This is a genomic window from Enterobacter sp. P82 (genome assembly GCF_037053385.1).
Lineage (GTDB): Bacteria > Pseudomonadota > Gammaproteobacteria > Enterobacterales > Enterobacteriaceae > Enterobacter.
Genome location: NZ_JBALHX010000001.1, coordinates 519042 through 576712, shown reverse-complemented (window position 1 = coordinate 576712; position 57671 = coordinate 519042). Strand labels below are relative to the sequence as shown.

Sequence of the window (57671 nt, the reverse complement as noted above, 5' to 3'; positions counted from 1 at the left end):
CACCGTCAGCAGCCCATTGATCGCCCGGACACCCACGTCGAGTACCGATTTGATCGGGTCACGGTGAAGGGGGTTTAATGTCGGCGTAAACAGCCCGGCAACCGGTTTTCCCGGCGCGGGTCGGCCATCCAGCGGACGCCCCTGGGCATCCAGTACGCGCCCCAGCAGATGTGGCCCGACCGGGAGCTGCTTGCCGCTATGACTGTCCGTCTGCAGCGCGTAAATACGTGCTCCTGGCAGGATCCCGTCGACGTGTTCCAGCGGCATCAGGAACAGCGTCTGGCCATTGAATCCCACCACTTCGCTCTCGACCGGAATGATCCCGGCGTCGGTCTGGCGTTCAACGATACACAGCGAGCCAATGGGTAGTCTGAGCCCCACGGCTTCCATCACCAGCCCCGTTGCCCGAGTCAACTTGCCGTACTGGCGGAAATCAGGCACCTGCGAGAGTCGCGCTTCCACGCGGTCAATCGCCGACAGCCAGTTTTTTAACTGCTGGCTCATTGCGAGAGCTCCTCGCGCGCCAGTTGACACAGCGCCTGCCAGCGTGTGTCCATGCTGGCATCAACCTCAACATCCGGTGAAACCGCGCGACAGCCGCCTGCGGCCAGCTGCGGATCTGCGTGCAGCTCCCAGCCTATTGACCGGAGCGTGTCGCCCAGCGCCTGCTCAACCGTGGCAAGCTCAGCGGGACTGACGTACAGCGTAAAGGTGCCATGCAACAGGACGTCTTGTTTCATCAGGGAGCGGATCTGGCTCACCAGCGCCTGGTTGTCCGCCATGCTGGCGTTACCATAGAGCTGCTGCACGGCCGTCAATGCAAACTGCACCAGACGGCCGGGAACCAGGCTTTCGAGGTTTTCCAGCGCCAGCGTAAAGTTGTTCACCCACAGCTCAGCCTGGCGCAGCAGCGACTGTTGCTCCTGGCGCGCCTGCTCCATGCCCTGGGTAAACCCGGCCTCCCGGCCCTCTTTGAGGCCCGCCTCGTAGCCCTGCTTTCGTCCTTCTTCCTGGCCCTGCTGTTGGCCCTGTGCAAATCCCTGCTGCTCCGCCTGCTTACGCAGACGTGCCAGCTCGGCCTTGAGCTGCGCCTCCGACTGAGTGTTATCCATCGTCGGCAGCGGCGTTTCTACGGTTTCACCCAGCAGATTATCAGGCTGCCAGCTTTGCCATTGCTGGTGGTTGTTATCAAACGTAGGCATCGTCGCTGCCTCCAATCAGGATTTCGCCGGACTCGGCCAGACGACGCACCACGTTGAGGATGGTTTTCTGTTCGGCCTCAACCTGCGACAAACGCACCGGCCCACGGGAAGCCAGATCGTCGGTCATCAGTTCGGCCTGGCGGCGGGACATGTTGCGGAAGAACTTCATCCGCAGCGGTTCGTCGGCCCCTTTCAGCGCCACAATCAGTGTTTCGCTCTCGATCTCCTGCAGCAGACGTTGAATACTGCGGTCTTCGACATCCACCAGGTTTTCGAACAGGAACATCTCGTCGATGATCTTCTGCGCCAGCTCGCCGTCGAAGTCGCGTACCGCCTCGATGGCGGCCTCTTCCTGGTGCGATTTCATCAGGTTGAGGATCTCGGCCGCAGGACGCACCCCGCCCATCTTGCTGCGCTTCAGGTTCTGACCATGCAGCAGGTTGTTCAGTACCTCGGTCAGCTCCTGAAGTGCGGCCGGCTGTACGCCGCCGAAAGTTGCGATACGCAACATGATGTCGTTACGTTCGCGATCGTCAAATTTGCCCAGCACGTCCGCCGCCTGGTTACGCTTAAGGTGCACCAGAATGGTGGCAATGATCTGCGGATGCTCCTCGCGGATGAGATCGAACACCGCCTGCGGATCCATAAAGTTAAGCGTTTCAATGCCGTTGGTACCCTGGTGAGTATCCAGCAGATCTTCCAGCAGCGACGAGGCACGCTCTTCGCCCAGCGCCTTCACCAGCACGCTGCGCAGATAATCGTTGGTGTTCAGGCTCAGCGCCGCGTACTCGCTGGAATCTTTCTTAAACTCCTCCAACACGCTCGCCATCTGGTCGTGAGTGAAGCCCGCCATATTGACCATGGAGGCGCTGATCTGTTTGACCTCGTGGGCATTGAGGTGCTTAAACACCTCGGCAGCCAGCACATCTCCCAGCGTCAGCATGACGATGGCGCTTTTTTCTGAAGCATTCATTATTTTGGCTCCTTACTCATCCACTGGCGGATCACCAGGGCGATAACGCGCGGTTCCTGCTCAGCCAGTTCTCGCAGCTGTTGACTATTGAGTTCCGTATCCACCTTCTGCTGCGCACGATCGCGATTGTTTTTCTCGGCCGCACGTTTTTTCGCGGCAATCTGCTCTTCACGCGCCTCTTTTTCCATCTCCAGGCGACGGATGGTGGTCTCCTGATGACGCTGCCAGGCGGGCTGAACCAGCTTGCGCCACATCACCCAGGCGATGATTGCGATCACCAGATAGCGGGCAATCGACATTAACAACGCATAGAAACGATCCTGCTCCCAGAACGGCGGCACGGCCTCTTCCACAACGCCATTAAACGCCGAGTTAAGAATGTTGACGCTGTCCCCGCGCGCGGCGTTGTAGCCAATGGCCTCTTTTACCAGGGCATTGATGCGGGTGAGTTCCGCCTCGCTAATCGGCCCAGGCTTCCCCTCTTCTCCCTGCGGAAGATGGTTGATCACCACAGCGACGGACAGACGCTGGATGCGACCGGTGTTGGATTTGGTGTGCGTCAGCGTGCGATCCAGCTCAAAGTTGGTGGTTTCGTCACTGCGGTTGTTGTAAGGCTGCGCAGGCTCACGGCTGGTGTTGCTTGCAGCGTTTGTCTCTTTTTTCTCATCCGCGGCGGTATTTAACGGCTGGGTGATCGGCGCAGTGGCTGGAGCGGGCGGCGTATTGCTCAGTGCCCCCGGCACACCGCTGGCCCCACGGCGGTTACCCTGCTCTGCCAGACTGGCCTGACGGCTGCGGATCGCCATTTTTTGCGGGTCAGCGTTTGGCTGGTATTGCTCTTGCGTCTGCTCCTGTTCGGTGAAATCAATCTGTGCCGTCACCTGCGCACGAATATTTTCATCACCCACTAACGGCGCGAGGATGCGCTGGATACGCTGCTGGTAATCGGTTTCGATCTCATTGGTGTATTTCAGATGCGCCGTTTGCAGGCCACGGACGCCGCTCTGGGTCAGCAGGTTACCCCGCTGGTCAACAATAGTGACGCTCTCTGCCGCCAGCCCGGTTACCGCACTGGAGATCAGATGGGTGATCGCAACCACCTGCGCGTCGTCCAGCGTACGTCCCTGGATCAGATTCACGGTCACTGACGCAGTGGGCTTTTTCTGTTCACGCACGAACATTGACGGTTTTGGTGTCGCAAGATGCACTCGTGCGCTCTGAATGGGACCCAGATTTTCAATGGTGCGCGCCAGCTCGCCTTCCAGCGCGCGCTGGTAGTTAACCTGTTCGGTAAATTGACTGATGCCAAACTTTTCCTGATCCAGCAGCTCAAAACCTACCGAGCCGCCCTTCGGCAACCCCTGCTGGGCCAGCTTCATGCGCACCTCATGCACCTGCGAGTCCGGCACCATGATAACGCCTCCCGGCGTCTCAATGCGGTAAGGCACATTCAGTTGCGTCAGCTGCGCCACGATCGCGCCGCCTTCTTCATCACTGATATTGCTGAACAGCACGCGGTAGTCTGGCTCTTTGGCCCAGAACAGTAAGGCGATAATGACGGAAAGCGCCGCTGCGCCGCAAATCACCAGCAGTAGCTTTGGGCTACCGCGAAGCGCGGACAGCATCGATTTCATTCGCTCTGCTGGATTGTTCGTTAAATCATTTAGTGTGGCACTCATGCCGTATTCCTGTATGAAATAGCACGCATCAACGATGCGCGTCAGCTCACGAAATTCGCGAGAGTGATGTCGACGATTCAAAAATATAAGAATTTTTCAGGCGGGCATTATCGTCTGAAAGGTGTTTTTTTTAAGGATAAATAAGCTCAAAGTTCTGTCGGCTTATTGGATTTTCTGCCGTTTTTATTCACGTGTTAAGCTGGCAACGTTTAAAAGATATGCAATAAATAGCGGTTTTTATCTCATTAACCAGGAATAAAAGAATGTCAGCGACATTAATGCGTGGCGTCCTTGAGCAAATACAGACTCAGGCGCAACAGGTCGGAGGCCCGGCAAATCGCCTGCATCCGGCCCGCAACGACGGCCCGTCATTTTCGGATGCGTTACTAAACAGTATTAACGAAATAAATAAAACACAGGTCGAAGCAAAAACCAAAACCCAGCAATGGATGTCCGGTAGCAGTGATATTGGCCTGAATGATGTCATGCTGGCAATGCAGAAATCATCCATTTCTTTCAGCTTCGGCATGCAGGCCCGAAATAAAATGATCGGCGCCTATCAGGAAATAATGAATACTCCGGTTTAAGGTCTCCCTCTTTCAATGAGTGAAATTAACAGCATTCCTGCACGCTTATCTCTGAATACGCTTTCATTGACCGACGGCGAATTACAGCGTGTCGGCAAATTAATCTATAAGCGCGCGGGAATTGTCGTCAATGCCCAAAAGCGAGAGATGATTTTTAATCGTCTCTCTCGCCGTGTGCGCTCGCTGGCATTTAGCCGTTTTAGTGACTATATCGAATTACTTGAGTCGCATCCGGAGCATCCGGAATGGCAAAATTTTATTAACGCGCTGACGACCAATCTGACCTCTTTCTTCCGTGAGTCTTATCACTTTCCGGTTCTAGCGGAGCATGCGCGCCTGCGCGCAAATGGTTATCGCGTCTGGTGTACCGCAGCGTCAACAGGTGAAGAGCCCTGCTCAATTGCCATGACGCTGGATGAGCAGCTGGATGTATCGGTGGCCGGCCCACGCGTCTGGGCATCCGATATTGATACCGAGGTGCTGGCAAAAGCCGAAGCCGGTATCTATCGGTTGAGCGACCTGGAGTCGCTGACGCTGGCGCAAAAGCGTCGTTATTTCCTGCGTGGCGCTGGCGATAACAGCGAATGGGTGAAAGCCAGACGAGAGTTGTTGTCCGCCATCCACTATCAGCAGCTTAACCTGCTGGATGAAAAGTGGTCCGCTCCGGGGCCGTTCGACGCCATTTTTTGCCGCAACGTCATGATTTACTTTGATGCCCCTACCCAGCAGCGGCTGCTGCAACGCTTCACGCGCCTGCTGAAGCCAGGTGGCTTGCTGTTTGTGGGCCACTCAGAACATTTTAATCACTCACATATTCCGCTGCGCCTGCGCGGTCAGTCGGTCTATGAACTGACGGAGACGACACGGTGAACCCGATTCGCGTGCTGGCGGTCGATGATTCAGCCCTGATGCGTAACATGCTCAGTGCGGTCGTGAATCAGCAGCCAGATATGGAAATGGTGGGAACGGCTCCGGATGCGTTTATTGCACGTGAGCTCATAAAACAGCTCAACCCGGACGTGTTGACGCTGGATATCGATATGCCGCGCATGGACGGACTGGAGTTTCTCTCCCGCCTGATGCGCCTGCGTCCGATGCCGGTCATCATGATCTCCTCCCTGACCACGCGTGGCTCAAAAGCGACCCTGGCGGCTCTGGAGCACGGCGCGGTGGATTTTCTGCCCAAACCGGAACACCGCGGGGCAGATAATATCGAATGCTGGAGCCAGCAGGTGGTGGAGAAGATCCGGGTTGCCACACGAGCCAGGCTGGCCCAGCGTAGCCCAACCGACATCCCCATCCTCACCGGTATTACCGTGCGCCAGCAGAGCATCATCGCCATAGGCTCTTCCACGGGCGGCACGGAGGCGCTGCGTCGGGTTCTCATGCCCCTTCCCGTCAGCACACCGGGGATTGTCATCGCCCAGCATATGCCGGCCGGTTTTACCTTTTCTTTTGCACAGCGTCTCGACTCACTGTGCCAGATAGCCGTGCGCGAGGCGCAGGATGGCGAACCCGTGCGCTCCGGCACGGCGCTGATTGCACCGGGCGATCGCCATATGGAGATCATCAGTCAGGACAACGGCTACCGGGTCAGGCTCAGCGATGCCCCGCCAGTGAATCGCCATCGTCCCTCCGTGGATGTGCTGTTTGATTCCGTGGCCCGTCAGGCCAGCAAACACGCCAGCGCCGCCATTCTGACTGGAATGGGTGGCGACGGCGCACGCGGGCTCTTGCATCTGCGTCAGACCGGCGCTTTTACGCTCGCACAGAGTGAGGCCACCTGCGTGGTCTTCGGCATGCCGCGTGAAGCGATTGCCCTTGGCGCGGCGAAAAAGGTTGTAGACCTCGATGATATCAGCCAGTGCCTGCTGGACAGTTTTAACTATAAAAACTCACCTCAAACCGACTTACGACGTTAAGGAGATCCCCCCATGTCGGATAAGAATTTGCGTTTTCTGGTGGTGGACGATTTTGCCACCATGCGACGCATCGTACGAAACCTGCTGCAGGATCTGGGCTACAAGCACATTGATGAAGCCGAAGATGGCCAGGATGCCCTGAATAAGCTGCGTACCAGCGATTTTGATTTCGTGGTCAGCGACTGGAACATGCCGAATATCGATGGTCTGCAATTGCTGAAAACCATACGCGGTGATACAGCGATGGCAAAACTGCCGGTCCTGATGGTCACTGCCGAGGCGAAGAAAGAGAACATCATTGCCGCCGCCCAGGCGGGCGCCAACGGTTATATCGTCAAGCCTTTCACCGCGGCGACGCTGGAAGAGAAGCTTGGCAAAATCTTTGAAAAACTCGGGTAACCCTCATGAACTCCCCGTTAAACATGCAGGCGGATAACGCCAAAGAGATTTTCGTTCGCATTGGACAACTGACCCGTCTGCTGCGCGACAGCATGGCCAATCTGGGCCTGGAACAGGCGATTATGGAAGTGGCGGACGCGTTTCCGAACACCCGCGATCGTCTGAACTATGTGGTTGGTAAAACGTCACAAGCCGCCGATCGCGCGCTGACCAGCGTTGAAGTGGCGCGTCCGCTGCAGGAAGGGCTGAGTGAAAAAGCCTCCGCTCTGAGCGCCCGCTGGGATGCATGGTTTGAAGCGCCACAGCCGCTCGATGAAGCCCGTGAACTGGTCAAAGCGACCCGCGGCTTTCTGAGCGAAGTCCCTGAAGTGACCCAGCAAACCAATCGCCAGCTAACGGAAATCATGATGGCGCAGGATTTTCAGGATCTGACCGGCCAGGTGCTGCAAAGCCTGATGCACGTGATTGAGACCGTTGAGAAAGAGCTGATCAGCGTGCTGGTCGAAAACATGAACGAGCGCGACATTGATGCGCAAACCAGCGATGCGCACCTGAAGAATGGTCCTCAGATCGATACCACCGCCGAAGGGATTGTTGCTTCACAGGAGCAGGTGGACGATCTGCTGGAGTCACTCGGCTTCTGATAACGCCGGGCAATTGCCATGTCAGAACAAAACGACAGCGAAAAAACAGAAGACCCCACCCCCCACAAAAAGCAGAAAGCGCGAGAAGAGGGACAAGTTCCCCGATCGCGCGAGCTGACGAGCCTCTCCATGCTGCTGGTGGGCTGGGGATTGATGCTGGTGGCCGGAAGCTATCTGGCCAAAAAGCTGCAGCAACTGCTGCACAACGGTTTAACGTTTGACCGGCTGCTGGTCAGCGATCCACAGCAGATGCTGCATCATGCCGGATCGCTGCTCGGTCTGGCGTTTCTGGCGATCCTGCCCTTTGTTGGCGGGCTGTTTATTACCGCAGTCGCCACGCCGTCAATCATAGGCGGCCTGAATATGAGCGCCAAAGCGGTCAAGTTTAACCTCAAAAAGCTCAATCCATTGAGCGGCATTAAGCGCCTGTTCTCCGGGCAAATGGTGTCGGAAATGGTGAAGAGCGTACTGAAGGTCATGCTGGCGGGGATCGGTGGCGGGCTGTTTTTGTGGTTCAACAAGGACCGCTTTATCAACCTGGTGTTCGAGCCGCTGCACATCGCCCTTGGCGATGTCAGCGCCCTGCTGACGGGTTGCATGCTGGTGATTATTTTATCGCTTATTCCGATGGTGGTTTTCGATGTGGTTTACCAGCTCTGGAGCAACTTTAAAAAGTTGCGCATGAGCCTGAAAGAAATCAAAGACGAGTTCAAAAATCAGGAAGGCGACCCGCTTATCAAAAACCGCATCCGGCAACTGCAACGTCAAATGGCGCAGCAGCGAATGATGACTGATGTCCCCTCTGCCGACGTGGTAGTGAATAACCCGACCCACTATTCGGTCGCGCTGAAATATCAGGAAGGTGCCATGGGCGCGCCTCTGGTCGTTGCCAGCGGCAGCGGGCTGATTGCACTGCGCATCCGCGAGCTGGCCGAAGAGAACCGGGTCCCGATGCTGGAAGCGCCGCCGCTGGCACGCGCCCTGTATCGCCACTGTGAACCTGGCACTCCGGTACCTGCCGAGCTATATAGCGCGGTAGCGGAAGTTCTGGCCTGGGTTTACGGCCTCAAGCGCTGGCGTAAAGGCTACGGCTTACGTCCGCTGACACCTAAAGATCTTCCCGTTCCGGCGGGGATGGATTTCGCACAAGAGAGTAGAAAGTGATGGCCAATATCGCCACCAAGTTACGATTACCCAACATGAAGGAAACCCAGTGGCAGGTGCTGGCCGGCCCGGTGCTGATCATGACCATCCTTGCGATGATGATCCTGCCGCTGCCGACCTTCGTGCTCGACCTGCTGTTTACCTTCAACATCGTCCTGTCGATCATGATTTTGCTGGTCGCCATGTTCACCCAGAATACGCTTGAATTTTCAGCGTTTCCGACGGTGCTGCTGTTTTCGACCCTGCTGCGTCTGGCGCTCAACGTCGCCTCCACACGCGTGATCCTGATGAACGGCCATACCGGTTCCGAAGCGGCAGGTCAGGTGGTTGAAGCGTTTGGTCACTTCCTGGTGGGCGGCAATTTCGCCATCGGTATCATTGTGTTCATCATCCTGATCATCATTAACTTTATGGTTATCACTAAGGGTGCAGGACGTATCGCCGAAGTGGGTGCGCGCTTTTCTCTCGACGGAATGCCAGGCAAGCAGATGGCGATTGACGCCGATCTCAATGCCGGACTGATTGGCGAAGAAGAAGCGAAACGCCGCCGCAAAGAAGTGACACAAGAAGCCGACTTTTACGGTTCAATGGATGGGGCGAGTAAGTTTGTCCGCGGCGACGCCATCGCCGGATTGCTGATTATGGCGATCAATATCATTGGTGGCCTGGTGATAGGCGTGATGCAGCACGACATGTCTGTGGGCGTGGCCGGTGAAACCTATACCCTACTTACCATCGGTGATGGCCTGGTTGCCCAGATCCCGGGGCTGGTCATCTCGACCGCAGCAGGTGTTGTGGTAACTCGCGTCGCCAACGATCAGGACGTTGGTGAGCAGATGGTCGGCCAGCTGTTTACTTCTCCTCGCGTCATTGTGCTGGCGGCGGGCGTGATCGGTTTACTGGGCCTGATCCCCGGCATGCCTAACTTCGTCTTCCTGCTGTTCACCGCCACGTTGCTGGGGGTCGCCTGGTGGCTACGCGGTCGAGAAAGCGAGGCGAAAAAAACGGGTGGTGTGACGGCGGCTTCAACTGTGGACGAACCCGACGTCGCGCAGGTGCATGAAGCGACCTGGTCTGATGTTCACATGGAAGATACGCTGGGGCTAGAAGTGGGTTACCGCCTGATCCCGATGGTGGATCACGAACAGCAGGGTCAGTTGCTGACGCGTATTCGCGGGATCCGCAAAAAATTTGCCCAGCAGATGGGATTCCTCCCCCCTGCCGTGCATATTCGTGACAATCTGGAGTTGGCGCCGACGCACTACCGCATTCTGCTCAAAGGTGTTCGCATTGGTCAGGGCGAAGTTCAACCGGATCGCTGGATGGCGATCAACCCCGGCTGTGCAGAAGGTGAAGTTCCGGGTACGCCATGTACTGAGCCTACCTTTGGCTTACCCGCACTGTGGATTGATGAAGTTCACCGCGAGCTGGCGCAGACGCTGGGCTATACGGTGGTGGATCCCAGCTCGGTTGTGGCGACCCATCTGAATCATCTCATCAGCACCCATACCGATGAATTGTTTGGTCGTCAGGAAGCACAACAGTTGCTTGACCAGATCACGAAGCAGTCACCTAAGCTGGTGGAAGATTTGATCCCGGCGGTCATTAGTCTCACCACGTTGCACAAGGTTCTGCAGAACCTGCTGTCAGAGCGTGTGCCGATCCGCGATATGCGAACCATCATCGATACTCTGGCGGAATTTGCCACAGCCCAGAGCGATGCCGATGAGTTAACTGCCCGCGTGCGTGCCCGACTTTCCCGTGCCATTACCGAGCAGTGGTTCCCCGGTGAGGGCGACATTCAACTGATTGGTCTGGATCTCTCACTGGAGCAATTGCTGGTCCAGGCGACCCAGAGCGGCAGCGCGATTGAACCCGGTATTGCAGAAAATCTGATGAAGCAGACGGAACTGGCCCTGCAGCATCAGGAAGGGCTGGGTGCACCACCGGTTCTTCTGGTTAATCCGGCCCTGCGCCTCATGCTGTCTCGTTATCTGCGTCGCATCTTCCCGCAGTTAGCCGTGTTGTCCAGTCAGGAGCTCAACACGCAGCGCAACGTACGTATGACGTATCTTATTGGAGGAAAAGCATGAGGAGAGTTGGGCTGGCACTGCTTCTGATTTCGCCACTGTCACTGGCGGCTGATGGATCCTGGAGCAGCGACAGTTTTGGTGGCACCCTAACGCGTGGAAGGCTAGTTCTGAAAAGCAAACCGGTGCAAAGCCCCTCCTCTTTGCCTGCCGGTGCGGTGGCCTCACGCGTCCACTGGAAGATTAAGACCTCAGGTTACACGCCTGACGGGTTTCGTATTCGCTTGTGCAGCGCCACGCGCTGCCTGCCATTATCTGGCTTTAGCGGTGAAAGCCCTCTGCCAGCCGGTTTTCCGGCTGCCGGGCCATTTCGTTTTGAGTATTATGCCGCCGTGGGCGGCCGACTCGACTCTCCCCTGACCGTGCTGAGTAATCAGGTCACGGTGAGTTATCGCCTCGTACGCTAAAAGTGTGCTTTACCGGCTAACCGGTAAAGCACATGTTGCCTTTAGAAATCCACTCTCAGACCGATATTTCCCGCTACCGGCGACTCGGTATGCTCGCTTTTCGCATAGCTCGCATCCAGCCAGACCATGGTTGATGGTGTCACCATGACGCTGATACCGCCCGTAAACTTACCGCCCGTGCCGGTGAAGTCGTTGGTAAATTCATAGGTTTCGTTAATTCGCGTACTGCCGTTTTTCACCAGCCCCTGACTCAGGGCAGCCGTCGCGTAAGGCATGACCTGCATTTCACCCGCCTTCAGACGGGTGGTCACCCGCAGACCCGCCTGCGCCTGCAGCGAACGTCCGTCGCCTGTTTCAGCCGTCATCCCGTTGTTTAACCTGACCGACTCGGATGGGGTGATCCAGCCGTCAAGACCCGCAAACGGCGTCAGACGCGTGGCATCGTTCAGGACGATATGACGACCCGCTTCCAGACCCAGTCCGTAACCCCAGCTGTTCCAGTCTGCACGCGCTGTGCCGCCATCGCTCATACGGGCGCTTAGCTTGTTGGCAAAGTGGCTCATCTGCGCTGAGCCGCTGGTGTACCAACCGTTAGCCGAGTTCAGCGCGGCATACAGACCGCCACCGTAGCTGGTTACCCGGCTCTGGCCACCGCGGGCATGCTTAACCTGGCCGGTTGACTGGCTCAGCCAGGCGCCTGTGGTCAGTTCCCCTGCCGAAAGAGTGTTCACCTTATCGCCACCCAGCATCATACCGTTCTGTTCCAGACGGTAGGCAGAACCCCAGACACCGTCTACATCAGTGCGGCTGTGCAGCACGGTTCCCCACATGCCGGACTGTGGCTGGGAGCGTGTATCGTCAAGGCGCGAGCGCAGGACGTTCAGCTCATTTTCGTGGATAAACTGTGGCGCTGAGGCCATGGAGAGCATCGCATCGGTCGAGGCTGAGGTTGAACCTGTCGACTGAACCAGCTCCCACTGATTGCCGTTACGCACCAACTCGTGCTGCCAGGCCCCCATGTCAAGGCGTCCGCCGTTGAGGGCAAACTCCGCATCACCTCCGCTGGTACGGACCAGCGCCAGCGCATCACTGCTCGCCGCTTCGCGACCCGTTGCCGCCAGGTGGAGTATATGCTTCCCACTTGCGTTACCCGTGATATCCAGAAGATCGCCCTGCCAGCCTGAGGTATCAATATTCATCATAAAATGACCGTTACCGGAAAGCGTGCCGAGCGTCAGCGTGTGATTTTCCCCCGTCTCTGCGGCAGCGAATTTCACCGTTCCTCCCGCCAGAGAAAGCGCTCGGATGTCGGAGCTGGCGGTCATTTCATAGCGCGAAGTACTGTCGAGTGAGAGGGAATTGACGTTGGTCATGCCACCGGAAAGCTGACTGCCATTGGCAAGGACAACATCCACCACAGCGCTGTCTTCTGCGCGAATGTCGCCCGCTGCATGACTGGCATTGAGCGTCAGGGCAACATCACTGCCTTTTTTGGCTGTCATCAACTCCCCCGTCAGTGAACTGGCGCTGCTGCCATTTTGCAGGAGTATGCGTTGCGTACCGCTGACGACCGCAAATGCAGGTCCGTTTACTGCCCAAACGCTACTTCCGGCGAGATCAACACTGTTATCCCCTCCCAGGTGCACACCAGCGTTATGTCCCTTAATGATGCTGCCCGTAAACGCGGCGTTGGTTCCCGCTAAATCAACAGCCCCCGTATACGTATCATCAATGTTGGCAAAGTAACCGTTATCAATAACGATATCACCGTAACTTGCATAAAACTGTTGGGCACGAATTTGTGCCGCAGAGAGTTGTGCGTTAAATACCATCAGCTGAGTTTCAATCGTGGTATTACGAAGTTGCGCGTCGCCCATTAACGCGGCCAGTTTAATCGTCGCGTTATTAATGGCTGCTGTACTGCCAGCATCAATCTGTAAGTATTCTGTGATCTGCCCTCCGTCCATCGCTAAATGTCCCGCAGTGACCATCATCTGACCGGCAACCGCGCCATTAGCGGTGAGTGTCGCGCCATTTTTAACCTGATAGTCTTCGTTGACGGGGGAGTTACCATCAATCAGGGTGTCTTTATCGATAAGAGTGGCGGCAGAGGTAACACCGGTCGTCCCAAGCAGCGCAACAAGGATCGCCTGGTGTAGGTAAGAGTATTGATATAACGGTTTCATGAATTGCCTTTGTATTTAGAAATTAATTAAGAGGAATTCCTCTCTGTTAATTCATCGGTGAAAAGGCAATCCACTGAAATTATTCAGTCAGCATAGTGTTCTCTTTTGCTGCAGTAAAAAGGCCACGCAATGTGGCCTTTTTATATTTAGAAGTAGAAGGTAAATTGCGCGACACCACCTATTGTGCGGTCACGGCCGGCAATAGCGGTTAAGTCAAACTGCATGACGTCACCGGCAGAGAGCCCCACACCGCCCGTGACGACGCGGCGATCGTTGCCACGCATATCAAGGCGATAACCCGCCCGCAACTGGACCCAGTCAGCCGTGCGCCATTCCGCACCAAATGCGGCGTACTGATTTTTATCAACATACTGGAAATGGCTGACCGGTGTCAGGTCAATATCTGCGCCCAGCGTCACTGACCCCGTTTGCCATGCTGTACCGGCGGTTACCTGCGGGCGAATAACAAAAGCAGGCTGATAGCCGTTCACCTCACGGGTTTTAACGCGGTTTTCAAACAGGTTTTGCGCTGACAGTGCCACCATCCAGCCCGGCGTGGGTGAGGCAAAGAAACCGGCGTCGATGTTGGCGCTCATGGTCTGGTGCTGCCAGTTGCCATCGCGCAGATCGGAGGTGTCATAGTTATTGATGGCAACGTTGTAGTTCCAGGTTTCAATTCGCTGGATCTTCGGCGTGATCCCCACGCCCATCGGCATATCACCCACGGTAAACGGATGCGCAATCGACACGCCGTATTCGGTGACCAGTGCAGCCATTCCTTCAGCGCGAGAGGTTAATGCATCAAGGTCTTCTTGCACCGGGTCGATAGATCCGTCAGCAACACCTTCCAGAAAGGCTAAATCACTCTGGCTGATTAATGCACGCGCATTGCCTTTTGCCCAGCTGTTTACAGATAATGCAACCGGAAGTGAATCATCCGGCACAGCAAGCACCATCGCCAGCCCGATATTCGCATAGGCATTTTCCCCGGAGAGGCCAGACACAATATCGCCCAGCTTGCCTGCGGCTTCAGCTTCTGTACCGGTGCCCAGGGCGATTTCCAGCGAATCCCATGCCGATTTGACGTCATCAAAACCGTCAATCAGGTTTGCCGAATCGCTGACCTGCGCGCCGAGAGACGGTGCAATCAGGCTGATTTTATCCTGTGAGCGCGAGGTCGCAAGCAACGCCGGGTTCACTAACGGTGCCGCACCAAAATGTGCCGATGCCACGCCAGTGCCACCCATTGCGGTGCTGCGCGCATCAAAACCGTTATAAGATGCAGAGGCAAAAGGTACTGCCGTGCTAAAACCTGCGATTAACAGGCAGCGCATAATGATATTTTTTTTCATTTTATTTCCAGAGTAATATTGAGCTGTGTGTCAGGGTGCTCATTGCGTGTGATGTAAATTGCTCTTAATGATGCTATCAAAAAGTTCATTCTGTTTATTTGGCGATAACCTGTAAGACATTTCCGCTATTGATGACTTTAGCTATCAGGTTTTTTTATTTTCCACTCTATCCTCTTAAATACTTACAAATATGACCGTTTATTAATGCTATAAACGATTGCCTGTAATAAGCAGGCTGCGATAATGGATCCTCAACTCATATTTGCGGGAGAATAACCTTGCGCTATTTCGCTGTTGTGGTTTCATCAATATTAATGTGCGGTTCATCGCTGGCCGCGTCCGTGAACTCCGCAACTATTCCTGAGCTGGCGAAAGCATTAAACACACGATTCGAGGTGATGAAGGATGTGGCAGGCTATAAGGCGGCAAACCACCTTCCCGTTGAGGATCTACCGAGAGAAAAAAATGTTCTCATGAAGGCGAAGAACGCTGCCCGTGACGCCATGCTGGCTCCAGAGAGTATTGATGCGTTTATACAGACACAGATGGCGGTGAGTAAAAACATCCAGTATCGCTATCTTGATCGCTGGCGTTTATACCCAGAAAAAGGATGGCAGCCCCGCCCCCTTACGGAGGTAAGAGCACAAATTCTCGAACTGGATAATACAATCCTGAACATTATTAGCCGTCAAATCATGACCGGTGGCGGGTTTGATGAAGAGCAGGAGCGCCAGCTGTCCCGGTCGCTGAGCGATACGCAGATATCAGCGCTGGAAAAGACGCAGCTGATCGAGGCACTCGGGAAGATTAAACGTCGATAAATATCAGTTAACGCTCTACGCTATAAGCGTATTGATGGAATGATAATGAATTCATTTTTATAACAGGAGCAGCAAGTGACCCCGAACAAAACATCAGGCCTGGCTGTTTTCCCAGTCTTTATGATAACCCTCCTGCTATCAGCCTGTAGCACGTCTGAACACGCTCCAGCGCCAAAAAGCAGTCCTCTTTTCACCCCGCAACATACGCCGCTTCCTTATAAAGTGACGCTTTCCGGAACGCCGGATGATCGCATGTTCTGTGAGAATTGTGGGAACAGTGGCAAAAAGGTCTTCATCAAAGGTGGAGAGAAACTCAGCCAGTACAGCATGATGTATGAGAGTTCCTACTATGTCTTCCTGTGTGATAACTCCACTGACGCCTGTCGCGTCGGTTCGTGGATTGCAATAAACAAAAACCTTGCCGAGCCGTATGTAAAAAAGATATCGCTTGGCGGGCGGACTCAAATCAGCGATCTCCAACCGGCAAATGATGCGCATAACACCTGGCTACAGGTGACTTATGTCAATGGAGAACAGAATGTTTTCACTTTTGATAACAATAAATAATCGCCGGGCAACCGACTTTTCTCGCCTGATTTTCTCAATGGGAGTTTTGTCACTGAAAGGAAACGAGATAAGTGATTGAATAATGGCAGAGAGGCTAGTCTCTCCTGCCATTCCGACATCTCTACGTTTTGTAGTTGCCTTCATGCCGGGTTCTTTGGCATGTTAACCTAACCTGACCTTTCAATTTTGTTCACGTGACGAGTTTACGAGCAAAGCGATGATTAAGTGGCCCTGGAAATCAAATGACGCTGGTCAACATGTGGCGCTGCCGTGGGATGAGGCGCTGGCGATCCCCGTGCTGGCCAACCTCCAGCCGGATGAACAGTCAAAGCTGATTCAACTGGCGGATCGCTTTTTGCAGCAAAAGCGGTTGGTCCCGCTGCAGGGATTTGAGCTGGATGCCCATAAAAGTGCACGTATCGCCCTGCTGTTCTGCCTGCCGGTGCTCGAACTGGGTATCGAGTGGCTGGACGGTTTCCACGAAGTGCTTATCTATCCCGCGCCGTTTGTCGTTGATGATGAGTGGCAGGATGATATCGGTCTGGTGCACAACCAGCGGGTGGTTCAGTCCGGTCAAAGCTGGCAGCAAGGGCCAATTATCCTGAACTGGCTCGATATTCAGGATTCGTTCGATGCATCAGGCTTTAATCTGATCGTTCACGAGGTGGCGCATAAGCTGGATACCCGCAATGGCGATCGCGCCAGTGGTGTACCGCTGATCCCGCTTCGTGAGGTTGCGGGATGGGAGCACGACCTGCATGCCGCGATGGATAACATCCAGGATGAAATAGACCTGGTGGGCGAAAGCGCAGCCAGCATTGATGCCTATGCAGCGACCGATCCCGCGGAGTGCTTTGCTGTACTCTCTGAATACTTCTTCAGCGCTCCAGAACTCTTCGCCCCCCGATTCCCGGCACTGTGGCAGCGATTCTGCCAGTTTTACCAGCAAGATCCCCTGCAGCGTTTACGGCAGAATGAGGATGCTGGCGGCCATTCTCCCCGCCAGGTCCATTAATTTTTTTCAGCAAGGGGACGCTCAGTTGATCGAACCCCTATGCTGAGCACTAAAAACAGCAATGCCATGCCTAATGCAGCCATCATTAAAAACTGTTCACCGTAAAAACGTGTCACGACAGGTACCAGCAGAGCGCTAACACCGTAGCCTAATGTGTGGCTGGTGGCGATCGCTCCCGCCCCTTTGCCCGTGGTTAGCCGATCGTTAAGCAGTAGCTGATATCCCGGAGTTGCCATGGCTGCCCCGAGCGACGTAATGACAATCCCCACATAGAAAAGCGCCAGACCCGCCACAGACATCAACCCAAGCCCCACTACCATCAATACCGCGGCCATGCAGAGCAGTGTCACCGGGCTGAAATATTGCGGGCGGACCACCAGAAACTGCGCGGCGAGCGTTGCCAGCGCAGCCAGGCTCAGCAGGAGAGCAACATGATGGCTGATGTCCCGGGCATTGCCCTCCAGCAGCGGGCTAAGATGCGGTGACAGGCCAAGCTGCATCAGGCTTACCAGGGCAGCCAGCAACAGTGCCAGCAGCAGGAACGGCAGCATTGAAGCCCGAAAGCGAGTCGACTGATGCGCCACTGGCGGTAACGGTGGGTCCGCCACTTCGCGAAGCACCAGCAGAAAAGCGATGAAAGGCGCAATCGCCATCAGCCAGAGCGGTGCTACCGGATTGACGCTGAGCATCAGCGCCGCCAGCGGTGGCCCAAGCAAACGACCACAACTCAGGCCGGAGCTAATTGTCGCCAGTGCGGCCATTCTTTTTTCCAGCCCCGCGCGCTGGATAGCCCACGTCTGAGCCGCAGGCACCAGACCTGAGACCGTCAGACCATAGAGCGTGCGCGAGAGAGCCAACCCCGTCAGGCCCCAGACCTTATCCAGCATCCCGGCCGCCATCGCCCAGACCACCAGCGACATCACCCCGAAACTGACCAGATAGCCACTCAGCGAGGCCAGCATCACGACCTTACAGCCATGTCGCTCGCTCTGGCGTCCCCACCAGGGTGATGCGGGTAAAAAGAGCATGGATCCGAACATTAACAGCCCGGCCCAAACCGAAAGCGAAAGCCCTGTCTGGGTGACCAGTTGCGGAAGCATGACCAGCAAACCGTTTTGCCCAATCCCTAATAAACCTGCACATAATGCCAGGGGCCAGTTGGCTTTTGGGGTGACGTTTTCCGTCAACGTTTCAGAGTCAGTGCGCATGAGAATGTGAACATAATGTCAATAAATGTGTGGAAAACATGAAGTTTATGAAAACAAATATTGCAAAAATGGTTGCGACTGTAAACAGAATGAATATCATAACGAGAATTATTATCAATCATGGAATGAGGTTCATCTATGCGTACTCTGCCCCGCTCCGCCGGTACAGACGTTGCGGCCCAGTGTTTTTTAAACGCCCTGTTGCGTGAAACGAAGGACTGGCACTATCACTCCGCAACCGCTGCGGATGAGTTATCGCACATACATATTCCGCTTTCTCCAGCCCAGGCTCTTCGGGTTCCGGTACGGTATTTTTCCCCGACCCAGCATCATCAGTACTGTTTCCCTGCAACGCTTATCCAGAGTGACAATGACAGTAGTGACACCGTCACATTCCGCCAACTGGTTGATTTAATTCTTGAAAAACCGTCAGTAAAAGGTTCGCTGGATGCCGATACGCTGGTGCGTTTTAAGCAACGCGCCCTTGAAAGCCATGCGCATACCTGGCAGGCGATTGATTTGCGCCACAGCTGGCCAACCCTGCGCGATAAACCGTTAACCTTTGTCGAAGCTGAACAGGCGCTGCTTGTCGGGCATGCATTCCACCCTGCGCCAAAGTCGCACGAGCCGTTTAACGAAACCGAGGCGCGTCGCTATTTACCCGATTTCGCCTCCCGCTTCCCGCTGCGCTGGTTTGCCGTTGAGAGCACGCTCATTGCCGGTGACAGCCTGAATGTTTCCCTGCGCGAACGTTTACTGCGCTTTGCAGCCCAGAGCGCCCCTGAACTGCTCGGTCAATTCACCGACACCCGCTGGCTGCTGCCTATGCATCCGTGGCAGGCGGAGTACCTGCTCGGTCAGGAATGGTGCCAGCGGCTGGTGACTAACGGCTCACTGCAAGACCTGGGTGAAGCGGGCGCACAGTGGCTGCCAACCAGCTCTTCACGCTCGCTGTACAGCGAAACCAACAGCGACATGATTAAGTTTTCCCTCAGCGTGCGCCTGACCAACTCTGTGCGCACGCTGTCGGTGAAAGAAGTTAAGCGCGGGATGCGTCTGGCTCGTCTGGCTAAAACCGAACGCTGGCAAGATCTACAGGCGCGCTACCCGACCATGCGCGTGATGCAGGAAGATGGCTGGGCGGGGCTGCGCGACGAAAACGGCGTGATTCAGGAAGAGAGCCTGATGGCCCTGCGCGTCAATCTGCTGTTTGAGACGCCAGACACCCAGACCAACGTGCTGGTGAGCCTGACGCAGGCCGCCCCGGACGGCGGTGATAGCCTGCTGGCTGCGGCTGTACGCCGTCTGAGTGAGCGTCTGGATTTACCGCTCGCCCGGGCCGCACGCTGCTGGCTGGACGCCTATTGCGACCGCGTTCTTCTTCCGCTGTTCAGCGCCGAAGCCGATTACGGTCTGGTCCTGTTGGCACACCAGCAAAACATTCTCGTTGAAATGCAGCAGGATTTCCCCGTCGGGCTTATCTACCGCGACTGCCAGGGCAGCGCCTGGACCGAGGGCGCCGACGCATGGCTGAAAGAGGCGGGCGAAACTGATGTGGAAAACCGCTTCGGTGAGAGCCAGCTGCTGCGCTACTTCCCTTACTACCTGCTGCTGAACTCTACCCTTGCCGTCACCGCAGCCCTCGCCGCCGCTGGTTTCGACAGCGAAGAAAACCTGATGGCACGCGTGCGTGACGCGCTGGCGGAACTGCGCCGCACGGCGAAGCAGACCCGCTGCCTCGACTACGTGCTCGATAGTCCGACCTGGAACTGCAAAGGCAACTTTTTCTGCTATTTGCACGATCGCAACGAAAACACGATTGCCGACCCGGCAGTGATCTATTTCGACTTTAGCAACCCGTTTTACAAGGAGAAGGTGTGATGGCTAACGCGAATATCGTCCATTCCGGTTACGGCTTTCGTTGCACTATAACGGACATGTCCCTGCCGCTGACGTTGGGTCTCGACGGTAGCGCGGTGCTGGAGCGCCTGCGCGATATCCCGGACGGCTGGCTGGTTGAAGCGCTGGATCAGCTGTTTGTCGCCGCGCCTGCCCTCAGCGGGATCACCCTCCCCTGGGCTACCTGGAAGGATGAACCGCAGGCACAGGCACTGTTTGACCACGCGTGTGGCGATTATCTGTCACGCGAAACCTTCTGGCAGCTGCCGCTGTGGCTGAAAGGTGAACGCCCCCTGGCCAGCGGCGGTATGCAGTTTGATGAAAGCCGTCAGCTGTACTTCCCGCTGCGCCCTCATCGCCCGCAGGGCGAGGTATACCGCCGTTATGACCCACAAATCAAGCGCACCCTCAGCTTCCGCGTGGCCGACGTGGCGCTGGACGGCGAGCGCTTTACCCACTGGATGAATAACCCGCGCGTCAATGCCTTCTGGGAGATGGCCGGCCCGCAGTCCGAGCAGGAAAACTACCTGCGCCGTCAGCTCGACTCGACCTATTGCTACCCGGTTATCGGTTGTTTCGACGACCAGCCGTTCGGCTATTTTGAACTCTACTGGGCTCCAGAAGACCGTATTGGTCGCCACTACCGCTGGCAGCCATTTGACCGTGGTCTGCACATGCTGGTGGGCGAAGAGAACTGGCGTGGTGCGCAATACATCCGTAGCTGGCTGCGCGGCCTTAGCCACTATCTGTATCTTGATGAACCGCGCACCACGCGCATTGTCGCGGAGCCGCGCTTCGACAACCAGCGCCTGTTCCGCCATCTGGCGTCTGCCGGTTTTGATACCGTGAAAGAGTTCGATTTCCCGCACAAGCGCTCGCGCCTCATCATGAGCCAGCGTCACCACTTCTTCAGCGAGGTGGAACTGTGAACGCGCTCTGGCAGAAAGTGAACCGCGAGATGGTGGCGAAGATCCTCGCCGAGCTGGAATACGAACGCACCCTGCGCGCTCATTCTCTGGCCGCCGACAGGTGGCAAATCACCATGGGGGCGGAGAGCTGGCAGTTTCATGCCACGCGCGGGATCTGGGGCTGGCTGCATATCGACCCGGACAGCCTGACCACCGCCAGCGGCGAAGCCGTCGAAGCGGAAAACGCGCTGCTGCAGCTGGCGACGGTGCTGGAGATGAGCAATGCGCAAACGGCGGAGCATCTGGAAGATCTCTACGCCACGCTGAGAGGCGATATTCAGCTTTTACAGGCGCGTGAAACGCTGGATGCCGACGCGCTTATTCATCTCGACCCGGATGAATTGCAGTGCCTGATGAGCGGCCATCCTAAGTTTATTTTTAACAAAGGACGCCGTGGCTGGGGTCTGGATGCATTGCGCCAGTACGCCCCGGAATACCGCGGGCGTTTTCGCCTGCACTGGGTTGCCGTTCAACGTGAGCATCTGGTCTGGAGCAGCGACGCCGATTGCGATATCAACACCCTGCTGGCCAGCACCATGGACAATGCCGAGCGCGCGCGGTTTGACGCGCGCTGGCAGAAGCTGGGTCTGGACGACAACTGGCTACCCGTGCCGCTGCACCCGTGGCAGTGGCAGCAAAAAATTGCCATTCATTTCCTGGCGCAGCTCGCGCGTGGTGAGATGGTGGAACTGGGGGAATTTGGCGATGAGTATCTGGCCCAACAATCCCTGCGCACACTGACCAATGCCAGCCGTCGCACGCCGTATGACATCAAGCTGCCACTGACCATCTACAACACCTCCTGCTATCGCGGCATTCCGGGCAAGTACATTGCCGCCGGGCCGCTGGCTTCGCGCTGGCTGCAGCAGCAGTTCTCCACCGACGCCACGCTTACCCGCTCAGGCGCGCAGGTGCTTGGCGAACCCGCTGCCGGATATCTGTCGCATCCGGGTTATACCGCCTTGCCGAAAGCGCCCTATCGCTATCAGGAGATGCTGGGCGTGATCTGGCGCGAAAATCCGTCGTGTTATCTGCAGGACGGCGAACAGGCAGTGCTGATGGCGGCACTGATGGAAACCGACAACGCCGGGCGTCCGTTGATCGACGCGTGGATCAACCATTCCGGGTTAACGGCCGAAGCGTGGCTGGAAAAACTGTTTGCAGCGACGGTGATCCCTTTCTACCACCTGCTCTGCTGCTACGGCGTGGCGCTTATCGCCCACGGCCAGAACGTGACGCTGGTGATGAAAGACTCCATTCCGCAGCGCATCCTGCTGAAAGATTTCCAGGGCGATATGCGTCTGGTGGATGAAGACTTCCCGCAGGCGGAAAGTCTGCCGGAGCAGGTGAAAGCCGTAACGGCACGCCTGAGCGCGGATTACATCATCCATGACCTGCAAACCGGCAATTTTGTCACAGTGCTGCGTTTTATCTCGCGTCTCACCCAGCAAAGTGGCGTCAGCGAAACGCGCTTCTATCAGATCCTGGCCGGCGTGCTGCGCCAGTATATGGCGGCTCACCCGGATCTTGCAGAGCGGTTCGCGAAGTTCGACCTGTTCAAACCGCAAATTATTCGCGTGATCCTCAACCCGGTCAAACTGACCTTCTCCGAACACGACGGTGGCAGCCGCATGCTGCCGAACTATGTCACCGACCTTGATAACCCTCTTTTTCTGGCCTCCCGGGAGTCAGCACAATGAAAACCTATGATTTCATCGGCATTGGTATTGGCCCGTTTAACCTCAGCATCGCCGCCCTGGCGGAAGGGCTGGACGGTTTTAGTTCACTGTTTCTTGAGCGCAAGCCGCATTTTTCCTGGCACCCTGGCATGATGGTTCCGGACTGCCATATGCAAACCAGCTTCCTCAAGGATCTGGTCAGTGCCGTCGAGCCTACCAACCGACATAGTTTTCTCAACTACCTGGTACAGCGTAAAAAGTTCTACCGCTTTCTGACCACCGAGCAGCGCACCGTTTCTCGTGAGGAATTTGCCGATTACCTGTGCTGGGCGGCGGAAAACCTCACCAACCTGTCATTCAGCCAGCAGGTACAGCAGGTGAGTTTTGATGAGAAAAACGGCCTGTTTGAGGTGGTCACTCAACGTGACCGCTTCCTGGCACGCCATGTCTGCGTGGGGATTGGCAAACAGATCAATCTGCCTGACTGCGTCACAACTCAGGACGATACCTGCTTCCACGCCAGCGAGATGATGCTGCGCACGCCGGAACTCGCGGGCAAGCGCGTCACTGTTGTCGGTGGCGGCCAGAGCGGTGCCGACCTGTTTTTGAATATTTTCCGTGGCGAGTGGGGCCAACCGTTGAGCCTGAACTGGATATCGCGGCGCAATAACTACAACGCGCTGGATGAGGCTGCCTTTGCCAACGAGTACTTCACGCCGGAGTACGTGGACAGCTTCTCCACGCTCGGTGAAGAGGCGCGTCGCCAGATGCTGCACGAGCAGAAGATGACCTCCGACGGTATCACCACCGAGTCTCTTCTGGCGATTTATCGCGCCATGTACCACCGCTTCGAAGTGCTGCGTGAAAAACCCTGGGCGCACCTTTTGCCGTCCCGCTCGGTGACCGAGCTTACGAGGCTGCAAAACGGACAGCGCCTGGCAATACAACATCATCTCGACGGCGGACGCGAACAGCTGGAGACCGATGTGGTGATCTTCGCCACCGGTTACCGCAGCGTACAGCCTGCTTTCCTCGCCCCACTGTCTCACCGCCTCCACCTGGATACGGACGAAGCCTTCTGCATTAACAACGATTTCACCCTCGAATGGGACGGCCCGCAGAGCAACCGCCTGTTTGCCGTGAATGCCGGGATGCACCGTCTCGGTATTGCTGAACCCCAGCTCAGCCTGATGGCCTGGCGTGCCGCACGAATTTTGAATCGCGCACATGCTGACGAACCGTTTGAGTTGGCTACCTCCCCTGGCGTGATCCACTGGCGTACCACCACCAGCCCGGAAAGCAGCCAGGTTTTTAAATCGTTATCAAAAACGACTGAGTACTGACACACACAATCAGGATCGACATAACAATGAAACGTTCTCATCTTTGGGTTTTAAATCCTTGTTTGCTTGCAATGCTTTCTACCTCTGCATGGGCAGAAGAACAAAAGGAAGAAAATATCGTTGTCTCCGCCAGCCGTGCGCATCGCAGCGTGGCGGAGATGGCGCAGACCACCTGGGTCATTGAGCGGGCTGAAATTGAGCAGCAGGTTCAGGGCGGAAAAGAGATTAAAGAGGTACTGGCACAGCTGATCCCGGGTATGGACGTCAGCAGCCAGGGTCGCACCAACTACGGCATGAACCTGCGCGGACGTTCGATGATGGTCATGGTCGACGGTGTTCGCCTGAACTCATCCCGTAGTGACAGCCGACAACTGGACTCCATCGATCCGTTCAACATCGACCGTATTGAAGTGATCTCCGGTGCCACATCGCTCTATGGCGGTGGCAGTACCGGCGGTCTGGTGAACATCGTCACCAAAAAAGGCCAGCCAGATACCGAAGTTGAGTTCCAGACTGGAACAAAAAGTGGCTTTAACAGCCATAACGACCATGATGAAAACGTGTCAGCAGCCGTCAGTGGCGGCAATGATAAAGCGTCCGGTCGTCTGTCCGTTTCTTATCAGCGTTACGGCGGCTGGTATGACGGCAACGGCGACGAGGTGATTATTGATAACACCCAGACCGGTTTACAGTATTCAGACCGTATTGATGTGATGGGCACAGGTACCATCAACATCGACGAACACCAGCAATTGCAGCTGACGACGCAGTACTACAAGAGTGAGTCCGACGGTAAGCATGGGTTGTATCTCGGGAAGAACTTCTCGGCGGTAACGGGAGATGCCACCGCGTACAACAAAAACAATCTGGATTCTGACCGTATTCCTGGTACCGAACGTCATCTGATCAACCTGCAGTACTCCAATACCGACTTCTGGGGACAGGATCTGGTCGCGCAGATTTACTATCGTGACGAGAGCCTGACTTACTACCCGTTCCCGACCCTGAGCAAAGGTGTGGTGACCAGTATTGGCGCATCTCAGCAGAAAACCGATTTTTACGGCGGTAAGCTGACGCTGAACAGCAAGCCAGTGGATGATTTAACCCTGACCTGGGGTGTGGACGCCGACCATGAAACCTTCGACGCCAACCAGCAGTTCTTCGACCTGAGTAAAGCGGCGGCGAGCGGCGGTATGAAGCTGGACAATGCTTACAACGTGGGACGTTATCCGGGTTACAGCATTACCAACCTTGCCCCGTTCCTGCAGGCGAGCTATGACATTGACGCCATCACCCTGAGCGGCGGCGTGCGTTACCAGTACACCGAAAACAAGGTGGATGACTTTGTTGGCTACGCGCAGCAGCAGGCTATCGCCACCGGAAAAGCCACTTCGGCAGACGCGGTACCGGGCGGGAAGACCGATTACAACAACTTCCTGTTTAACGCCGGGATCCTCGGTCGCCTGACCGAACAGCAGCAGCTGTGGTTTAACTTCTCGCAGGGCTTTGAAATTCCTGACCTGGCGAAGTACTACGGTTCTGGCACCTATCAGCTCGTCGACGGGCACTATCGCCTGTTGAACAGCGTGAACGTTAACGACTCGACGCTGGATGGCATTAAGGTCAACGCTTACGAACTGGGCTGGCGCTACACCGGCGATAACCTGCGCACGCAGGTTGCGGCGTATTACTCGCTCTCGGATAAAACCATCACCATCAACAAAACCGATATGACCATCAACCTGGAAGACGACAAACGTCGTATCTACGGGGTGGAAGGTCAGGTGGATTATTTCTTCACCGACAGTGACTGGAGCACCGGCGCGAACTTCAACGCCATTAAGTCTGAAACCCGTGAAAACGGTAAATGGGAGAAGCTGACGGTTGACAGCGCCAGCCCGTCAAAAGCCAGCGCATGGGTCAACTGGGCACCGGGCGACTGGACCTTGCGTGTACAGAGCACGCAGACCTTTGACGTTTCAGATGCCGACGGTAAGAAGATCGATGGCTACAACACGGTCGACTTCCTGGGCAGCTACGCCCTGCCGGTGGGTAAAGTCAGCTTCAGCGTAGAAAACATACTGGACAAAGACTACACCACCGCCTGGGGCCAGCGCGCACCGGGGCTGTATAGCCCAACCTACGGTGCACCGGGGCTCTATACCTATAAAGGCCGTGGTCGTACGTTTGGTCTGAACTACTCCGTACTGTTCTAATCCTGCGCGCCGCCTGCGGGCGGCGTATTTTACTGTGTAATTTCGAAGCAAATTTACTATAAAATCAGCGATTTGCTGAAATAGTCGGCAAACGAACGAAAAGGTTGTTTTCCCCCTTTGACAAGGCGTACTGAGGTCGCTACTATGCGCCTCGTTCACACGATTCCTCTGTAGTTCAGTCGGTAGAACGGCGGACTGTTAATCCGTATGTCACTGGTTCGAGTCCAGTCAGAGGAGCCAATTTTTTGTCCTGGGACTTCCGAGTAAGTCCGGGGCCATAATAAAATCAGTAAGCTAAGAAGGCCCGGATGTCACTATGTGACCTGCCGGGCCTTTTGATATTCGTAGTTTTCAGGGGCCTAATTGGGAGCCTGCTGGTTCATAAAACTACGGAGCCCCCGCTTATGCCCCTCACTGATACCGCTATCCGAAATGCAAAACCTCTCGGTTACTGCGTAACGGCATGGTTTCAATTACTCTTTATGAAAATGAATGATGGTAAGCTGGCATACAGCGCTGGCATATCAATAGATTTGTTTCCACGTGCTGCCGGTGGAATACCAGGTCGTTTCACTCCCCTGACTCAATGTTTTTAATAGTGCGCCATTTTGTCTAAGCGCTACCTGCTGACTTCCTTCAATGCTGACGTAGACCCGATTGCCCGAGTTCGCCGCCGAGGCGGCTGGCATATCAATGGAACCACTATAGCCAGTCGAAATTTGCGATATAAATAACGCACTCCCGGTGCTACTTAGCAGCGCGGAAACCTGTGTCTGGTCTACACTTTCACCCGACGCAGTGAGCGTATATTCCGGTGTTCCCAGCGGCGCAGGCCAGCTTTCATAGTAAATGCTCCAGGGGTCCATGCCCGAGGTTTTGCTGCTGTTGCCCGCAATATCTGTCGTTTTGGCCGTTAACTGATATTCGCCCGACCCCTGGAAAACACGCGGATCTGTCAAAGTATACTTCCAGTGTCCCGTGTCATCTGCTTCGGTACTCCCCATGGAACCCCTAACTCGATCAAACATGCGAGTAACCAAGACAGTGACCGTTGCCCCTGGTTCCGTCGTCCCCGTGAGCGTCACACTGTCGCCATTGGTGGTGCCCCCCTGAGCCACAGGTCCACTGCTGTCCGTGACGCTATCAATGGTCGGCACCTGCGCAATCGTATCCAGATTAAGGATAAAGGCCTCAGATTTCGGTGACTGATCGCTGAGTGGCGTTAAAGCACCGGTCAGGGTCAACGTATGGTCACCTTCTCCGGATATCGCGCTATCTGGCGTGATGCTCCACAGACCTTCAGCATCAGCGGTGCTGTTCCCTATCTGAGTGCTACCATCAAACAGACGAACGGTGGCGTTAGGGTCAGCCGTACCTGACAGCACTGGCAGGGTATCGTTAGTCGCCTGACCGCTCAGAATAGACCCTGTTACGGTTCCGGTGTCATCAACAACATCGGTAATCACCGGGATGGTCGCTGCAATGAAATTCACTACAGCACTTTGGCTGCTACCGTTGATCGTTGCCGTAATCTGGCTGTCCCCTGACTGCATCGTCGTCACAGGGATCGTCACTACACCGCTGGCATCCGTCGTGGCCGTCGCCGGTACAGTTGCGCCGTTGGTGGCGCTAAATGCCACATCAACGCCACCTACCACGTTGTTATTCGCATCCGTGACCTTAACCATCACCTTGTTTTGCGCCACGCCGTTAGACAGTGCGCCATTTTCAGTGACCACTATATCGTTGGCCTGAATCTGTGCGGTGGTGCTGTCAGCCACAAAGGTCGCGACAACCGTCTGGCTGCTGCCATTGGTGCTGGCGGTTACCGTACTGGACCCAGCCAGCGTACTGGTTACCGCAACGGTGGTGATACCGCTGGCATCGGTAGTGCCACTTGCCGTAACGGTCGCACTGTTATCAGCACTGAAACTCACCGTCTGATCGGGAACCACGTTACCGTTCGCATCTTTCACGGTGACCTGAACCGTATCCGGATCGCTGCCGCTGGCTTTCGCGCCGTCATTGAGCAGAACAATATCTGCCGAGGCGATCGCTGCGGTACTGCTGTCAGCAACAAAGGTGATCGCCAGGCTCTTACTGCTGCCATTGACCGTTGCCGTCACGGTGCTGCTGCCCGCCATCACGCTGCTGATTGGCAGCGTTATCTGCCCGTTCACATCGCTCTGCGCACTGGCAGCAATCACCGCCCCATTGTCGGCCGTAAAGTCCACGCTCATGCCGTTAACCGGGTTACCGTTAGCATCAGTAACTTTGACCTGCACGCTGTTGGTTGCGGTGCCGTCAGCCACGGCGTTGTTTGACGTTACTTTCATGTCACCCGTCGCAATCTGCGCCGTGCTGGCATCCGCCACAAAGGTCATACTGACCGACTGCGAGGTGCCGTTAACCGTGACGTTCACCGTGCTGCTGCCTGCCGTCAGGCTGGTGATCGGCACTGTAAGCATGCCGTCACTGTCAGTGGTGCCAGTGGCGGTTACCGTTGCGCCGTTGCTGGCGCTTAAGCTGACGCTCTCACCGCCCACCGCATTACCGCTGGCATCGGTGACTTTTACCTGCACCTGGTTCGAGGCCAGGCCGTTCGCCACCGCGTTGTCGTTCAGAACCTTCACATTACCGGCCGTGACCGTTGCCGTGCTGCTGTCGGCCACAAACGTCACCTCAACCCCATGTTCACTGCCGTTCACTGTCGCTCCCACCGTGGTGATCCCGGCGGTGGTGTTGCTGACCGTTGCCACTATCTTACCGTCGGCATCCGTTGTGCCCTGCGCATTGACCGAGGCTCCGTTGCTGGCCCGGAAGGTCACTTTGGTACCCGGCAGCGGATTATCATATTTATCCACCACTGTAGCCTGAATCTGGTTTATATCGGTGCCGTCTGCCCGCGCATTATCCTTCAGAATAATCACCGAGCCGGCGGCAAAGTGCGCCGAGTCACCGTCAGCCAGGAAGGTCACCGTCACCTGCTGTGCCTTACCATTGACTGTCGCTTCAATCACGCTCTCACCCGCAGTGGTGCTGGTGATCGCTTCCTCAATCGCCCCGCTGGCATCGGTAACGCCCGTTGCGGCGATCGTCGCTCCGTTCGTGGCACTGAAGCTCACCGTCTGGCCTGCCAGACGGTTGCCGTTAGCATCCGTGACCACCACCTGGATCTGATTGGCTGCACTGCCGTCTGCCGCAGCGTTGTCGGTAATGACCGTCAGAGCACCCGAAGCAATTTCTGCTGTGCTGCCGTCAGCACCAAAACTGAGCTCCACATTCTGGCTGGCACCATTGAGCGTCGCCGTGATCGTGCTGCTACCAGCAGTTTTGCTGGTGACGGGAAGCTGAATAAACCCTTGCACATCACTGGTCGCTTTCGCCGCAACCGTGGCCCCATTCGTGGCACTGAAGCTCACGTCCTGCCCAGCAACCGGGTTACCGTTGGCATCAGTGATTTTCACCTGCACCTTATTCGCCTGCACCCCATTCGCCAGCGCATTATTCGTTATGACCGTTAAATCACCTGCAGCTATCGCCGCCGTATCGCTGTCGGCCACGAAAGTGGTCGTGACGCTCTGAGTACTATTGTTAATGGTTGCCGTAATGGTGCTGATGCCCGCTTTGGTACTGGTTACCGGGAGCTGCACTGTACCTTCTGCCCCTGTCATCCCGCTGGCTGCGATGGCAGCTCCATTGCTGGCGGTAAATGTCACAGTCATATCCGGTAATACGTTACCCAGCGAATCCGTCACTTTGACCTGAATCTGGTTGGATGCGGTGGTGTTAGCCTTTGCCCCATCAGCAAGCACAACAAGATCCCCGGCGGCAATTTGAGCAGAGCTGTTATCGGCGGTAAAGCTCACCGTTACGCTCTGGCTTTGTCCGTTGACCGTCGCCGTTACCGTGGATGTTCCAGCCGTCATACTGACGACGGGTATACTCAACAGACCATTGCTGTCCGTTGTCCCCGTTTGCCTGATGGTGGCACCATTATCCGCGCGGAACGCTACAGCCTGATCCGCTACCAGATTCCCCTGATTGTCGGTGACTTTGACCGTAATCTGGTTCTGGCTGGAACCGTCAGCGAGGGCGTTATTGGTTGTCACCGTCATGTCGCCTTGGGCGATATGGGCGCTCTGGCTGTCGCCTGTCAGGGTGATGCGCGCATTCATGTCTGTCAGCGCTTTACCGTCAAGCTGTGGCGTGACGGTGACCTCGCCTGCAACCGTGCCGCTCAGGGTAGCGGTATAATTCCCGGCGCTGGTTTCACTGACCTTGCTAAGGGTGGTGCCGGTGACGCCAGCAGCGACAAAGTTAATGTTCGTTAACCCTGTCACCGGACGCGACAGGCTATCCTGAAGCACCAGCGTCAGCGTACTGATATCGTTGCCATTGGCGCTCACCGTCGCGGGCGTGGCATTGAAGGAGGATTGCGATGTATCGGGGTTCGCATCGGCATAGTGCACCGTTACGTCGCTGGTTTCGCCATTACTGAGGTGAGCGGAAACATTGGCTTCACCAGCCAGGGTACTGGTGAGAGGCAGAACAGCACGCCCTTTGTCATCGGAGCTGGTTCTCTCGGCGGCATGTTTGCCATTGGCATAGGTGATATCGAAATCGACGTTCTCACCGCTCAGCGGCTGGTTGTCACCGTTGACGATCAAATACTGGATGTTGACGGCCGTCGCCCCATCCGGCGGCGCATAGTCGCCTTGCACCGTTGCATCGCCCATAAAGTGGGCGACAGGCGGCAGAACTTCTACCGTTAACTGGTCCGGCCGTGAGAAATTGCCATTGTTATCTTCGGCGGTCGCCGTCAGTACATAGGTATTAAGCAGACGACTGGCATCACTTTGCTTTTTGACGCCCTGCACCGTCTGGGATACGCCTGGCACTGTCTGCCAGGCAGGCAGCGTCAGCTGATAAAGGTTAGGTTTCAGAGGAACGATAAGCCCCCCCGCAGCCGTGAAGGAGGCCCCTTGCCATTGCACATTCTTAAGACCGTGCTTCGCCTTCACCGCCGAGGTAACCCTTTGCAGGCTTCCTGCCGGGCCCGTGATGCGTTCCGGTGACAGGGTCAGACGGATCACCTGCTGCTTGCGGTACTCCAGGACAATATCGTTATTACGCTCCACCAAATCATAGCGGCTGCGCGAAAGTCTTCGCATGCCGTCCACTGCATTCGGTGACAGATTCTCTTGCAGTGACTTGTCCAGTTGCCAGGTCATGTTCAGGGCCAGATTCAGTTCACTCTGGTCTCCCTTGCCCATACGCTGCTCAGCGCTGAATGTCAGCATAGGAACTGGGGTGTAATTTGCCCCCACCGTTACGGCATAAGGATTTTTCTGACGATTATCCTTGCCAAAAAGTGCCACTTCATCCCCGAAATACTGTTCGTAGACAAGAGTGCCACCAAGCTGAGGATATGAAGGAAGGAAACCATTTACACGCAGATCAAAACCATTGGCTGGCCGTTCATCGTAATCTTCAAAATCACGGGACTGGTGCCAGTTACTGAGACGCCGATAGCCGTTTGCTGACAGTTTCAGGTAATCGCTCCACGCTTCCATACCCAGCCCCAAACGGTAGTTATGTCCGGTAATGTCGCTGTCGACGAACGTGTTCAGGCCCAGCATCCAGTTATCTTGCAGGAAAAAGCGACTCCCCACGCCAATATTGACCGTGTTGCGATCGTCTTTATGCCGCATCCCTAACTGGGTAAACAGCATATTCTTCGGGCTATCGTAGAGGGGGAGCAACCAGTCAAGGCTGCTGTCGCCAAGCTTTCCATGCTTCTCGAGGCTTAGCTGTACGCTGGCGGTACCAAATTGGCTAAGCCACTCTTCGGCAGTACTGTTCACAGCATTGGTTGCCTGCGCGCGGGCGTAGTCCGACAGCGCTTCGGATGAGGTACGATCCTCATCCGAAAGCGTTGTCCCAATGGCTACGGCACCGCGGGCAACCTGTTGTTCAAAAGGATCGACGCCACTCTCTGTTTGCGTGGCTTTAGGGCGCGGCAGCATGTGCTGCTCACTGGCAAGGGCTACTGCAGGGATAGCAGCACTTACCGACGTGATGACCGGCAAGAACTGGAGAAACAGACACGCCCAGGCGATTGACTTTTGACTCTTACTGTAATGATTTCGAGGAACCTGTTGATGTTTAGTAATCATTAAAACTCACTATGCGCAAAAATAGGATTATGGCTATAGTACAGCGAGATAAAACGATTAAAAAACAGACAGATGTTTATTAATAAATTTTGCAGCCATTGATTATTATTAAATATATGAGCAGATATTGTTTATTATTAAATATATGAGCAGATATTGTTTGTTATTAAATATATGAGCAGACATTGTTTGTTATTAAATATATGAGCAGACATCAATTATGCCTGCCCGGTCTGCAGCCAAATACAGCTAGTCTGTTCACTGAAATGCCTTGCAGACGGTCCTGTCATATAGCCCTCCTTCTTTACCACGCGCTGGCAGAACAGGAGTAATGCCCGGTGGAAATGGACAACAGATTACAACCATCGTTCGATAGCGGAAACGGCGATGTACCGGGTAAAACAGTTGTCCGGAGGTTCACAAACGCTGCGTGACTACGATGGTCAGGTTGCGAAGGCTATGGCCATGGTGCGAGCGCTGAACAAAATGACGAAATCAGTACAAACACCTGTCACAATCAGCGATTTCAGTTGTCAGAAGATGAGTGATATCGACCAGGATGATATCTTATTCGTAACCTATGCTCATTTACGGATCGGGGACTGAGATAACAAATTAACCTATACTAAACAATCAGTTAATCTTAAAACCGAGCCCAGCCAGAACCAAATTTAAGAAGCCTGCTCAGGAAATTAAGCAGGCTTTTTGCTTTTCTACGTCTCTGATGTTAACTCAGAATCGCATCCAGCCTGGCAATCACCTTAATCTCAAACTTGAATCCGTACAGCCACGTCACGCCGATCCCGGTCAACGTAGGGTAAGGTGCTTCCCCCCAATATTCTGGCAGGATACTCCAGATAGCGTCGAGGTTTGACTCGGGATCGACGACAAAGAAGGTAACATCAACCACGTCAGCGAACGTGCAGCCCGCAGCCGTAAGAACAGCATTAAGGTTATCGAATGCCAGCCGGATCTGAGCTTCTAGATCCTCTTCTGGCGAACCATCCTCCCGGCTACCAACCTGCCCCGAAACAAACAGAAAACCATTGGATTTGATGGCCGGTGAATAGCGATTGCGCTCGTAGAGCGCCTGGCGTCCGAAGGGAAAAACGGCTTCGCGTGTTGTCATGTCTGTACCTTTGTAATGGGGCGAAATCTGCCCGGTGAACATAAAGACACTTTACAGGTACCAGATCGGGCGGATAAACAAGCGACTTTGTCCATCATTGTTTGTAATATCCAAACAATCGGTGAAAAGAGAGGACAAGGGATGGACCGTTTCGATGCGATGCGCGCCTTTGCTCGCGTGGTGGAGGCAGGCAGTTTCACAAAGGCTGCCCAAACGCTTCATATGAGCAAAACCACGGTGACGCAACTCATTCAGCAACTGGAAGCACGCCTGCGCGTCAAGCTGCTCCATCGCACCACCCGCAGGCTCGGTGTCACTCCTGATGGCGCGGTCTACTACGAGCGCGTCATCCGTCTGCTGGCGGATATGGAAGATGCTGAAAACAGCCTGTCCAGTTCGGCGATGACGCCCAGGGGACGGCTACGGGTAGATGTACCTACTCCTCTTGCCCGCCTGGTACTGGTGCCCGCACTACCAGCTTTCCACGCACGCTACCCTGATATCCAGTTCGACATGGGCGTGAGCGACCGGGTGGTGGATCTGATCGGCGACAACGTGGATTGTGTCCTGCGCGGTGGCGAAATCAACGACCAGTCCCTCATCGCACGCCACGTTGGCGATTTGCAAATTGGTGTTTACGTCGCACCGAGCTATGTGGAACGCCTCGGCACCCCAATGCATCCGCGAGAGCTGGAAAACACCGACCATCGCATAGTGGGATTCTTGTCCTCACGCACTGGTAAGATTGACCCTTTGGTACTGCGCAGTGAGAGTGAACATATTGAAATCACGGGCAGCTATATACTTGCCGTGGATGATGGCAATGCTTACCTCGAAGCTGGGTTAGCCGGGTTAGGCGTGATTGCACTGCCAGTCTATATGGCTGCGGCACATCAGGCTGCCGGCTCTTTGATTCCGTTGTTTACACAATGGCGTATCAGTCCAATGCCCCTGCACCTGGCGTTTCCGCCGAACCGCCATGTCAACGCTAAACTGCGCGTTTTTATTGACTGGATCGTTGAATTGATGCAGCAGCATGTCCCCAACACCAACATAGCCGCAAAGCTATAGCAGCGATTATCCTGAGAGAGCGTGCATGATTCATGTGTTGTTACGCGAAAGCTGAAGACGTGCAGGAGTATTTCGGTGAATCACTCGTCAGGTGTTCACCGCATTGCGAGCTGTGTCGTAAAAAGCGTTCAGGACTCCGTGAGCTGACGCCAGGCCGCCACTTCCTCATCCAGCCACTCGACAAAGAGAGCCACCTCCGGTTTCGCCTCCGTTAACTGCGATGTCACCAGCCAGTAAGGCCAGGGATACGGCGCGGTGAAAGGGGTAAGCTGGACCAGTTCGCCCCGGGTGATGGCATCCTGAACCAGAGAACGGCGCTCCAGCGCAATACCTTTACCGAGTCTGACAGACTCAAGGACTAAATTTGAGTCGTTAATGCATAAGCCGCCGGGCACAATATCTTTTTCAAGCCCCGCATTGAAACACCAGGTTTTCCACGACTCCATGGAGAATATAATTTGACTCTTCGACACCTCAGCCGGCGTCGCCGGGAGTACGCCGCCGTTATAACCGGGCGCCGCAACAACAATCAGTTCATCTGAAAAAAGATAATGGCAGTCGCTGCCTTCCCAGTTTCCTTTCCCCATGCGTATCGCAATATCTATCCCTTCCTGCTGCATGCTGGTAATCGTCAGGCTGGCCTGGATCCGCAGCGTGATATGCGGATATTTTTCCCGAAATCGTTCCAGACGCGGCAGCAGCCAGTGACATCCAAAAGACGGCACCATAGCCAGCGTCAGTTCCAGTATTCTCGGTTTCACCTGCACTAGCCGGGTGGCATCTGCGATATGGTTCAGCGCCTCGCGTACCTGCAACGCGTAGAGCCGCCCCTCTTCGTTGATCTGTACCCCTCGCCCATGACGGATAAACAGCTTCACACCCACCATTTCCTCCAGCACTTTAATCTGCTGGCTGATGGCGGAATGGGTAACGTGGAGCTCTTTCGCCGCAAGCGTTACGCTGCCAAGGCGAGCCACAGCTTCAAAACTACGCAAACTTGCGATAGGTGGAAAATCCGACATGAAACCACTCCCTTAATATGCTGAATCTTATAAACGGCAACCGGCCAATATGTCAGTAATACTAACTCAGGCCGTAAGATACTCATGATATTCGCCATAGCGAATTTATTGTAATGTCTGTTTATCATCTTCAATGAAGTGTTTTTTCACCCAGACAGGAAAACAGGAATCATGATAAAGCTGATTGGCATGATGGATTCTCCTTATGTACGTCGCGTGGCGGTCTCCCTGGAACTTTATGGCGTTGCGTTTGAAAGCCAGCCGCTGTCGGTATTCAGCACATTTGAAGAATTTTCCCGGATCAACCCTGCGGTAAAAGCACCAACGCTGATTCTGGAGAATGGAACGCGTCTGATGGACTCATCGCTGATACTGAATTATTTTGAGTCTCAGGCCGCTCCTGAACGGAGACTGCTGCCCGTGGCGCCGGATGCGCTGGCAAACGATCTCCAGACGCTGGGCTTTATCCTCGCCGCCGCGGAGAAAAGCGTACAAAATGTGTATGAACACAACCTGCGCCCGGCGGAGAAGCAGCACAATCCGTGGATAGAACGTATCACCCTCCAGTTGCTGGCTGCCTGCAAGGAATGGAACACGCTGCTGGAAGCGCGTCCGGATAACGCGGTGGCCGATCAGGTTGCTGTCACCAGCACGGTTATCTGGACATTTATTCAGTCAATGATCCCTCAGGTGGTTAACGCCGGTGATTTTAAAACGATTCAGGCGGTTGCCGACGTTTTCGAAAACCAGCCGGCATTTAAGAAGTACCCTTTTAGTTGACGCTTCGCTCGGCGTGTTATGGGGCTTTTCAGCCCCTTTTTTTAGGCTGGAATCGACAGACCGGCGGTGGTTGCATAGCGACCGTTGAAAAAGATGAGCGGCTCACCTTCAGTATGTAACGAATCCACCACCTCACCGATAAATATCCAGTGATCGCCGCCGTCTACCTGACGCCACATCTTGCATTCAAGATGCGCTAGCGCACCGTCAATTAAAGGCAGTTTATAGCCACTGACCCGATGGTCTACGCGATGAAATTTATCGCTGACGGCACTGGCAAAAATATCGCTAACCTGATGCTGATGGCCCGACAGGACATTTATCGCAAAGGCTTCCGCCTCCAGAAAATGCTGAGCGTACCAGGATTGCTTACGCAGGCTCCAGAGCACCAGAGGGGGTTCCAGGGAAACGGTGTTAAAGCTACTGATAGTTAACCCATGGAAATTGTTACCTTTATCCATCATGGTCACGACACAAACGCCTGTTGCGAATCGACCAAATACGTTCCGTAAGGTTCGGCTATCAAACTGCGCCATATCGTTTCACCTCTGCTAAACCTGAAGACGCGACCTGCTGTTGCAGCGCGCCGGCAAAAATGGTCAGCCCCTCATCCAGAACGCTGTCTTCAATCGTCAGGGGCATTAAAAAGCGGATGGCATTCGCCTGTTTGCCGCATTTAAGAAGAATAAGGCCCTCACGGGCACAGCTTTTGACTAACCGATCGATAAGCCCGGTCGCCGGCGTTCGCTTTCCGTGCTCCAGCGAAAAAAGCTCCAGCGCAATCATGGCGCCGACCCCGCGTATCTCATAGCCAATCGCCAGTGGGCTGACAATGGACTCTAAGGCTTTGCGCAGACGCTGACCCAGACGCCGGGCTGCGCCCAGCAGATCCGTCTCCTCAAATAGGTCAAGTACCGCCAGCGCCGCCGCACAGGAAAGCGGATTGCCTGCCCAGGTTCCGCCAAGGCCGCCCGGTGCCACCTGGTTGATAAGCGACTCACGACCGACAACGCCGGACAGCGGAAGCCCGCCGGCGACTGATTTACCGAACACGATTAAATCGGCGTCAACGCCGGTTTGTTCCATAGCAAAGAACGTCCCCGTGCGGCCTGCGCCAGACTGAACTTCATCTGCGATTAACACGATACCTTCCTGGTCACAGAGTTCACGCAGACCACGCATAAACGCAGGTGGCACGACGTAAAATCCGCCTTCGCCCTGAACGGGTTCGATGACAATGGCAGCCACATCCTGCGGCGCAATGTCGCTCGTTAATATCGCTTTGAGGCCAGCCAGCGCCTGAGCAATATCAGGTTCTGTCTCTCCCTGCGGGAAAGGCGCCCGGAAGACCGGGCCGGGCATGATCCCCATCCCCTGGCTGTAGGGCGCAATTTTGCCATTCATCGCCAGCGTCATAAACGTACGCCCATGATAGGCGCCGCTGAAGACAATCACCCCGCTTCGCCGCGTGGCTGCCCGGGCAACTTTAAGCGCACTTTCCACCGCTTCGGACCCCGTCGTCAGGAGAAAACTGCGTCGGTCAAAATCTCCCGGCATTAGGGCGTTAATACGTTCGCACACCGCGATATACGACTCATAAGGGGTGGCGGCAAAACAGCTGTGGGTAAACTGATGCAGCTGGCGCTCCACTGCCGCAATGACTTTAGGATGAAGATGACCGGTATTCAGCGCGGCAATTCCGCCGGAAAAATCGATGTAGCGTCGATTGTTGACGTCATATATCACCGCATTTTCCGCTCGCTGAATATACACCGGATGCATCTGGTTTATGCCACGGGCGACGGCACCCTCCCGTCGCTGCAAAAGCTGCTCGACTACAGTATCCATAACGCTCTCCTCAGGGGGCGGCCCGAACGGCCGCCCGTCAGGTTATTGATGACGCGCCTGTTGCAACATGGCATCAGCATGCTGATTTAACTGCTGACGATCGCCATAGCGGTAAGGATCGAGGAAATCGAATCGGACCGGTTTATCTCCACGGTCAAACAAGTGGCCTATGCCGCCAGGTGCGTTATGCGCCCAGTAGAACAGGGAATCAGCAAATTCCTCCGTTGCCCGGGAGAGGTAGCGATTGGTGAAATCTGAGAAATCAATGGGGAAATGCTCACGGTTGTCAGCAAAAAGCGCATGAAGCGTAGCAATCACCTCTTTTTCTGGAAGGTTACCGGCACGATAGGCTTCCATTGTTTCACAGGCCTTATCGAAAATAGCCTCATAGAAGGGGCTCTCAATGGAAAGGTGTCCCGGATAGGTTGCGCTTTCAAATTCCTTCTCGAGCCGCTCGTCATCACCGTGCTGCTGGTAGTCACTCAGGATCTTACGCAGACGCAAGACGCCAATATAGCTGCCGCTAATCCAGATACGGAACCACGCATTCCACAGCGGGAAGCTATCAAATGCGGTGAATGAATTTGCCACCAGCCTGTCGTTAACTTTTACCACTTCCAGGCTGTAATGCTGATAGCTAGCGAAACGCTCTTTTGACCAGTCATCCTGTCTGACGGCATGAACAATTTTAGGTGCGACGCGCAGAATCGATTCGAACGTATTAACTAACCCGCGCGAGAACAGCGGATCGACAAAGCCCACCGCATGGCCTAAAAGACAGTAACGCTCCCCTACGCTTTCACGGCTGGTATAATTCAGGCGAGGTGCAACGGTCCATTCACGTACCCGGGCTGCGCTTTCAAAGTGGCGTGCAACGGAGGGGTGCTCATCGAGAAAACGGGTAAACTCTTCTTCCGGATCGCCAGCTGGGCCATGTTTATCGATATCGAACTGCAGGCCGACGCTGCATAAGGTATTGGTCGAATAGGGATGGTTGTTGAAAGGAATAATCCAGAGCCAGCCGCCTTCAAACATGTGATGCAGCGTACTCTGTGAGAGCGGGGTCGGCGAACCGGTCACGTCCGTCGAGGCGATGACGTCTTCATACAGTTTGACTCCCGTCATGTGTGTGAACAACGAACGGGTACGGCTCTGCATCTCACGCGCACCTTCGCGCAGGCCGAACTTATCGGCAACCGGTGAGCGAAAGCCTGCAGCATCTACGACGTACTTGGCCTTAATCTGCTCTTTCCCCAGATCCAGCAGCATCCCGTCGCCGGTTTCTTCAATGGACTGAATGCGGGTTTGCTGGCGAATGTCGGCCCCCAGACGCGCGGCCAGCGCCAGGTAATAGGCATCAATATCCTGGCGGAACAGATGCGCTTCCGGAGACAGTACCGGTGTCGACACAACGTCCTGCGGATTATGCGCTTTATTCTTACCGTTCCATGCAAAGCTGAATGCCAGTTTAATACCTGCGCTCGAGGTGCCAATATTCTCCATCAGCGCGTGAATTTCCCCCGGCCATGCCAGCTCAGGAATATTGTACTGGCGAGCCAGAATTTTCAAAAGCACAGCACTTTCCGGCACCATCGATTCCCCTACGGCAAAGCGAGGGTGGGTGCCTGCATCAATAATCACTACGTTTAATTTCTGTTTTGCCAGAATAGCGCCGAGCATGGTTCCTGCAATACCACTCCCGATGATGGCCACATCATAATGACTTTGTTTCATTGCTTTACCCTTAATAATATTACTGAGTGACTAACTGTGTTGTTATTTCGATTTCATTTTCACGCGCGTGATCGGCCTGAATCAGAAAAAGATACGTTGCTTGTTGTGTTAACCATTCCCTCGCCAGAGACATGGCAATCTCTTTGCCGGTGCGCTGCAGCATTGTCAGAACCATTGTGGGTCCCTGAAAACGATAGCGTGTACAGCAAATGGAAACAGGTGCTCCCACATTGGCATTTATAAAATCGACCGGCGAGACGCGCGATTTTATCGCCATGTCGTTAATAATTTTCTCACTTGTATTTACAGGGAATGCCGTACCAAACTGAATAAACCCGACACTCTCATGATGTTTATCCAGCAATGCCTGATGCTGTTGATAAAGTTCATCGACAGTAAACAACACATTTAATGACAATGGGTCTGCTGTTTTTAACCCCCGGCGCAAGGTCTCATTTAAATCGGACCAAATTAATGAGTTTGCGGTACTCGAAGAAATAATTTTCATTAGCTACCCCACCTTTTACATTACGGTAAATATCAGGCAGGTGTTAAAACCACCAAACCCAATCGTCATGCTCAAACCCGTTTTTCCCTTTAAGGGTTGAGGCTGCGCGGCGGGTAAATTAAAACGCAGGCCATCAATCGGCTTTTTCAGTTCATAGACCGGGGGGATTATGCCCGCATTGAGGCTGTGAATGAGCGCGATGGCTTCCAGCGCCCCTGTTGCCCCCAGCGTATGGCCAAAATTACCCTTTGTGGCGAAGACCCAGGGACGATGAGTGAAAAACTGGTTATAGGCATTGCTTTCAACCCGATCGTTGGTCAAGGTACCGGAACCGTGCGCATTAATAAGCGCAATATCGCCAGGCTCAAGTCCCGCCTGCGTCAGGGCACGGTGTAATGCCAGACGGATGCCATTGCCTTGCTCATCCGGCGCGGTCAGTCCTGCCGCATCGTTAGACGCCCCCGCACCGACCAGTTTTGCCAGCACGCGTGGCGCAGACCCGCCTTCCCTTTGCAGCACCAGAAAACCGGCCCCTTCTCCGAGGATCGTCCCCTCGTGAGTGGCATCGAACGATTTCAGGGTAGAGAGGGAGAGCGTACCCAGCGCGCTATGGGCCAGACGTTTTGAATCAGTAAGAATATCCGCACCGCCACAGACGCACAGGTCTGCTTGCCCCGTCGCAATTAAATGCGCCCCCAGAAGAAGGGCATCTGATCCCGAGGAGCAGGCGGTAGAGAGCGCAATCCCTTCCATTCCCAGCGACTCCGCCACCTCGTTAACCCAACCGTCGAGAGGCTCCCGGCAAAACGCCTCGCTGTCGAGACGGAATCCAAGACTGGTACCGACAATCAAGAATCGTCGCTCCTCCGGCACGGGTTCTCCTGCCCCCGAATCCGCAAGCGCCTGAAGGGCCGTACGTTTTGTCAGCGCGATCAGTTTTTCACGCATTTCTGCAGGCCATTCGCCCGGCAGCATGGCGGCCAGATCGGTACGCAAGCTTCGCGCCGATGGCGCAGGCGCAATACCGGTTTGGCTTTCCAGTAAGGTCTGAAAAACATCCTCGATACGATCGCCAGACGCAGTTGTCCATCCCATGCCGACAACATTTGCGACATACGTTGTAGTAGTCATCATTTTTCCTTTACCGAAAAAGAGTACGGTAAGCTGGTTAAATTGAATTAACGATATATCAATTGAACGTGCGCAAAAATTCGTTAAAAGGTTTATCCTCAAGCGGAGAAGGATAAAAATTATCTTTGAGCTCGCCTGCAGTGACTTCTATTTTACGTTGATAGGGTTCTTTTTGTAGCCAGCGTGGACTTTCGATAAAATCGAATGTGATATCTGTCGCATTAAATCCCTCCAGCTCGGCAGGTTTAACCACTTTCCTTCTTTTACGGTCCAGTACTTGCGCATAAGCAGAAATATCAAAATACCGAATCTGCCCATTTTCCACCACTGCATTAATACAATGCCAGGGGCGGGGCAAATAAAGGTAATTAACAAAAATATTTCGTAAAGAATACACAGGTTTATTGATTATCTGACTATAAAGTATCGCCGACACATCGGCCATTTCCGAGCAGAAGCAGGGTAAGCGCTGTGTTTTCACCAGCATTTCACGAAGATAATCCTGAGGCGTCAGGTTACGGATGACCTCGTCGCGAAAATGCTCGTAACGTGAAATATAATAATCCCAGTGTTCCTCAGGGAACTTGAGGCGAACGATGTCCGCAGGCCATGTTTCAAACACGTCTGATTCCTGAAGAACATGGCACATTGTTTTTGGCACTTCTCGCAAAATATCATCAAGGTTCGTTAAGTGATATTTTTCAATGACCGCCCGTGCCAGTTCCCGAAGTTCATCATTCATGACATCACCTTACTTATATTGTGTTAAAGAGGCCGCACCACAATAAACAAAATTTATATTACGTGGGCGTTCGTGGTGTTTGAGCTTTTTCAGCAGGCTGGCGCTGTGCTGCTGGCAATTGGTTTCATTGATCAATGATTCATCGCAGGTCAAAAAAATATCGAACCCTGCTATTTGATCGCCATCATTAACAATTTGGGTTTTGCAGGTCATCACCCCTTTAATTTCCCGACACAGCTGTTTAACGGCGCCGATATTGACTTTCTCATCCCTGATTACAATGAAATCACTGATTCGGCCTTTGAAAAACAGGAACCCATCAGCGTCCTGGAAGAAGATATCTCCGGTACGGAGCCAGCGTTTGCCATCAAGCTCAATAAACGTTTGTCGGTTACCCCGCCCAATGCGCTTTACAAGCAGCGTATCAGAACAAATCAGCAACTCCCCCTGCCCGTCCTGCCCGTCTGCACCTGGCAGGATGCGAACTTCCGTCTGGTCAATAGGACGCCCGGCTGACGCATAATATCCTCTTCCCAGCAGATGAGCCGGGCACGTCGACACGCGCGGTCCGGCCTCACTGATGCCATAAGTCAGATATAACTCAAGCCATGGCTGCCGGAGTAAGAAGGCTTCCACCTCTTTCGGCGCAGCCAGATCGCCCCCAATCGTCAGTTTTTTCAAACCCGGCGGAAGCGTGGTTTCCCAGGCATTCAGCTGTCGCAACAATACGGGAGTAAGCGAGCTGAGGGTAACGCCGTATCGCTGTAAATCATCCAGATAATGAGGTACAGAAAACGGAGGTCCACTGATAACGATTTCACAGCCTGTCTCCAGCGCAGCAACCATCTGTGCAACCAGCGCGGTGGAATAGCACATCGGCAAACTGATCAATACCCTGTCACTGGCGCTCATGCCGATACTTTCGGCGTGGCGCAGCGCGTTACGGCGCAGAGAATCAAAATGATGAACACACCCGCTACTGAACGACGATGACGTCCCGGACGTGGCAATCACGACCTGCCCCGGCTGTGTCTGTACGGGACCACCATGACGGCATTTTCCCACCTGCCAGCGCCCCAGGGTTTCAGCTGTGCTCACGCCCAGCGCCTGCCATCGTCCTGGCTGAACCGGCGTTCGCACCAGTGCCCCTGCCGAAAAATCTTCAAGCATCTGCAGGATCCGTTCTGCTGGCGTGAGCGGAGGGATCAGCGCGGGAACAAAGCCGCTGTTGAGGACGGCAAAGAACATATACATCAAGTCCGGACTGTTCGGCATCGCTATCAGCACCACCCGGCCGGGTTCTAAACTCTGCCGCTGCCAGTAATCGACATAGTATTGATAACCCTCTCCTTCAGTGCCGCTGGTCCCCACCGCAGATGTTGCCAGCACCGGAGAAAATAAACTGGCAGGTTCATAGGGAACAAATGCGGTTCGTTCTTGTGCTCGCGTTAGCATTCTCAGGCTCCAAGCTTATTCATAATGAAACGCGAAAGGGTTTGGCACGAATAAAAATTCGCGGGTGAAAACTCTTTATCTTCAACTTTAATATTAAACTCTTCCTCGCACTGGAAGCGCAATTCGACAAATCCAATAGAATCCATACCTACCATTGAGGCGAGACCGGTCTCGTCAGCAATATCTTCGCGCTCGACATCCAGACCAATACGTTCAGCGATGATTTCTTTAATACGATCGACAATCACAGGCATATCCAATTTCATAATTTTACCCTTTAATGTTTTCAAGCGTTTTATTGACTACAACGGAAGATGATTCTTTATTTAACCAACGTAATATTGGCGGTGTGGTTGCCGTCACCACGAGCGCCACGATGACCATAATGGAGTAGACTCGTTGCGAAATAAGATGTAATTCGAGCCCAATGGACAGCACAACCAGTTCCATCAGGCCGCGCGTATTCATGAGCGCGCCAATCATGGAGGCTTCACGTAATGAATAACCTGAAATACGCGCCCCGAGCAGAGCACCACTGAATTTGGTGATAAATGCCAGTAAGGTAAACCCGATTATCCAGGCAATATCCTGCGTTGCCATACTGAAGTCGAAATGCGTTTTCAGTCCGGCACTGACAAACAACACGGGAAGTAAAAGATAGTGCATGAAGCCGTTCATACTCGCATGCCATTGCTTTGCTAACCCCGGGATCCGCGCAAGCATGCTGCCCGCCAGCAACGCACCGAAACCACTGTGCAGGTGAAGATAATCCGCCCCCCACGCGCTGATCAAAATCCAAAAAATGATCGCCGGAAATCTCATCTCAGGTTTGTGCGCATACCGAATGAGCAGTGGTACCACGACTTTGCAGGTCACCAGCCAATAAAGTACCAGGGTTACTGTCACGACGGATAAATAAGACCACAGCGAATCGGATTTTCCTTCTACCGCAGCAAATACGCTGTCTAAAGCCAAAATCCCCCAGCCTGTCACATCGGTAAGAATGGCGGCTGTGATGACGGGAGGAGTGATAGCCAGGTGAAGCATCTTTAAATCTTCAATGATCCGCACAATCACCGGCAGAGCGGATACCGCCAACGCCGTTCCCATAAAGATATTAAATAAAAGACGATCGGTTTGTGGCGCCAGTTCGGCATGTACCGAATTCCCCGCCAATACGCCACCGATAAAAGGGAGCAGCATGCCTAATACCGCTATTTTTAACGCAGCAATGGTCTGCTTACGACGTCCATGGTTATTACCATGGAAATGCGACAACCCAATGTCAAACATGAGCAAAATCATGCCCAGATTCGCCAGCTTATCAATGGTGGTCAACGACTCCTGACTAAATAAAGATGTTTGAAATGAGAACAGAGACATTATTCCGGGAAAGAAAGTCGGTCCCAATAAAACACCTGCAGCAATATGGCCAATGACCTGCGCCTGACCTATCTGCTCCATAAGTTTGCCCACGACATAGCAGGCAAAAACAATCACGGAAAGCTGAATAATAAACATGCGTATCCCCGCCATAGCTAGCGTTGAATTTATTGATATTAAAAAACGTTTAATTCGAAACGTGGGCGACGCTGTTTTCGTTAAAATGACCTATTGCGGTGGTCATCATCGCAATTATCACCATGACGACGCTCACTAAACAGATGCCCTGCCAGTCCCACCTTTCATACACCCATGGACCGGTAACGGATCCGGCCGCACCCATTGCATAATAAAAGAACATATAAAGCGCATAGAGGCTGCTTCTTTTATCTGGGTGTAATCCGAGAACCCGTGTCTGGTTAGCCACCTGCGCGGCAAAACACCCTAAATCGAATAAGATAATGCCCAGCGTAAGCCCCGGTAAGGACGCGGGAAAAAGAAACAGAACGGTTATCCCCGCAACCACGAATACCATTCCGCCAAAAATCACGCTGCGACACCCGAAGCGGTCAGCCAGTTTCCCCGCATAATTCGCCAGTACCAGACCAACGATACCCGCCAGGCCAAATAATCCCGCGGTTCCCGCAGGCAGATGCAAAGGCGGTCTTTGCAGATGAAGCATGATGGTCACCCATAACAGGCTAAAGACGAAGAACCATGCACCTCCGGTTACCGCGGATTCAATAAGCCGTGCGTTACGCAGTAAACCCGGCAATTTCGCCATGACGCTCAGATACCCCGTCGCCTTTGCGGGCTTAACATCGGGCAGACATCTGGTGGCCAGCAACGCCATGCAGGCCATCACGGCGGCGACGATGGCCAGCATCCCTCGCCAGCCAAGCGCATCGGCCAGACTGCCGCCCACTAGCCTTGCGAGCAGTATTCCGGCCGAAATGCCCATCGTGATCAGACCGACAGTGGCACCTTTTGGCGTAATGTGAAATCCAAGCGCATTCAGCTGTACTGCGCTTGTCGCCATCGCGCCTGTTACTATGCCCGCGCTAAAAAGGAGCAACGGTTGACGGGTCAATGAAGCGGCAAACAGCGCAAGCGAGAGGAGGATAAACTGACAAATAATCAGTTTTTTACGGTTAACACTGTCTCCAAGCGGAACAAGAAAGAGTATTCCCAACATGTAACCTATTTGCATGCTCGCCGCAATGAAGCCGGTATAAAAGAGAGGCAACTGCAAAGATGTTGCGATAGCTGGCAATACGGGCTGGAGAATATAGTTATTCGCCATGGCGGTACCGGCCGCGATGCTGGCGAACCAGATAAACAACGGCGAAACCGCATTTTCTTGTGCAATATCACTCATTAGTTGCCCCCTGTCTTTTTTTTGCCACAATATCCATTGCTACTTTCATTTTTTTCTCGGGAAAGGGTAATACGTGCAATAAAGTAAATGCAGGTCTGGAATCACGGAAATAGTGACCATGGATACGAGCCACCTGCTGCCATTCTTCAATTTCAGTCAGATACAGCCTGCTTTGTATTATATCGTCTATCGCATAACCATTTGATTCAAGTATCCCCTTGATCTTATTAAGAACGCATTCCATTTGCAGTGAGATATCATCAGATTCAATCTCACCACTAGAATTAAGAGGTCCCGTTTTTGAAATATATAGCCAACCGTCTGCTTCTACCGCTCGCGAGAAACCGAAAGCCTCCTCCCAGCTGCTGCCGGAAGTAATAAGTCTTTTTGATTCCACAATGTCATACCTTTCATCACTGGGTGAAACAAACATATTACAACCCAATCAAATTTGTCCAGAAAAAATAACAAAAATTTGACCTGAAATCTTCACGCGTTATTAAGTAAGCTTTTCCTGTATAAGCTGTAAGCTCAGCTAACCAATCAACATTTAAATTAAACAAATTAAGTAATGAATAAATACTTAAATATCAAAATCCTAACAACAATTAAAAAACAGGAGAATTTAAATAAACTCTTTATTATTTAGCAGGGCATTACCATTACGAGCAAATAATATATTTATAAAAAACAACAGTATTGTGTTATTTATTCTCATCTGTAACACAATGGAAAATATGAGAAATATTTTAATATAAGACAATCTTATGGCATCACTTATTATGGTTGTTGATGAGGGTATTTTAAGGGGCCAGGGGGTAGAAAATTAAACGGTTTCAATAGAGAAAAGCCTGCTTTAAGGGCAGGCTTTTGCTTATTGTCTACGGGTGACGAGCGCGATGAGGGGCTTAAATCTGATAATCAATCGCCACTTCTTCCGGCTCCATCACCTGGCGTTTAATCTCATCAACGGACAGACCGGCGTTGCAGAGTTCGATAAAGCGCCACACATAGTTGCGCTGTAGCTGTCCACGCTTCAGGCCGAGCCATACGGTATTGGCGTCAAACAGATGACGTGTATCAAGTCGCACCAGATCCCCGGCCTCGCGCTCGCCGCCGGACTGCTCCGCCACCAGACCAATGCCCAGACCCAGTTCGACGTAGGTTTTGATCACATCAGAATCCTGCGCACTCAGCACCACGTCCGGCGTTAACCCTTTGCGGTTGAAGGCCTCATCAATGCGCGAGCGCCCGGTAATGCCCTGGCGGTAAGTAATCAGTGGCCATTTAGCGATCGCTTCCAGCGTCAGGGGAGAGACCTGATTCAACGGATGATCAACGGGAAGTAATAAACTGTGGTACCAGCGGAACCACGGGAACGCCACCAGCAGCGGGTCGTTGCTCAGGCGTTCGCTGGCAATACCGATATCCGCTCCCCCGTTTTGCAGCAGCACTTCTATTTCCTGCGGCGTGCCCTGGATAAGCTCCAGACGGACATCAGGGAAAAGTTCGCGGAACGCTTTAATCACTGGCGGCAGGCTGTAGCGAGCCTGTGTGTGGGTGGTGGCGATGGTAAGCACGCCGGAGGCATCATTGGTAAAGAGATCCGCCAGACGACGAACGTTGCTGGCCTCGTTGAGGATCCGCTCCGCGATGGTGAGCAATGCCTTGCCAGGCTCCGTCATGCCAAGTAGCCGCTTACCACGACGGATAAAAATCTCTATGCCCAGCTCCTCTTCCAGCTCGCGGATATGGCGGCTGACACCGGACTGAGAGGTATAAAGCATATTGGCGACTTCGGTCAGGTTAAAGTCCCGCCTGGCCGCCTCACGGATAATTTTAAGTTGCTGGAAATTCACGATTCACTCCGGCGCATCTGACATTGCTCTATTGTTAGAGTCAGCTGAGCTGCAGAACAAATAATAAAAACCAGCATCTTATGCTTTTATGGAATATTAACTCACGAGCTGCAGTTCACGATTCTCCAGCGAAGGCTTGCTGACCAGCGACATCAAAATCTCTTTTACCGCCTGCGCCTGTGGCGACAGCGAACCACGTGCGGACATGTTCAGCGACAAAGGTAAGCTCATAGACGGCGTTGTGATGCGCGCCATCCAGCCATTTGCCGCACTGCACAGCGAGCGTGCAGCGGATTCCGGCAGAACCGTCACGCCCATTCCGCTAGCGATAGCTGCGGTCAGCGTGGAGATAGAGTCGATTTCGCCAATAATTTTTGCCGTCAGGCGGCGCAGAGAAAATGCTTCATCCACGCGCACGCGCACGGCGCTGTAGTCACGGGGCAGATAGAGATTCATCTCAGCCACGGCGGTCAGGTCTACGCTCTGACCAGGGCAGTCGCGAGTACCCACGAGGTAAAGATCTTCTTTCAGCAGCGGCTGGCTGGTGATCCCGGCGACTGGGGAACGATCGTAAAGCACCGCCATATCCAGCTGGCCGTTGAGCAGCTTGTCATTGAGCACGGAACCGCTGTTCTCGTGAAGGTATACCAGCACTTCCGGCAGCTCGGCGCGCACGGCCTGCAGCAGTGGCATGGTAATAGACGATGCGGCCGTTCCCGGTGCTAAACCGATGGAAACATGTCCGCTCAGAGTCTGACCGACATTATTCACTGCCAGCTGCGCCTGTTCACACTGGCGGAGGATGGTGCGTGCGTGGGTATAAAGGATCTTACCTGCTTCCGTTGGCGTAACGCCGCGTTTCGTGCGAATCAACAGCTGCTGATCCATCTCGCCTTCCAGAGTAGCCACCTGCTGGCTCAGCGCAGGCTGCGCGATATGCAGCACTTCTGCCGCTTGAGTCAGGCTGCCGATATCGACGATTTTTACGAAGTATTTCAGTCGTCTTAAGTTCATTTTGCCCCCTGTTCGAAATGCTGTGCCGTAACCGGCTGTCGTTGTTGAACAGGTTTTGCAATATGAATGCCAGTTTTTCGAAGAGGTCTGATTTGTTGCTAAGCGGCTGAAAATAAGGAAACCTAATCATGGAGGGGGCATTTATTACTGAAACAGCAGTTTATGATCTGCCCCATTAGAGGTATAACCGCACCATTACGGTGCATTTCGCTGTCAAAAACATCACTTTGCCGATTTTGTCGGCAAACGATCAAAAGGTGTTGATCCACCCTTTGACAAGCACGGCTGACGTCGATACTATGCGCCCCGTTCACACGATTCCTCTGTAGTTCAGTCGGTAGAACGGCGGACTGTTAATCCGTATGTCACTGGTTCGAGTCCAGTCAGAGGAGCCAAATTTGAAAAGCCTGCTTTTAAAGCAGGCTTTTTGCTTTTCTGCGGCGGGTAAAATTGTCGGGTGGCGGCTTCGCCTTACCCGACCTACGGGACTGGTCAAATTGCCGGGGGGCGAAAAGGGCTTCACATGCCGATTTTAACCGGCATCCCCGAGCGCCGTTCCAGTTCGGCTCCTGCACCCTCGTTAATCAACTGCGTCCGCTGCGCGGCTGAAATTGGCAGGGGCACTTTTCGGGTCGATTCAAATTCCGCACGGTTACGTGACAATGGTTCATGCACTTCCACCCAGCGGCTACCGTCTGGCTCCGTAGTGACTTTAACGGGCCGATCGATAAGCTGTACTCGGGTCCCTACAGGGACATGATCGAAAAGGTATTTGATGTCGTTATTACGCAGACGAATACAGCCCTGACTGACACGCAGTCCGATTCCGAAATTCGAATTTGTGCCGTGAATGGCATACAGCCTGCCGATATAGATCGCATACAGCCCCATTGGGTTATCTGGCCCGGCAGGGACAAACGCTGGCAGTGTTTTACCTTCAGCCGCATAGGCACGGCGCGTATTCGGCGTAGGCGACCATGTCGGCCCCACCTGCTTACGCTCAACGGCCGTCACCCAGTTACGCGGTGTTTCACGCCCCGCCTGACCGATGCCGATGGGCAGCACTTCAACGGTGTTGCCGCCCGGCGGATAGTAATAGAGACGCATTTCTGCCACATTCACCACAATTCCTTCCCGGACAGTATCAGGCAAAATCAGCTGCTGAGGGATCGTTAATGTCGTACCTGATTTGGGGAGAAAAGGATCCACGCCAGGGTTGGCCTCCAGCATATTACTCAGCCCCAGTCCGTACTGCGCGGCGAACGCCTCAAGCGGTAACGTATTATGGTCCGGTACAGTGATAATCTGCGTGCTACCCACCAGCCTGCTTCCTGTCGGCGGTAGAGGATAACTCACCGCCAGAACACTCTGGCTGATGAGTAATGCAGCAAAACCGCCCAATATATTTATACGACGCATATTCCCTTCCTCAGTCGTTCCGCTATTTGTTAAGCATAGCGTAGCCGCACTGCATTACCCATCACGAAATAAAATCAGTTTCCTCGCGCTGCCTGTAGCGGTAGTCTCATAGGTTCCGTTTATATGACGGCTGCTATGTGAGTGACCTTTTCTTATACCAATAATTAAAAATCAGTACAGACAGGACAACTATGGACTCCACCCTCATCTCCGATCGCCCCAACGAGGAGACCCCTTCGCTGAACCGCGCCCGCCGTGCCGCTTTGGGTAGCTTCGCTGGCGCCGTCGTCGACTGGTATGATTTTCTGCTCTACGGCATCACCGCCGCGCTGGTGTTTAACCGTGAATTCTTCCCGCAGATTAGCCCCGCGATGGGCACGCTCGCGGCGTTTGCCACCTTCGGTGTCGGTTTTCTTTTTCGACCGTTAGGCGGTGTGATTTTCGGCCATTTTGGTGACCGTCTCGGGCGCAAGCGCATGTTAATGCTTACCGTCTGGATGATGGGGCTCGCAACCGCGCTGATTGGCATTCTCCCCTCGTTTACCACTATTGGCTGGTGGGCACCGGTGCTGCTGGTGACGCTACGCGCTATTCAGGGATTTGCCGTGGGTGGCGAATGGGGTGGCGCGGCGCTGCTATCCGTTGAGAGTGCGCCGAAAAATAAGAAAGCGTTTTACAGCAGTGGCGTACAGGTCGGGTATGGCGTGGGTCTGCTGCTTTCTACCGGGCTGGTATCCTTAATCAGCCAGCTCACCACCGACGAACAGTTCCTGAGCTGGGGCTGGCGTATTCCGTTTATCTTCAGCATCGTGCTGGTAATTACCGCCCTGTGGATCCGTAATGGGATGGAAGAGTCCGCTGAATTCGAACAGCAACAGCGGGAAAAACCTGCCGTCAAAACGCGTCTGCCAGTGATGGAAGCCCTGGTTCAGCATCCTGGCGCTTTTCTGAAAATCATCGCCCTGCGCCTGTGCGAATTGCTGACGATGTATATCGTCACCGCATTTGCACTGAATTACTCGACGCAGAACCTCGGACTGCCGCGTGAATTGTTCCTGAATATCGGTCTGGTGGTCGGTGGGATCAGTTGCCTGACGATCCCCTGCTTCGCCTGGCTGGCAGACCGGTTTGGTCGCCGCCGCGTTTATATCACCGGGGCGCTGATTGGCACCCTCAGCGCCTGGCCATTCTTTATGGCGCTGGAAGCGCAGTCGATCTTCTGGATTGTCTTCTTTGCCATTATGCTCGCGAACATCGCTCACGATATGGTGGTCTGTGTCCAGCAGCCAATGTTTACCGAACTGTTCGGCGCCAGCTACCGCTACAGTGGTGCAGGCGTGGGGTATCAGGTGGCAAGCGTGGTCGGCGGCGGGTTTACGCCGTTTATCGCCGCCGCTCTGGTGACCTTCTCCGGCGGAAACTGGCACAGTGTGGCGATTTATCTGCTGGCCGGTTGCCTGCTGTCCGCCGCCACAGCGCTGCTTATGAAAGAGACGAGCCACCGCTGATCTCACTTTTGTTTCACAGGCGTGTGACATACTATCGGGTAGAGTCGCACACCTGTGGAACAAGGAGACAGAGATGAATAATAAGGGCTCCAGCCTGACCCCGGCTCAGGCGCTGGAAAAACTCGACGCACTGTATGAACAGTCCGTCAACGCGCTGCGCAGCGCCATCAGCGAATACATCGAAACAGGGAAACTTCCCGATGAAAAGGCCAGAACCGAGGGCCTTTTTGTTTATCCATCGCTCTCTGTGACCTGGGACGGTAGCGCCAGTAATACCCCGAAAACCCGCGCCTACGCCCGTTTTACCCACTCCGGCTGCTATAGCACCACCGTCACCCGCCCTGCACTGTTCCGCCCCTATCTTGAAGAGCAACTCACGCTGCTGTATCAGGATTACGGCGCGCATATCGCCGTTGAGCCATCGCAACATGAAATCCCCTATCCTTATGTCATTGACGGTTCAGCGTTAACCCTAGACCGCTCCATGAGCGCGGGTCTGACCCGCCATTTTCCGACGACAGAGCTTTCCCAGATTGGCGATGAGACGGCTGACGGCATCTTCCATCCGGCGGAGTACGCTCCTCTGTCGCACTTTGATGCTCGCCGCGTCGACTTCTCCCTGGCGCGCCTGCGCCACTACACGGGTACGCCCGCTGAACATTTCCAGCCATTTGTGCTGTTTACCAACTACACCCGCTATGTCGACGAGTTTGTGCGCTGGGGCTGCAGCCAGATCCTCGACCCGGAGAGTCCTTACATCGCGCTTTCCTGCGCGGGTGGGATCTGGATCACCGCAGAGACCGAAGCACCCGAGCAGGCCATCTCCGACCTGGCGTGGAAAAAACACCAGATGCCTGCCTGGCACCTGATCACCGCCGACGGGCAGGGGATCACGTTGATTAACATCGGTGTTGGCCCGTCTAATGCCAAAACCATCTGCGATCATCTTGCGGTATTGCGTCCTGACGTCTGGCTGATGATTGGACACTGCGGCGGGCTGCGTGAAAGCCAGCTGATTGGCGACTACGTGCTGGCTCACGCCTATCTACGTGATGACCATGTACTTGATGCCGTTCTTCCGCCAGATATCCCTATTCCAAGCATCGCCGAAGTACAGCGCGCGCTGTATGACGCTACCAAAGAGGTCAGCGGCATGCCGGGTGAGGAGGTTAAACAGCGCCTGCGCACCGGTACGGTCGTCACTACGGATGACCGCAACTGGGAGCTGCGTTACTCCGCCTCCGCGCTGCGGTTCAACCTGAGCCGCGCGGTAGCGATTGATATGGAGAGCGCCACCATTGCCGCGCAGGGATATCGCTTCCGCGTCCCTTATGGCACGCTGCTGTGCGTTTCTGATAAACCGCTGCATGGCGAAATTAAACTTCCTGGCCAGGCCAACCGTTTCTATGAAGGGGCAATATCCGAACATCTGCAAATTGGTATTCGTGCCATTGATTTGCTGAGAGCCGAAGGTGACAAGCTTCATTCCCGCAAGCTACGTACCTTCAACGAGCCGCCATTCCGCTAATAACAATAAGGAAAAAAAAATGTACTCTACATCACCGTTAGCAGCCCTGCGTCAGTGGCTACAGGAAAACAATCTCGACGGGATGATCGTCCCGCGCGCGGATGCCTGGCAGAGCGAATACTGCGCGCCTTACGACGAAAAGCTGGCCTGGTTGACAGGTTTTGACGGCTCTGCTGGTCTGGCCCTGGTACTGAAAAACAAAGCGTTGCTATTCGTTGATGGCCGCTATCAGGTTCAGGCCCGCGTTCAGGTGAATACGGATGAGGTTGAGATCCATCATCTGCACAACGAGCCGCTGGCAGAATGGTTATCCGCAAACGTTGAGGCGGGTACACGTATCGGCTTTGAAGCGTTGCTGATGACCAATACGGAGTTTGAGCAACTCTCTGCCACACCGTGCAAACTGGTCCCTCTGAGTGCCTCTCCGTTCGACGTGCTCTGGACCGATCGCCCTGCGGCTCCGGCGGGGCTTATCCGTGAAATGCCGTTCGAGATGAGTGGCGAAAGCAGTGCTGACAAGCGTCAGCGCGTCGCCGCAGTGCTGGCTGCGAACAACGCCGATTATCTGGCCGTTACCCTGCCGGACAACATTGCCTGGTTGTTAAACGTGCGCGGTTCGGATATCCCATACAGCCCGGTTCCCCTCTCCTTTGCCCTTCTGGGCCGGGACGGGAACGTTGAGTGGTTTGTTGACAACACTAAGCTCAGCGCCCTTCCGGACGCAGTGCGTAATGCTTTCTCCATTGCGCCTCAAGACGCCTTTATCGCGCGCTGTCAGCAGAATGCCGAAGGCAAACGGGTGATGATGGATGCCGGTTCCGCGCCGGTAGCCCTGCGCTTTGCCATTGAGCCACAGGGGGAAATTGTCTGGCAAACCGATCCCATTACCCTGATGAAGGCCACCAAAAACCCGGTAGAACTGGCAGGTTATCGCGAATGCCATCACCAGGACGGTGCCGCATGGGTGAACTTCCTGGCGTGGCTGAGCCGTGAGGTGCCGCAGCGTGAGGCTGCGGGACAACCCCTGACCGAGCTGGAGGTTCAGGCGCAACAGCTTGCATTTCGCAAGCAGCAGCCTGGTTTTATTGAACAAAGTTTTGCGACTATCTCCGCCTCCTCCAGCAATGCGGCGATGTGCCACTATCATTCGAGCGAAGCCAGCAACAAGCCCATCGGGCATGACCATTTTTACCTGAATGACTCTGGCGGTCAGTATGTTAACGGCACCACCGATGCCACGCGCACGCTGGCATGGGGTAAGGTCGCCCCGCAGCAGCGTCTGCACTACACAGCCGTGCTGAGAGGCTTCCTGTCGCTCATAACCCTGCAGTTCCCTTCCGGGACTCAGGGGCATCAGTTGGATGCGTTTGCACGTCGCCCGCTATGGGAGATGGGGCTGGATTACGATCACGGTACGGGGCACGGCGTGGGACATCAGTTGTTGATCCACGAGAACCCGCATCGTATCGCCAAAAAGGTCAACCCGTGGCCGCTGGTAGCGGGCAATATCATGACTATCGAACCAGGCTACTATCTCGGCGATAGCCACGGTATTCGTATTGAGAACCAGGTGGAGATTGTTGAAAGCCGCCCAGGATTCTGCAAATTCTCTTCGCTGACGCTCATCCCTATCGACTTAAGCCAGGTTGAGTTGCATCTGTTGAGCGAGCAGGAAAAACAGTGGCTGGATGAGTATCACCAGCAGGTCCGCGAGACCCTCTCACCACTGGTGGAAAGCGATGCACGCCCGTGGCTGGTTGAGGCAACGGCATCGATTCGCGTGTAATTTCGTGCGGTCTGGTGCCCTCACCCCATCCCTCTCCCACGGGAGAGGGAGCAAACACTAAAAACGGCAACAAGGTTGCCGTTTTGCGTTTACCTTGCGCAAAAAAGCAAAAAGCCTGCTTTAAAAGCAGGCTTCTTAAATTTGGCTCCTCTGACTGGACTCGAACCAGTGACATACGGATTAACAGTCCGCCGTTCTACCGACTGAACTACAGAGGAATCGTGTGAACGGGGCGCATATTATCGAGGCTCCCCAGGGATGTCAAAGGCAGAATGCATATTTCTGATTGTTTGCCGATTTATTCTCCATTTCGCGCATTTATCAGGCATTCTTCCGTGGGTATTTCCACAACCAGCGCCCACTCACCATACGCCAGTAGAACAACGCCCCGCGCACGGCCCAGTCAAGGAACATTCCCAGCCAGACACCAACCACACCCCATCCGAGCATCACCCCAAGCGTATAACCCGCGACAACGCGACAGCCCCACATGCCGAGCATCGACACCCACATGGCAAAGCGGGCATCACGCGCCCCTTTCAGCCCGGCGGGCAGTACCCATGAAGCCGCCCAGATTGGCATAAAGGCAGCGTTGAGCCAGATAAGGATCTTAACAACCTCTTTTACATCCTCTTCGTGGGTATAGAACGAGGCCATTAACCCGGCAAAAGGCGCGCTTCCCCAGGCAATCAACGTTAATCCAATGGTCGACAACCAGAATACGTGTCGCAGCTGTCGTTCCGCCTGCCCTATCTGCCCTTTACCGAGCCGTTTACCGGTGATGATGGTCGATGCCGAACCCAGCGCATTACCTGGTAGGTTAATCAAGGAAGCAATGGAGAAGGCGATAAAGTTACCGGCAATCACGTCGGTCCCCATCCCGGCGACAAACATCTGCGTGAGCAGCTTGCCTCCATTAAACAATACCGATTCAATACTGGCGGGAATACCGATCCCCATCACTTCCCAGATAATGGCGAAATTAAAGGGCCGGAAATAGCTTTTAAGCGTAAGCCGCAGCGAGGGGGTAATCCCCGTCATCAGCACACCGAGGATAGCCGCCGCACCGATATAGCGTGAAATGGTTAACCCCAGTCCGGCACCGACGAATCCCAGCCCATCCCACGAGAACACACCGTAGATCAGTACGCTACTGATGATGATATTCAGGATGTTCATCCCGCCGTTAATCAGTAATGGAATTTTGGTGTTACCTGCCCCGCGCAGCGCACCGCTGCCAATCAGCGCAATGGCTGCCGCCGGATAGCTTAAGACCGTCATTTCCAGATAGGTCAGCGCCAGGTCCTTAACCTCTGCCGTCGCCTCACCCGCGACAAAGTCGATAATCTCTTTACCGAAATAGTGGATCACTGCCGCGAGGATGACTGAAAAGATGGTCATGATCATCAGCGACTGGCGTGCCGCCTCACGGGCGCGTTTGGGATCAAGCTTACCCAGGCTAAACGCAACCACCACCGTCGTCCCGAGATCTATGGCGGCGAAGAATGACATCACCACCATATTAAAGCTATCCGCCAGCCCGACCCCTGCCATCGCTTCTTTCCCCAGCCAGCTTACCAGGAAGGTACTCAGTACACCCATTAGCAGAACGCAGGTATTTTCCAGAAAGATAGGTACCGCAAGAGGGGTGATTTCACGCCAGAACAGAACACGATAACTTTTACGTTTTGCGTACCATGGTGTGCGCGTTATCACCTGGCGCAGGGGAGCAGTGACGTTCAAAATGGACCTTAGCGAGAAAAGTTGAAACTCCATTTCAAATAATGGGGGAGAAATGCTAATCCTGCAAAGTATTTTCAATTAAAAAATGTTTGGATTTACAACAAACTGACGACAGAATCAGCAATCGATCGAT

Annotated in this window: 46 protein-coding genes and 3 tRNA genes (1 of these 49 only partly in view); 23 read left to right on the top strand and 26 right to left on the bottom strand. The window is 54.3% G+C overall.

The genetic code is table 11. The features are described 5' to 3' along the window. The 4 genes in view from fliI to fliF are tightly spaced (each overlapping or abutting the next) and all read right to left on the bottom strand, a layout consistent with a single transcriptional unit that may run on beyond the window. Positions 1–504: the 5' portion of a flagellar protein export ATPase FliI gene (gene fliI, locus WB237_RS02585; protein WP_336210007.1), read on the bottom strand. 861 nt of this gene lie to the left of the window's left edge; the window shows 504 of its 1365 coding nt (coding positions 1–504); its start codon is at positions 502–504; its stop codon lies beyond the left edge, outside the window. Further along, the gene (locus WB237_RS02580; RefSeq protein WP_336210005.1) at positions 501–1202 is read right to left on the bottom strand and encodes a flagellar assembly protein FliH; all 702 of its coding nucleotides are present in this window, start codon (positions 1200–1202) and stop codon (positions 501–503) included. The genes fliI and WB237_RS02580 overlap by 4 nt, the downstream gene beginning before the upstream one ends. Continuing rightward, the gene (fliG, locus tag WB237_RS02575; RefSeq protein ID WP_049023224.1) at positions 1189–2175 is read right to left on the bottom strand and encodes a flagellar motor switch protein FliG; all 987 of its coding nucleotides are present in this window, start codon (positions 2173–2175) and stop codon (positions 1189–1191) included. The genes WB237_RS02580 and fliG overlap by 14 nt, the downstream gene beginning before the upstream one ends. Beyond that, positions 2175–3854 (bottom strand): flagellar basal-body MS-ring/collar protein FliF, encoded by a 1680-nt coding sequence (gene fliF / locus WB237_RS02570; protein WP_336210000.1) that lies wholly within the window; start codon positions 3852–3854, stop codon positions 2175–2177. Before fliF ends, fliG begins: the two co-directional genes overlap by 1 nt. 263 nt (positions 3855–4117) lie before the next feature. Here fliF and fliE point away from each other — a divergent pair, with 263 nt between their 5' ends. Genes fliE through WB237_RS02530 form a run of 8 tightly spaced genes read left to right on the top strand, consistent with a single transcriptional unit; the run spans position 4118 to position 11067 of the window. Then, positions 4118–4441 carry a flagellar hook-basal body complex protein FliE gene (fliE, locus tag WB237_RS02565; protein ID WP_126800806.1) on the top strand — a complete coding sequence of 108 codons (324 nt, stop codon included), beginning with the start codon at positions 4118–4120 and terminating at the stop codon, positions 4439–4441. A gap of 15 nt (positions 4442–4456) precedes the next feature. Beyond that, the gene (locus WB237_RS02560) at positions 4457–5311 is read left to right on the top strand and encodes a CheR family methyltransferase (RefSeq protein ID WP_336209994.1); all 855 of its coding nucleotides are present in this window, start codon (positions 4457–4459) and stop codon (positions 5309–5311) included. Then, on the top strand, positions 5308–6363 hold the full coding sequence (locus WB237_RS02555; RefSeq protein ID WP_126800804.1) for a protein-glutamate methylesterase/protein-glutamine glutaminase: 1056 nt from the start codon (positions 5308–5310) through the stop codon (positions 6361–6363). Before WB237_RS02560 ends, WB237_RS02555 begins: the two co-directional genes overlap by 4 nt. Positions 6364–6375: 12 nt before the next feature. Further along, on the top strand, positions 6376–6762 hold the full coding sequence (gene cheY / locus WB237_RS02550; protein WP_049023229.1) for a chemotaxis response regulator CheY: 387 nt from the start codon (positions 6376–6378) through the stop codon (positions 6760–6762). Positions 6763–6767: 5 nt separating this feature from the next. After that, positions 6768–7406, top strand: a complete 639-nt coding sequence (gene cheZ, locus WB237_RS02545; protein ID WP_336209986.1) for a protein phosphatase CheZ — start codon at positions 6768–6770, stop codon at positions 7404–7406. Positions 7407–7424: 18 nt separating this feature from the next. Continuing rightward, on the top strand, positions 7425–8570 hold the full coding sequence (gene flhB / locus WB237_RS02540) for a flagellar biosynthesis protein FlhB (protein ID WP_336209983.1): 1146 nt from the start codon (positions 7425–7427) through the stop codon (positions 8568–8570). Beyond that, positions 8570–10663 carry a flagellar biosynthesis protein FlhA gene (flhA, locus tag WB237_RS02535; protein ID WP_336209980.1) on the top strand — a complete coding sequence of 698 codons (2094 nt, stop codon included), beginning with the start codon at positions 8570–8572 and terminating at the stop codon, positions 10661–10663. The genes flhB and flhA overlap by 1 nt, the downstream gene beginning before the upstream one ends. Further along, entirely contained in the window at positions 10660–11067 is a 408-nt protein-coding gene (locus tag WB237_RS02530; RefSeq protein WP_336209976.1) for a flagellar protein FlhE, read from the top strand. The genes flhA and WB237_RS02530 overlap by 4 nt, the downstream gene beginning before the upstream one ends. A gap of 41 nt (positions 11068–11108) precedes the next feature. Here WB237_RS02530 and WB237_RS02525 read toward each other — a convergent pair whose 3' ends face one another. Beyond that, positions 11109–13253: an autotransporter outer membrane beta-barrel domain-containing protein gene (locus tag WB237_RS02525; RefSeq protein WP_336209973.1), complete on the bottom strand. Its 2145-nt coding sequence runs from the start codon at positions 13251–13253 to the stop codon at positions 11109–11111. Between the two features lie 146 nt (positions 13254–13399). Further along, positions 13400–14605 carry a conjugal transfer protein TraF gene (gene traF, locus WB237_RS02520; protein ID WP_336209971.1) on the bottom strand — a complete coding sequence of 402 codons (1206 nt, stop codon included), beginning with the start codon at positions 14603–14605 and terminating at the stop codon, positions 13400–13402. Between the two features lie 278 nt (positions 14606–14883). On the opposite strand from traF, the gene WB237_RS02515 reads away from it, so the two are divergent. The 3 genes from WB237_RS02515 (at position 14884) to mtfA (ending at position 17008) form a co-directional block, all read left to right on the top strand. After that, positions 14884–15426, top strand: a complete 543-nt coding sequence (locus WB237_RS02515) for a chorismate mutase (protein ID WP_336209969.1) — start codon at positions 14884–14886, stop codon at positions 15424–15426. Between the two features lie 75 nt (positions 15427–15501). Further along, positions 15502–15993, top strand: a complete 492-nt coding sequence (locus WB237_RS02510; protein ID WP_336209967.1) for a hypothetical protein — start codon at positions 15502–15504, stop codon at positions 15991–15993. 217 nt (positions 15994–16210) lie between these two features. Continuing rightward, on the top strand, positions 16211–17008 hold the full coding sequence (mtfA, locus tag WB237_RS02505) for a DgsA anti-repressor MtfA (protein ID WP_248062464.1): 798 nt from the start codon (positions 16211–16213) through the stop codon (positions 17006–17008). Here mtfA and WB237_RS02500 read toward each other — a convergent pair. Continuing rightward, entirely contained in the window at positions 17005–18216 is a 1212-nt protein-coding gene (locus WB237_RS02500; RefSeq protein ID WP_336209961.1) for an MFS transporter, read from the bottom strand. The genes mtfA and WB237_RS02500 overlap by 4 nt on opposite strands. Positions 18217–18354: 138 nt before the next feature. Between WB237_RS02500 and WB237_RS02495 the strand changes: the two genes are divergently transcribed. From WB237_RS02495 to WB237_RS02470, 6 genes are all read left to right on the top strand, one after another. Then, positions 18355–20097 (top strand): IucA/IucC family protein, encoded by a 1743-nt coding sequence (locus tag WB237_RS02495; RefSeq protein WP_336209958.1) that lies wholly within the window; start codon positions 18355–18357, stop codon positions 20095–20097. Further along, complete coding sequence (locus WB237_RS02490; RefSeq protein WP_336209956.1) at positions 20097–21044, top strand: GNAT family N-acetyltransferase; 948 nt, start codon at positions 20097–20099, stop codon at positions 21042–21044. Before WB237_RS02495 ends, WB237_RS02490 begins: the two co-directional genes overlap by 1 nt. Continuing rightward, positions 21041–22783, top strand: coding sequence for an aerobactin synthase IucC (gene iucC, locus WB237_RS02485; RefSeq protein ID WP_336209955.1), 1743 nt, complete (start codon positions 21041–21043; stop codon positions 22781–22783). The genes WB237_RS02490 and iucC overlap by 4 nt, the downstream gene beginning before the upstream one ends. Beyond that, entirely contained in the window at positions 22780–24105 is a 1326-nt protein-coding gene (locus tag WB237_RS02480; RefSeq protein ID WP_336209953.1) for a lysine N(6)-hydroxylase/L-ornithine N(5)-oxygenase family protein, read from the top strand. The genes iucC and WB237_RS02480 overlap by 4 nt, the downstream gene beginning before the upstream one ends. A gap of 26 nt (positions 24106–24131) precedes the next feature. Beyond that, entirely contained in the window at positions 24132–26321 is a 2190-nt protein-coding gene (locus WB237_RS02475) for a TonB-dependent siderophore receptor (RefSeq protein ID WP_336209951.1), read from the top strand. 164 nt (positions 26322–26485) lie between these two features. Further along, positions 26486–26561, top strand: a tRNA-Asn gene (locus WB237_RS02470). Positions 26562–26845: 284 nt separating this feature from the next. Here the strand turns inward: WB237_RS02470 and WB237_RS02465 are convergent. Continuing rightward, positions 26846–32500, bottom strand: a complete 5655-nt coding sequence (locus WB237_RS02465) for an Ig-like domain-containing protein (RefSeq protein ID WP_336209949.1) — start codon at positions 32498–32500, stop codon at positions 26846–26848. 727 nt (positions 32501–33227) lie between these two features. Beyond that, the gene (locus WB237_RS02455) at positions 33228–33629 is read right to left on the bottom strand and encodes a RidA family protein (RefSeq protein ID WP_336209947.1); all 402 of its coding nucleotides are present in this window, start codon (positions 33627–33629) and stop codon (positions 33228–33230) included. 141 nt (positions 33630–33770) lie between these two features. On the opposite strand from WB237_RS02455, the gene WB237_RS02450 reads away from it, so the two are divergent. Next, a complete protein-coding gene (locus WB237_RS02450) occupies positions 33771–34700 on the top strand; it encodes a LysR family transcriptional regulator (protein WP_336209945.1) in 930 nt (309 codons plus the stop codon). Between the two features lie 128 nt (positions 34701–34828). Here the strand turns inward: WB237_RS02450 and WB237_RS02445 are convergent, their stop codons facing one another. Then, positions 34829–35722 carry a LysR substrate-binding domain-containing protein gene (locus WB237_RS02445; protein WP_336209942.1) on the bottom strand — a complete coding sequence of 298 codons (894 nt, stop codon included), beginning with the start codon at positions 35720–35722 and terminating at the stop codon, positions 34829–34831. Between the two features lie 171 nt (positions 35723–35893). Between WB237_RS02445 and WB237_RS02440 the strand changes: the two genes are divergently transcribed. Further along, positions 35894–36502: a glutathione S-transferase family protein gene (locus WB237_RS02440; protein WP_336209939.1), complete on the top strand. Its 609-nt coding sequence runs from the start codon at positions 35894–35896 to the stop codon at positions 36500–36502. A 41-nt stretch (positions 36503–36543) separates the two neighbouring features. Here the strand turns inward: WB237_RS02440 and WB237_RS02435 are convergent, their stop codons facing one another. The 13 genes from WB237_RS02435 to nac all read right to left on the bottom strand — a co-directional run bounded on the left by WB237_RS02435 (position 36544) and on the right by nac (position 49554). Beyond that, on the bottom strand, positions 36544–37038 hold the full coding sequence (locus WB237_RS02435; RefSeq protein ID WP_134347976.1) for a flavin reductase family protein: 495 nt from the start codon (positions 37036–37038) through the stop codon (positions 36544–36546). Beyond that, on the bottom strand, positions 37025–38350 hold the full coding sequence (locus WB237_RS02430) for an aminotransferase class III-fold pyridoxal phosphate-dependent enzyme (RefSeq protein ID WP_336209933.1): 1326 nt from the start codon (positions 38348–38350) through the stop codon (positions 37025–37027). The genes WB237_RS02435 and WB237_RS02430 overlap by 14 nt, the downstream gene beginning before the upstream one ends. A 42-nt stretch (positions 38351–38392) precedes the next feature. Further along, the gene (locus tag WB237_RS02425; RefSeq protein WP_336209930.1) at positions 38393–40084 is read right to left on the bottom strand and encodes an NAD(P)/FAD-dependent oxidoreductase; all 1692 of its coding nucleotides are present in this window, start codon (positions 40082–40084) and stop codon (positions 38393–38395) included. Positions 40085–40103: 19 nt separating this feature from the next. Continuing rightward, a complete protein-coding gene (locus tag WB237_RS02420; protein ID WP_336209927.1) occupies positions 40104–40592 on the bottom strand; it encodes a hypothetical protein in 489 nt (162 codons plus the stop codon). 15 nt (positions 40593–40607) lie between these two features. Beyond that, positions 40608–41723, bottom strand: coding sequence for a beta-ketoacyl synthase N-terminal-like domain-containing protein (locus WB237_RS02415; protein WP_336209925.1), 1116 nt, complete (start codon positions 41721–41723; stop codon positions 40608–40610). 58 nt (positions 41724–41781) lie between these two features. After that, positions 41782–42465 (bottom strand): hypothetical protein, encoded by a 684-nt coding sequence (locus WB237_RS02410; RefSeq protein ID WP_336209923.1) that lies wholly within the window; start codon positions 42463–42465, stop codon positions 41782–41784. Positions 42466–42474: 9 nt separating this feature from the next. After that, entirely contained in the window at positions 42475–43920 is a 1446-nt protein-coding gene (locus WB237_RS02405) for a class I adenylate-forming enzyme family protein (protein WP_336209919.1), read from the bottom strand. A gap of 2 nt (positions 43921–43922) precedes the next feature. After that, complete coding sequence (locus WB237_RS02400) at positions 43923–44186, bottom strand: acyl carrier protein (protein WP_014884442.1); 264 nt, start codon at positions 44184–44186, stop codon at positions 43923–43925. Positions 44187–44190: 4 nt separating this feature from the next. Then, positions 44191–45441: a cation:proton antiporter gene (locus WB237_RS02395; RefSeq protein ID WP_336209916.1), complete on the bottom strand. Its 1251-nt coding sequence runs from the start codon at positions 45439–45441 to the stop codon at positions 44191–44193. A 49-nt stretch (positions 45442–45490) separates the two neighbouring features. Beyond that, on the bottom strand, positions 45491–46681 hold the full coding sequence (locus tag WB237_RS02390; RefSeq protein WP_336209912.1) for an MFS transporter: 1191 nt from the start codon (positions 46679–46681) through the stop codon (positions 45491–45493). After that, a complete protein-coding gene (locus WB237_RS02385; protein WP_336209909.1) occupies positions 46674–47078 on the bottom strand; it encodes a Rid family hydrolase in 405 nt (134 codons plus the stop codon). The genes WB237_RS02390 and WB237_RS02385 overlap by 8 nt, the downstream gene beginning before the upstream one ends. Before the next feature lie 511 nt (positions 47079–47589). Next, positions 47590–48540 carry an HTH-type transcriptional regulator Cbl gene (gene cbl / locus WB237_RS02380; RefSeq protein ID WP_336209906.1) on the bottom strand — a complete coding sequence of 317 codons (951 nt, stop codon included), beginning with the start codon at positions 48538–48540 and terminating at the stop codon, positions 47590–47592. 96 nt (positions 48541–48636) lie between these two features. Next, a complete protein-coding gene (nac, locus tag WB237_RS02375) occupies positions 48637–49554 on the bottom strand; it encodes a nitrogen assimilation transcriptional regulator NAC (RefSeq protein ID WP_008499475.1) in 918 nt (305 codons plus the stop codon). A 319-nt stretch (positions 49555–49873) separates the two neighbouring features. On the opposite strand from nac, the gene WB237_RS02370 reads away from it, so the two are divergent. Next, positions 49874–49949: transfer RNA gene (locus tag WB237_RS02370), tRNA-Asn, on the top strand. 124 nt (positions 49950–50073) lie between these two features. Here the strand turns inward: WB237_RS02370 and ldtA are convergent. Then, positions 50074–50973 carry a L,D-transpeptidase gene (gene ldtA / locus WB237_RS02365; protein WP_336209903.1) on the bottom strand — a complete coding sequence of 300 codons (900 nt, stop codon included), beginning with the start codon at positions 50971–50973 and terminating at the stop codon, positions 50074–50076. Positions 50974–51164: 191 nt separating this feature from the next. On the opposite strand from ldtA, the gene shiA reads away from it, so the two are divergent. From shiA to WB237_RS02350, 3 genes are all read left to right on the top strand, one after another. Next, positions 51165–52481: a shikimate transporter gene (gene shiA, locus WB237_RS02360; protein WP_336209901.1), complete on the top strand. Its 1317-nt coding sequence runs from the start codon at positions 51165–51167 to the stop codon at positions 52479–52481. A gap of 73 nt (positions 52482–52554) precedes the next feature. After that, positions 52555–54009: an AMP nucleosidase gene (locus tag WB237_RS02355; protein ID WP_049004968.1), complete on the top strand. Its 1455-nt coding sequence runs from the start codon at positions 52555–52557 to the stop codon at positions 54007–54009. A 19-nt stretch (positions 54010–54028) separates the two neighbouring features. After that, positions 54029–55795, top strand: a complete 1767-nt coding sequence (locus WB237_RS02350) for an aminopeptidase P family protein (protein ID WP_336209898.1) — start codon at positions 54029–54031, stop codon at positions 55793–55795. 142 nt (positions 55796–55937) lie between these two features. Here WB237_RS02350 and WB237_RS02345 read toward each other — a convergent pair. Together WB237_RS02345 and emmdR are read right to left on the bottom strand one after the other, a co-directional pair. Then, positions 55938–56013: transfer RNA gene (locus tag WB237_RS02345), tRNA-Asn, on the bottom strand. A 103-nt stretch (positions 56014–56116) separates the two neighbouring features. Then, complete coding sequence (emmdR, locus tag WB237_RS02340; protein WP_336209894.1) at positions 56117–57571, bottom strand: multidrug efflux MATE transporter EmmdR; 1455 nt, start codon at positions 57569–57571, stop codon at positions 56117–56119. Positions 57572–57671: the final 100 nt, after the last annotated feature.

Excerpts from the sequence above, each read along its gene's own strand:
- emmdR (WP_336209894.1), bottom strand. The coding sequence starts at position 57,571 with ATGGAGTTTCAACTTTTCTCGCTAAGGTCCATTTTGAACGTCACTGCT.
- WB237_RS02410 (WP_336209923.1), bottom strand. The coding sequence starts at position 42,465 with ATGAATGATGAACTTCGGGAACTGGCACGGGCGGTCATTGAAAAATAT.
- WB237_RS02560 (WP_336209994.1), top strand. The coding sequence starts at position 4,457 with ATGAGTGAAATTAACAGCATTCCTGCACGCTTATCTCTGAATACGCTT.
- WB237_RS02530 (WP_336209976.1), top strand. The coding sequence starts at position 10,660 with ATGAGGAGAGTTGGGCTGGCACTGCTTCTGATTTCGCCACTGTCACTG.
- WB237_RS02430 (WP_336209933.1), bottom strand. The coding sequence starts at position 38,350 with ATGGATACTGTAGTCGAGCAGCTTTTGCAGCGACGGGAGGGTGCCGTC.
- WB237_RS02465 (WP_336209949.1), bottom strand. The coding sequence starts at position 32,500 with ATGATTACTAAACATCAACAGGTTCCTCGAAATCATTACAGTAAGAGT.
- nac (WP_008499475.1), bottom strand. The coding sequence starts at position 49,554 with ATGAACTTAAGACGACTGAAATACTTCGTAAAAATCGTCGATATCGGC.
- fliF (WP_336210000.1), bottom strand. The coding sequence starts at position 3,854 with ATGAGTGCCACACTAAATGATTTAACGAACAATCCAGCAGAGCGAATG.
- WB237_RS02500 (WP_336209961.1), bottom strand. The coding sequence starts at position 18,216 with ATGCGCACTGACTCTGAAACGTTGACGGAAAACGTCACCCCAAAAGCC.
- flhB (WP_336209983.1), top strand. The coding sequence starts at position 7,425 with ATGTCAGAACAAAACGACAGCGAAAAAACAGAAGACCCCACCCCCCAC.
- WB237_RS02405 (WP_336209919.1), bottom strand. The coding sequence starts at position 43,920 with ATGCTAACGCGAGCACAAGAACGAACCGCATTTGTTCCCTATGAACCT.
- flhA (WP_336209980.1), top strand. The coding sequence starts at position 8,570 with ATGGCCAATATCGCCACCAAGTTACGATTACCCAACATGAAGGAAACC.
- mtfA (WP_248062464.1), top strand. The coding sequence starts at position 16,211 with ATGATTAAGTGGCCCTGGAAATCAAATGACGCTGGTCAACATGTGGCG.
- WB237_RS02435 (WP_134347976.1), bottom strand. The coding sequence starts at position 37,038 with ATGGCGCAGTTTGATAGCCGAACCTTACGGAACGTATTTGGTCGATTC.
- cheZ (WP_336209986.1), top strand. The coding sequence starts at position 6,768 with ATGAACTCCCCGTTAAACATGCAGGCGGATAACGCCAAAGAGATTTTC.
- WB237_RS02580 (WP_336210005.1), bottom strand. The coding sequence starts at position 1,202 with ATGCCTACGTTTGATAACAACCACCAGCAATGGCAAAGCTGGCAGCCT.
- WB237_RS02420 (WP_336209927.1), bottom strand. The coding sequence starts at position 40,592 with ATGAAAATTATTTCTTCGAGTACCGCAAACTCATTAATTTGGTCCGAT.
- WB237_RS02455 (WP_336209947.1), bottom strand. The coding sequence starts at position 33,629 with ATGACAACACGCGAAGCCGTTTTTCCCTTCGGACGCCAGGCGCTCTAC.
- WB237_RS02490 (WP_336209956.1), top strand. The coding sequence starts at position 20,097 with ATGGCTAACGCGAATATCGTCCATTCCGGTTACGGCTTTCGTTGCACT.
- fliG (WP_049023224.1), bottom strand. The coding sequence starts at position 2,175 with ATGAATGCTTCAGAAAAAAGCGCCATCGTCATGCTGACGCTGGGAGAT.
- WB237_RS02350 (WP_336209898.1), top strand. The coding sequence starts at position 54,029 with ATGTACTCTACATCACCGTTAGCAGCCCTGCGTCAGTGGCTACAGGAA.
- cheY (WP_049023229.1), top strand. The coding sequence starts at position 6,376 with ATGTCGGATAAGAATTTGCGTTTTCTGGTGGTGGACGATTTTGCCACC.
- WB237_RS02440 (WP_336209939.1), top strand. The coding sequence starts at position 35,894 with ATGATAAAGCTGATTGGCATGATGGATTCTCCTTATGTACGTCGCGTG.
- WB237_RS02400 (WP_014884442.1), bottom strand. The coding sequence starts at position 44,186 with ATGAAATTGGATATGCCTGTGATTGTCGATCGTATTAAAGAAATCATC.
- traF (WP_336209971.1), bottom strand. The coding sequence starts at position 14,605 with ATGAAAAAAAATATCATTATGCGCTGCCTGTTAATCGCAGGTTTTAGC.
- ldtA (WP_336209903.1), bottom strand. The coding sequence starts at position 50,973 with ATGCGTCGTATAAATATATTGGGCGGTTTTGCTGCATTACTCATCAGC.
- fliE (WP_126800806.1), top strand. The coding sequence starts at position 4,118 with ATGTCAGCGACATTAATGCGTGGCGTCCTTGAGCAAATACAGACTCAG.
- WB237_RS02425 (WP_336209930.1), bottom strand. The coding sequence starts at position 40,084 with ATGAAACAAAGTCATTATGATGTGGCCATCATCGGGAGTGGTATTGCA.
- WB237_RS02450 (WP_336209945.1), top strand. The coding sequence starts at position 33,771 with ATGGACCGTTTCGATGCGATGCGCGCCTTTGCTCGCGTGGTGGAGGCA.
- WB237_RS02445 (WP_336209942.1), bottom strand. The coding sequence starts at position 35,722 with ATGTCGGATTTTCCACCTATCGCAAGTTTGCGTAGTTTTGAAGCTGTG.
- shiA (WP_336209901.1), top strand. The coding sequence starts at position 51,165 with ATGGACTCCACCCTCATCTCCGATCGCCCCAACGAGGAGACCCCTTCG.
- WB237_RS02480 (WP_336209953.1), top strand. The coding sequence starts at position 22,780 with ATGAAAACCTATGATTTCATCGGCATTGGTATTGGCCCGTTTAACCTC.
- WB237_RS02495 (WP_336209958.1), top strand. The coding sequence starts at position 18,355 with ATGCGTACTCTGCCCCGCTCCGCCGGTACAGACGTTGCGGCCCAGTGT.
- WB237_RS02415 (WP_336209925.1), bottom strand. The coding sequence starts at position 41,723 with ATGACTACTACAACGTATGTCGCAAATGTTGTCGGCATGGGATGGACA.
- WB237_RS02390 (WP_336209912.1), bottom strand. The coding sequence starts at position 46,681 with ATGAGTGATATTGCACAAGAAAATGCGGTTTCGCCGTTGTTTATCTGG.
- WB237_RS02475 (WP_336209951.1), top strand. The coding sequence starts at position 24,132 with ATGAAACGTTCTCATCTTTGGGTTTTAAATCCTTGTTTGCTTGCAATG.
- WB237_RS02525 (WP_336209973.1), bottom strand. The coding sequence starts at position 13,253 with ATGAAACCGTTATATCAATACTCTTACCTACACCAGGCGATCCTTGTT.
- WB237_RS02355 (WP_049004968.1), top strand. The coding sequence starts at position 52,555 with ATGAATAATAAGGGCTCCAGCCTGACCCCGGCTCAGGCGCTGGAAAAA.
- WB237_RS02395 (WP_336209916.1), bottom strand. The coding sequence starts at position 45,441 with ATGTTTATTATTCAGCTTTCCGTGATTGTTTTTGCCTGCTATGTCGTG.